Below are 57,671 nucleotides of genomic sequence, written 5' to 3' on the forward strand. Positions count from 1 at the left end.
CCTCTACTTACAGTGTAATTAAAAGCTTGCTTTAAAGTACTTAGGACTTTATTAGCATGAACAGGAGAGCCTCTTTGCACTATATTATCCAATGCTTTTGCTATATCTCTGGGTTGTATTTTTTCAATCTCAAATGTTCCTAGCAGGGGGATAATGTCAGCATCAATTTGTTGTTTTATCTGTTGGGGTTGTTTACGGTGTTTAACAATATAATTGTTGTACCAATCAGAAATTATTGTTTTCACATTATTATTTTTTTTGAGTAATTTTTGTTGAATAATTTCTTCAGGATCTTCGCCTGATTGCCTAATCTCCCATAAATCATTAAAGGATTTTCTTGCTTCAGCAACCCCCATAACTGGGAAATTACCTATGGTAAGCCATTTTTCTTTACCACCGAATTTATACCGGTAGAACCAGGTTTTAGTACCTTTAGGGGAGACACGTAAACAAAAGCCATTGCCCTCAGTAATATGGTATCGACTTTTTTCAGCGGTTAGATTAGCTATTTTATTATGCGTAAACTTTTCCATAGTTATGACCTTTATAACGGTTCCAAATTTGGCTACACCTTTGGCTACACTTTTTTATTTGCTTGTATGAAATCAATTTATATCATTTGAAGTATGCAAAGGCAACAAATCCTTTATTTAAAAGGAGTTATAGGTTATATTTGAATTTATTTGAAGTTTGATGAAATTGGTTTTCACTAGCATGGGGTGCTAGTGGTCGAAGGTTCAAATCCTTCCGTCCCGACCAAAAAATCCGGCTCTTTCCCAATTACGGGGGCACTCACATTTAACAGCACAGCACCCTAACACGAGTTCTGTAATTTTCAAAGTTACGAAAGCCATAAGCTCTTCTTTGAATCAACTTCATTTTTCTATGAAAGCCTTCAGCAAGCGTAGCCTGGTTGCTTGCAACCAGGATTTATCAGAGGCGGCAAAGATTATCAGGCTTTTGTAATAACAAAGATGCTATTTTATGTGGTGCAAGTTCACAAAGAAGAGCAAAACCTCAGGGTCAATTACAGGTGAGACAAAACTCGGGGCGGTGCGTATTTTTTTACGCTGGCATTAAAAGATCGAACATCAGGTGAAATCCTGGTTGCTCGCAACCAGGCTACGCGTGCTATATATCGCGGCTCTTTCCCATTTACGGACATTAATCAAGAACACAAAACTTTAACCCTTAATCTGGAGTCTTCAAAATTTCTAAAACCATAAGCGCAATGTTGAATGAATTTCGGCTCTTTCCCATTTACGGGGGCCCTCACATTTAACAGCACAGCACCCTAACACGAGTTCTGTAATTTTCAAAGTTACGAAAGCCATAAGCTCTGGCTCATCCCCATTTCCGGGGGCATTAATCAAGAACACAAAACTTTAACCCTTAACCTATAATTTTCAAAATTTCTAAATCCATAAGCACGTCGTTGAATTAGCTTCATCTTGCGATGAAATCCCTCCGTAATGCCGTTGTTTTTAGTAAACCGCCACATTCTAACCACTTCTTCCCGCCATTGATATAATGTTTTACCTAGAGTTTTTAGTGACTCAAAAGGACTTTCTTTTAAAAGCGTTACGTATTTAAGAAACAAAGGCAGTAAACGCCGACACTGTTTTGCTGTCCGATGCTTTTTCATCAGGAGTCGATGGAGACGTTGCTTAAAGTGATAGATAGCCGCAATTGCTGGTTGGTGCTGTAAATAGCTGGCTCTTTTATTTAATCGTTTTATCGTTAAATTGGCTTCATTCGTTCTTAATGCAGCTAATAGACCACGTTGATACTTTATTTGAGGGTCAATTTGTTGATAAGTCTGGAGACTCATCTGATTCAACAAGCGAATCACATGGAAACGATCGGCAACTATCTTTGCATTAGGAAAATAACGCTTAATTAACAAGCGATAGCTGCTGCTTAAATCAATACACACTACAAGTACTTTATCCCGACCCTCTAAGGACTTGAGATAGCTCTCTAAGTCTTTAGCACTACGCCCTTCAACCACATCAAAGATTTTGTGCTTGGCCAAGTCACAAAAGGTTGTAGCATACCCAACCTTTCTATTAAATGAATGCTCATCCAATCCTAAGATGCGAGGACAAGAGCGAGTTGCTATCTTTTTATAACGTAGTGCATAACCATAGTGATACCAACGCTCTACAGTCGATTTTCCCAGCTTTAAATCTCGCGCCAAATCCTTTTGACTCACTCCTTTGCTATGGTAGTGAAACACCTGCTTTCGTAAACTCTCCGTCGCTCTTTGATGTTTCCCTATCCCAGGAAATCGCTGATTAAAATAGCGTCCACAAGATGGACAATAATACTTATGGGCTTTGATACACAAATAACTCCGACGCAATCCAATCGATTCATGACGGATTCGTCTTATAAAACTGTCCTTTTTACGCAGCTTCTTATTACCGCAATGAATACAGCGAACTACCCAACGATAACTCACCTCTATGTATACTGGGTTTTCTCCACTTACTCTTTTAATAGAATATCCTGGCAAATTTAGGATACAATCTCTTTTAGGCATTTTAATCTTCCTTTTGACCGCGAAATCAAAGAGTTAGTCTAAACTAACTTGATTAAAATGCCCCCTTTTTTGGGGTAGAGCCTAAGCTCTTCTTTGAATCAACTTCATCTTTCTATGAAAGCCTTCAGTAATCCCATTAGACTTTCTGAAACGCCACATACGCACTATCTCTTCCTTCCATTGACAGAAAGTCTTTCCAAGAGCTGCCAGGGCTTTAAACGGACTATTTTTTAACTCATCAAGCTTATCTAAAAATAGAGGAATCATTTTTTTACACCAATCTTTATTCATGGATTTATGTAGGAGCAATGAATGAAGTTGTTGCTGAAATTGATATATAGCATTTATTGCTGGGTTATCTTCGAGAAAGGCATCACGTTTAAGCATTCGTTGGGGTGATAATCTATCAGGGCGTGTACGCAGTAAAGCCAAGATGCCTCTGTTATTTTTTATTTGGCCCGATAATTCGCGGTAGGTCATCATACATTGATGTTGAAGTAAGCGAATGACATGAAAGCGGTCAGGCACTATTTTGGCATTGGGAAAATGTTTTTTAACAATGGAACGGTACGTACTACTTAAGTCCATACACACTTTAACGCGTTCCTTTCCTACCAAAGAAGCAAGATAACTCGAAAGGTCTGTCTCACTTCTTCCTTTAACAATATCAAAAATTTTATGTTTCTTAAGGTCACAAATCGTTGTGGCAAATCCTTGTTTTCGACTAAAAAAATGTTCATCAATACCCAGAATGGTTGGGCATGGTGTATTCATTAGCTCTCTGGCTTGTTCCTGATAGTGCCGATGATACCAGCGTTCTATGGTTGCCTTACCTTTATTAAATTGCTGAGCGAGGTCTTTTTGAGATATACCCCGTGTGTGGTCATGAAACACGCACGCTTGTAAACGCCATGTCGAACGTTGATGCTTATTGATACCAGGGAATTGTTGGTTACCGTATCGCTTACATCGATTACAATAAAGTTTATATGCTTTGAAACGTAATAAAGTACGACGATTACCAATTAACTCGTGAGCCACTGTTCGCATATAAGATGATTTTTTACGCACCTCTTTGCTATGACAATGCGCACAGCGGGGTAATCGATGGTATGAAATATCCAATATAAGGGGTTGATAGCCACTCACCTTTTCTATAGTAAATCCAGGTAAATTTAAGATAAGATTATGCTTAGGCACTTTAATCTCCAATTTGATCGCGAAATCAATTAGTTAGTCTATACTAACTCGATTAAAGTGCCCCCTTAATTGGTGTAGAGCCGTTTAAGAAAAAGAGGTATTAACCGCGTACACTGCTTTGCAGTGCGGTATTTTCTCATGAGTAGCCGATGTAATCGCTGTTTAAAATAATAGAGTGCAGCAATGACAGGCTGTTGCTGCAAATAGCGCTCTCGTTTATTGAGTCGCTTTACAGTACGCGTAGCCTGGTTGCTTGCAACCAGGATTTATCAGAGGCGGCAAAGATTATCAGGCTTTTGTAATAATAAAGAGGCTATTTTATGTGGTGCAAGTTCACAAGGAAGACCAAAAACCTCAGGGTCAATTACAGATGAGACAAAACTCGGGGCGGTACGTATTTTTTTATGCTGGCATTAAGGATCGACAATCAGGTGAAATCCTGGTTGCAAGCAACCAGGCTACCCGTGCTGAACGCCCCTCAACCACATCAAATATTTTATGTTTGGCCAAGTCACAAAAGGTGGTCGCATACCCCACCTTTCTATTGAACGAATGCTCATCAAGGCCTAATCCTCGGGGACAGGAACGAGTCGCTATCTTTTTATAACGTAGCTCATAACCGTAATGATACCAGCGCTCTACAGTCGATTTACCCAGCTTTAAATCTCGAGCCAAATCCTTTTGACTCACTCCTTTGCTATGGTAGTGAAACACCTGTTTCCGTAAACTCTCACTCGCCCTTTGATACTTACCTATCCCCGGAAAACGCTGATTAAAATAGCGACCACAAGCAGGACAATAATACTTATGAGCCTTGATACACAAATAACTACGACGCAATCCAATTGATTCATGACGGATTCGCCTCATGAAACTATCCTTTTTACGTAGCTTCTTATTCCCACAATGAATGCATCGTACAACACATCGATAAGTGACTTCGATATAAACCGGGTTCTCTCCACTTACTTTTTTAATAGAATATTCAGGCAAATTTAGGATACAATCTTTCTTAGGCATTTTAATCTTCCTTTTGACCGTCAAATCAAAGAGTTAGTCTAGACTAACTTGATTAAAATGCCCCTTTATTTGGGGGAGAGCCTGCATTTTCCATTCTAAATAGGATATTTAGAGCTTCATAATCATGGAGATGTAACCATCTGATTGGTATATCAAAAGTATCATCCTCGTTTCTATTTGCGCTCTTTCAGTCCATAATTGGCTCAATATTTTAATACTATTTATTGAAATTATAATACAACTAGCTCCTACTGACTCATTTGATAGTTGCTCTAAACACTTATTCACAGATCAATGGGGTCAGACTCGATTGATACAGATGTTATTTTGTAAATCACAATCGCGGCAATTTTAAATGCGTTTTGTGAAGTATAAAATTAAGTCAATTTACACAAATTCCAATGAATAGGCATAAAAGTTACTTCTTACATAAAAACAAACAGCAGCGTAGGCTGGGCTGAAAAACCCAGCAAATGCTCTATTGAAGAGACTAATACTTAATATTATGTATTTTAGCTCACAATCAATTTCAGAGCTAAAGCTAACGATTTGAAGCTGGACTTTTCAGCCCAGCCTACGATCTCTTTTATAACTCATAATTTATAGAGGTTTAAAATTCTAATGATAGAATGCCAACCAATTTTCAAAAATTATTATCTTCTGACATGAAGGCGCTAGCTGAGTGGGAGGGTATTACACCGCTTGCTAGCAATGAATGGATATGTTGGATTGTCAATTATTATAGTAGGGGCGTTTTCTCCTCCCTTTTTGTTAGGGTAAGATCCGCCCGATGATCTTTTTGCACCAAAATAAAATTATAATCGAATGCGATAAAAAAAGAATTTGATTTTAATTCATTAGCTTTTTTTGTCCTCAAAAACTTAATCTTTTATTGAACTTCTTAATGATTCCCTTGATGAAAACTTTCCATAGTCCGCCTTGTTGCTTGGATATATTGCATGTAATATGGAAACATTGTATTCCTTTTAAGGATAAGTATGCGTAACAATAGAATAACCTTAGCACTCTCAGTACCATTGCTAAGTCTTTCTTTGAATGTGTTCAGTTCAATTAATCCTTCCGATTTATATTTAAAGCCAGTTACCGACCCAGTGGTTAATATCCCTGTTAATGAAAATGGATCCGTAAAATATCGTTTAACCAACAAGGGTAAAAAAGCTTATCGCTTGCAGTTGAGCCCAATCCAGGGCTTGATTCAGGAAACTGGCAAACCTAAGCTCTGTGGTCAGAATATCGACTTACCTCCAGGAAAAAGTTGTTTGCTAAGTTTTATCATTGACGGTTCAGAAGCGATTCCTATGACGAAATCTGGTCCTGTATTATGCGATAAAGGATGGAAATCGTCAGATGAAGCGGGCTATGCTGCCAATACATGCATACAACCTGCGATGGATGATCGCTTGAGTTTGAATTTTGTAACTCCCCCAAAAGTCACTTTGTCCATCAAAGTAGATGGAGAAGAAAAGACCACGGCTAAAACGAACAAGATGGGTTGTTTTGCTTCAAGGAAAGGATGCGCATTAACGTTATTTCAAAACAGCAGCACGCAAAAATCGATTACTCTGACCAATACATCTCAAGAGAGAGGTAAAGACATCCAAGCCTATGGACTTCCTGAAGGAGTAACCCAGGATGCTAGTCAATGTAAGGAGTTAATGCCAAACAGCTCTTGCACGATTTACTTTAAATCCGGAAGCACAAGAACCTTAAGCAAAGCTGTTGAGATTAAAGGCACAAACACTATAAATTCTTCTATCACCATGCAAGTTTTGGATATTGGCGATCCTTATGCAGGGGGGATCGTTGCTTGCATGAACGGAGGTCTTCAAAATTTGATTGCTGCGTCGGTCAATAATTCACACGATATGGGCTGGGGCTCCACTAAAATAAGAACTTTTGCAACCAGTTCCAGAGACGGACAGAGGAACACGAAGAAAATCATTAGTGCATTAGGAAATAATGATGATATACCCTATGCGGCACAATTGTGTGATGACTATGAGGTGGATTCAGAAGGGAACTCGCCTTGTAAAACAGGCACCTGCTATAGCAATTGGTTCTTGCCAGCTGAAAATCAACTCTATTGTCTATACGATAATGCTCCGTGGATAGCTCAATTTCCACAGGGTGACTATTGGAGTTCTACTGAAGTTGCTGACGAAAAAATGTCTACTGCTTTCGCCATGCTTATGATATCTCGTGCTGCTGGTTCCGCAACTTCTTATTTTAAGGATAATCTCGAATCAATTCGTTGTGTATCTATCTTCAACCCTTAGGTATTATTTAAGCCCATAAGAGTTCAATGCTTATGGGTTGGCACAATTTAGAGTTTTTCCAAAAAAGCTTTTAACTAAAAATATGGAAAAAGGGTTTAGCGTTAGACATCATCCCAAGGGGCAAGTCTTTTGATTATCGTATTAACTTTTAAATGAAGCTCAGAGTTTTTCTATAGTTCATTTGCAATCATAAAAGAGAATTGTAATTGATGAGTCTCTTGGATTATGGGTTAAATTTGAAGTTATTAAATAAGTACTGGCAAGTGCAATTGTCAGTTAAGAGAGGTTAACAATGGGGAGCAGATCTGAATATTTTAAAAATTATGTATTCGGTGATAGACCTCAAAATCGATAAATCCACTCTCATGGGTTTTTCAATGCAACAATGATAGAGAGGGATGAACTAGAAACCTGAAGTACTCAATATATGAAAGGGGCACGATGCATGGAAAAGATAACACCACATTTATGGTTTGATAAGGAAGCTAGGGAGGCAGTCGAATTCTACGCCTCTTTGTTTCCTAACTCGAAAATTACGAATATTACAACAATCCATGACACGCCATCTGGAGATTGTGATGTGGTTTCATTTGAGCTTTCAAGCCAGTCGTTTATGGCTATTAGCGCGGGTCCCCTTTTCAAATTCAATCCCTCGGTTTCGTTTCTCGTAAATTTCAATCCTTTACAGGGAAATGATGCGAGAGAAAAACTCGACCTGCTGTGGAACAAGTTGATCAGCAATGGCAGGGAGCTCATGCCACTTCAAGAATATCCGTTCAGCAAACACTATGGTTGGGTGCAAGACAAATATGGTCTTTCATGGCAACTTATTCTTTCGGATGCAAGCAGCGAAGAACGGCAGTTCATTATTCCTTCGCTTATGTTCGTTGGAAATATGTGTGGTAAGGCGGAAGAGGCTATCAATTTCTATACATCGATATTCAAAAATTCAAGAAGTGGCATTGTCTCGCGGTATGGCTCGGATCAAGCTCTGAGTAAAGAAGGGACAATTGCGTTTACTGATTTCATGCTTTTAGGCAAATGGTTCGCAGCAATGGACAGTGCGGGAAATTATGATTTTGTTTTTAACGAAGCAATATCGTTCATGGTGAATTGTGAAACTCAAGAAGAAATTAATTATTACTGGGAAAAGCTCTCTGCGGTGCCTGAAGCGGAGCAGTGTGGCTGGCTCAAGGACAAGTATGGTCTCTCATGGCAGATAGTTCCCACAGCTTTAAGCGAAATGATGAAAAATGGCACCCCTAAGCAGATTGAACGTGTCACGCAAGCATTTTTGTCGATGAAGAAATTTGATATTGCAACTCTCAGGCGTACTTACGAGGGAAAATAATATGAGAATTCTAATTTCCGGGGCCGGTATCGCAGGACCAACACTAGCTTATTGGCTGCTCCAGTATGGTTTTGAACCTACCCTTATTGAGCAGGCTCCCCAGTTGCGAACCGGTGGTTATATCATCGATTTCTGGGGAGCTGGTTTTGATATTGCAGAGCGGATGAGATTGGTCCCCGAAATCAAGCAAAAGGGGTATGACGTTAAAGAGGTTAGGATTGTTGGTTCGTCCGGCAAACGAATAGGTGGCTTTCCGGTTAAGGTTTTTAACCAAATAACTCAAGGACGATATATAAGTATTGCTCGCGGAGACTTGGCAAAATTAATTTTCAACAAACTTGACGGCAAGGTTGAAACGATTTTCGATGATCGTATCAAACATATCGAGCAAACTGAAAACGCTGTTCATGTTAACTTTGAACGTGGCAACCCACGACAGTTTGATTTAGTTATCGGAGCCGATGGGCTCCATTCTAAAGTTCGTGAACTTGTATTTGGACCTCAATCTCAATTTGAAAAATATCTTGGATATAAAGTAGCTGCTTTTGAAGTGGATGGTTATCGACCTAGAGATGAATTGGTCTATGTCATGTATAAACAAGTTGGGCAACAAGTGGGTCGTTTTGCCAAGCGTGATGACCGAACGATGTTTCTCTTTATATTTACTGATGAGCAATTTAGTAACTTATCAGAACATGATTTAACTGAGCAAAAAGCTCAATTGAAAAATAGATTCTGTGATAGTGGATGGGAGTGCGCCCAAATTCTTAGGGTTCTTGATACCTGTGATGAACTTTATTTTGATCGAGTGAGTCAGATCTGTATGAACAAGAACGAAGGCCTTTGGACGAAAGGGCGGGTGACTTTAATAGGAGACGCCGCATCTTGTATTTCACTTTTGGGTGGTCAAGGTGCTGCTCTAGCGATGGTTGCTGCTTATATTTTGGCAGGTGAGCTTTATCAGGCTCAAGGGAACTATCAATTAGCTTTTTCGCGTTATCAAGATCTATTCGAACCTTTTGTAAAGAGAAAACAAGAAGCAGCATTAAAGTTTGCGGGAGTATTTGCACCGAAATCATCATTAAGTTTGTTTGTAAGCAATAAAATGATGAGTGCTATGTCAATCCCTTGGATAGCAAAAATGATTGCGAGACGTGATTTGATGGATAACATTAAATTACCGGAATACAATAATTGATATCTTTACCTTAAATTTTTAAATTCAATTAGGCACCGAATTGGCGCAGAGATTTTTTTCAAATTCCTAGCGCGGGAGAGGGGTCAGATCGAAATAATTTGAAAAATCTGAGCGCTGATTCGGTCTGGAAAAACTATAATAAAACTTTAGGGATGTTGCCTAATTAATATCCAGTAATATAAAATAAACCGCCAATCACAAACACGCAATTGATATGCGCTAAACACTAATCAAATAAAAATCTAAAAATCAATGCTTCGAATAAAGACATAAAATATGAGTGTCTAGAAGCAACACCCACCTTTCGCCCGATAAAGATATGTATCTTATCATGCTGATTAATAATGTTTTTTTAAAAAAGCATAAGGTAAACCTAAAAAATTGTGGTGAATGAGTGGTGAATTAGATGGGGCAAGGAAGCTCGAGTGTCTTTCTAGGATAAATATAACTTCTTCATCACTAATTCACCATGAAATGAAAGGTATAGAAATCTTTATTAATGAGTTAATAGTGAAGTGGCACCCTTAAATGGTAGGGGAATTAATTCTTCTAGATCATAAAATACATTTGCTATTGCTACCCGAACTTTTCCTAAATGCAGTTGATTCTGCTAAGTCACTTATACTCTTTATCAATAATATGCAAAAATCTGCTGTAATTATTGGTATTCATTTTAGCAATTTCAAACTACCTCAATTTCAACAGGAGCAATGCCTTTTATACCGAGTTTTTTAGCGGCAGCAAAGGATAAATCAATTAGCCTGTTCGATAAAAAAGGACCTCGATCATTAATTCGAACCACAATCGACCGACCATTATTCAGGTTTTTGACCCGTACTCGTGTAGCAAGTGGGAGTGTTGGATGAGCTGCTGTCATCGCATACATGTTGTAGCGCTCTCCGGTCGATGTTTTTTGATTCCGAGCGTGTGATCCATACCACGAAGCAACTCCTTTTGCTTTGTAATTTTTGGCAGATTTCATTACATGATATGTTTTCCCTTTGATCACATAGTGATCCGGACCATTAGATTGCTGATGAGTACAAGCAACCAGTAGCATCGGGAGTAAGCCTGTAATGAGTCGGTTAATGGTCAACAAAATCGCATAATAATTCATAAAGTTATTTTCTACTTCCGCAACAGATATTTTACATATAAAGTGTTAAATGTTATCGAGATGACCTCTATAAAAAACTTAATTTTAAATATACATCATTAATAGATCACGAGAAACAAAAATCTTTCTTGCAAAGAAAATCGTTCATGGGCAATCATTTTTTTTATCATTGCTTTCATCATTGATTTTATTGATTATATATTTTATTGATGAGTATGTACCAACAAATTTTGCTGTATAGCCTATTATCCTAAATCAAGAATGTCTTTATACCTACTTATAATTCTGATAATTTTGACAGGGCAGATGGATTTAAATAATAACGCAAGCGTAGGCTGGGCTGAAAAGCCCAGCACTCTTCCATTATTTCCAAAAATCATCAAACACAGCATCACAAGCTTAATTGTGAGGGTGCAAGTTCATTTGAAAGTGAAAAAATAAGGGGGACCTGGTATGGTCAAACGTCTGTATTTCATTTGCTTAGACTTGATTTGAAGTTTTCCGTTAGACTGGGTTTATAGCTTATCCTTATGTTGCTTTCAAGGGGAAAGTGTAATATGGTAAATTCTGGGCTTGTCAGCCCAGCCTACGCTTGCTACATTGACTTGAGACCAAAATTCAAGGTATTGGTTCCATCTTTCCAATGCCTCTTTGCTTTGAGGTAGCATTTCATTTTTATTGTAAGTGGCCATAATTTTAAGCCCCTTATGTCTCACATTTCTCAATCACCACTGGATATAGAATAGAAATAAATGACGCAGCTTGTTTCTGAACACTTAAATATTTGGCCTCTTAAAAATGGAAACAGGCTGATTATTTCTAATTAAGAACGTAAAACCTTAACCGTTAACTCAGAGTCGGTAAGCACGCGTTGAATAACAAACATCAAATGAATACAATGAGATGAAAATATATTAATGATAGAGTTCAAATGCGTTTACTTTTAGCTATATTTTTACCGTTTTCAGTATTTTTCACTATTGGTCGCCCAATAGCTGGAATTGTTTGTTTGATATTACAAATAACTCTTATTGGTTGGATCCCTGCGGCTTTATGGGCTGTATATTCCCTCTCGCAATATAATACAGATATAAAAATACGCGAATATAATAAACACAGAAAATAGCCTGGATGAGTCAATGCGTAATCAAGTTTTTTTCATTTCCTATAGCAATTAACCTTATACCTCTTCTAGGGCACTGAAGGCGCTTTGCTTTTGGCATTAATATTTGAATCATTGCGAGGCATAATTAAACAATTTACGCGACCACTTAGGCGTTATTTCCAATACTTAAGGAGTAATCCTTGGTCGCCAAAAATAGGATCTTTTTTAGGCAGGCCAACTTGTTTAATCGCGTCAAGCGCTTGTGAATATTCTTCTATAGTTCCATAATTCATATCGTATTCCATATCTAACGGATAGGCGCCAATGCATTGAAAATTATTACTCTTACTTAGGCTCTTATGGGCTACACCAGCTGGGATGATGATCACATCCCCTTGATCAACAATATAAATTGGGCCATTATCGCCACCGAATTGAACCTGACAATCTCCTGACATAATTTAGTTGACGGTGCCCTCTAAATTTATTAGTTGAAAACTCCATTTTTTAAATCATTTTCAAAATCAACTAACCAAGCCGATGAATATTTTGATTTATAGGTTTTACTTTTTTTTGTTGATAGCCTCGTGATCGTAGTTACATCTTTTAGTGGCTGAACAGATTGGGTGCCCCATTGAATTAAATTATTATCATTTATTTTAAAATCATCTGGAATGAAACCTAAATTGTTGAGTAGGTCTTTAAGTTCTTCTTGTATATCTTTCATCATGTTCCATATAAGTTATAAAACGCCAGTTGAAGTTATTTATCATAAAGAGAGGCAGTAAAAATCGGTGCAAACAAAGCGATAAACGGCACCTTCAAGTTAAATTGGATTAAAATTATATATTTAACTAGGAATGCACATCCTAACTCAAAAAATAAGGCTTTGTCGAAAATTTTTTGAAAAGTTGAGTCTGGCCAAATTTCAAGCTGAGGATATTTCCGGCTTTCTGTCGCCAATTTCTTCATTTGATGATGCATTAGACTCTGGAGAATAAATAAAAGATGATTCGTTTTATAAGTTACTTATCACGAAACGAAGCCTTGATTTGTTGTTGTGTAAGAATTTATTTTCCGGAATATGATCAGAATCAGCATTTGCTCTCCAGGCTGTAGCTATAAGCGCAGTGGATGGGCGCATTTGGAAAAATTAATTAGAACTTAACAAATGCAATTGATAATCATTATCATTGACATTTGGTTTTTGTAATGTAATTCTTTCCAACACGTTAAACGTTAAAATTGAAAGAGGATTTTTATGTCTGATGAAATTAGTGCAAGTACCAATTTACACGATATCTCATTAAATTTTTGCGCCAACTGTCTAAAAAAATTTTGCTCCAAAGTAGAGCAGATAAATTTTGATAAAGTTCGATTTTTTGTGCCCACTCTCGATGTTTTATTTAGAAATCATTTCGCGTACATTGAGGTATCTAAAGAAATAGTTGATATCATTTATCGTATTGAAGATCATGTTACTGTAGACTTATCAGAAATAGCTGAGGTATTGCATATTGAGATGGGGGATTTGCCCTCCTATGAACGAAAAGAAGAAATAAAATCATTTTATTAACCAGAAAAAATTTCTGAGGCTCTTGGTTATTCTGTAGAGTCATTAATTGAGTTACTTATACGTGCTCAACTAAGTTGAATTATGTAGTCGAGCTTAAGCACGCCTCTTAATTAAATATAAGTGAAAATTATGATGCTAATTAATTAAGAATTAAGGGGTTTTGATAGAATCCTTAAACTGGCTTTTGAATTTAATTTTAACATATATTATCACTTAATCGCTTACCGCATCATTTCCTAGTTTGGCTGTATACCGAACCTGTTTGTTAGTTTAAAGAAGATAACTGAGGACCGGGTAGCTGAGCTATTATAATCCCAGATTCCGCTGCACCTCGGTTGGAATGTATTTTTATTGCCTTATATGTTCAATTAATCTACTATTTATATAAGCATCCATGCAAGGGGCTTTATAATGAAATGGATTATTTTATTAGGAAATATTATTCTGATGGCAGGATGTTGTTCAATTAAATACACACCACCCTATACACCGGCAATTGCATACACGCCGGCAGTTAGCTACAAACCAGTGGTTACCTATAAACCTGTAGTTACATATAAGGCAGTCACCATGACACCTGTTACGTCTGTCGTTACCCCCATTGTAACTCCTGTTGTTTCGCCTGTAGTGGTTTATCCTTATCCTATAACCGCGCCTACCGGAACTACCATTAACTTTTAATTGATTAAAAATTGTAGCTGGGTGAAGGCAAAAGCCGACACCCAAGCGGGTGGCTTGATGATGCTTAATAACTTGCTAATTATTAAGATTGATATTATAGGAATAACGTATAAAGAAGATTGGTGAAATGAAACCAATGCGCAAACTGCGAGCTTGGTTTTAGTGTTTTCCAACTAGAAGGAATACGTTGTTCAGATCACAAGCCAAATATGAGTAATACCTTGGTAAAAACCAGCCTAATTTTTGGAGCAGTGCTGGTATTTTGCTGGGTGCAAATTGATTTTTGTCAATCGAGAAAACTAACTCATGCTGATCAGTTTCTGGGAGATAGACGAGCTTGATTTTGGCATCCTCGATACCGAAATGCTGCATGATCGCTTCAAGTAATTTTATTGAGGTAGTGGGCAGGATCTGCGCTGGCACGTCGCTGATGAGGATATCAGTGTCCTCGCGAATAATAGAGGCATGCGGTTTTTCTGTTTTGAAGGGATGATTCTCTGGTTCAGCAAACGTCCGATAGAGATGAAAACCTAGGACGTCGCCATAGCTAAGATCGAGAACTTGTTTTGGATTACGTGCCTCGATGGCTATGCCAACCCCTTCGTTAACTAAGAATGTATCGATGAGCTCAGGAATGGTATAGCTTGTGAGGGTACTGCCATTTTCGGGGATGGTTTCAGTAAGCTCAAGATTATAGTAAGTGAAGCCTGCAGGATTGAAGATGATCTCAGGTTCACCACTAGTGAAGATAGCGTGGGGTAGGCACGTTATGAAGCGATTATACCAAGCAATTTGTCGGTTGGTATTGTCGATCTCAAATAATGCTCTTAGCTCTTGAGTGGCTGAAACGGAAGTAGCTTTGTTTTCGGGTGCATCCATAGAGTATGTCTTCATTTAAAAAACTTATTGTATCAAAATAATACAATGAATAACATTCACTGTCCCAAAAACACATTTGATATAAATTTTTTGTTATATAGGGACTGTGCGTAATTGGGAATCACTCGCTAAAAAAGGATTGTTTCTTACCTAAAGCGAACTCATTTAAGTCATCATGAAAACCGTTGAATTGAGGAGTCTATTCTATAGACTCCTTGCCATTTCTAGGCACTATTTCTTCTATTTAAAGTGTTGCTAGAATTTAAAGCTTTTAGCGATGTAGAAGACGTTGTGGAGAAAAGCCGTGTTAAATGAATATCACCCACATATTCCTGCAAGATTTAATGAGGCTGCTATTATCAAGTCATTTGAATAATTATTGCTGCGATTTTTTCACCGTATAAATACGGTGATTGAAGCAACCCCCCATACTGTATTATTTTACAAAATTACCAAATCATTTAAAGGAAATCCGCATGCGCCAGTTATTGATTACAATTTTTATTGTTTTGTTGTCTCATGCAACATATTGTGCACCTGTTTTCGAAATTGTTCCTCTTGGAGTCTATGGGGGTTTGAAAGACGGAAATTTATCAGCTTATTTATTAAAGACTATTGAGAGCGAGAATTATATGGCTCTTGATGGGGGTACTTTGGCGCATGGGCTTGAAGTTGCAGTCAAGCGACAAGCAGTGCGTCATAAAAATGTTGAAGATTTGTTGCAAAAACATATCCCGACTTACCTCATTTCTCACGCACATCTTGATCATCTGATGGGGCTTGTGATGGCACAACCCGAATTGCGAGAACAGCAAACAATTATGGCGCGGGAAGAAACCATGCAGGCATTGCAAAAAAATATTTTTAATTGGTCTGTTTGGGGGAATTTTGGAGATAGAGGAGAAATTCCACACTTGAATTACCAACATTATCAAACGATGCCATTACTAGAGTGGGGTGCTGTTCCCAATACTGATCTGCACGTAAAAGCTTTTCCTTTGAGTCATGCTGGAATGGCATCAAGTGCTTTTTTAATACGTTATAAGACTGAATATATCTTATATTTTGGTGATACTGGTGCTGATAGCATTGAAAAATCGACAAACATGGAGAATATTTGGAAAGAAATTGCACCACTCATAAGAAATAAGCAGCTTCATGCCATCATGCTAGAATGCTCATTTTTAAATTCACAGCCAGATGACAAATTATTTGGCCATTTAAAACCAAACTTATTTATGCTTGAGTTGCGACAATTAGCGTCGATTGTGGATCCTTTAGATTTAGGAAATTCACTACGAGGATTGCCAGTTATTGTTACTCACATCAAACCCAGATTAGTGGACCTTTCAAATTCTAAGGAAGATTCAGGAAGGCAGATTATAAACGAATTGTCTCAGGAAAATGATATTGGCGTAGAATTAATTAAACCTGAGCAAGGGGTAATGTTAAGTTTATAATAGGCGCCACAACAGCCAGTATGTGCCGAACTATTCTTTTTCTACGTTAAGATTGAATACATGTCTTATGTATTGAACTTGATAATTGTGGATGGAGGATAGTTCGCACAGCATCGCTTGATGAGATTAAAGTAATTAGAGGGCAGTTGCTTCTGACTGGCGCCATATCTTTTCTTTTTATTTATATGCTATTTTCTAAATAATGCTAATCGATATTTTCCTATTTCTTGAAAGCCAAGAGATTTATAAGCGCGTATAGCAGAATTCTCATTGGTGAATAGAATAGCTCTTTTGACTTTATTCATAGTAGCGTGTTTTAAACAAAGATATACAGCGACTCTGGCAAAACCTTTATTTCTTAAAGAAAGAGGGGTATAAACTGGCCCTAGCTGCACAATATCAGGTAAATTGGCATTGAATCCACACAGTGAAACCGGCGTATTATTTACAAATAAAACCCATCGATTTTGGCTAAGCTGTTTATCGTGAATTTCATTAATAATGGATTCTTCAAGTTTGGGATTATTAATATCATCTCCAAGCGCTTCTATATGATAAGCAACAAGCCATTCTTTGATGACATCTATTTGGCAATCTTGTACTGATTTGATGGTACAGTTATATGTATGAATTGCTTCGGGCATCATTATTTTTTCAAGATTAAGTAAGAAAAGCTTTTCTTGATAATTAACGGCGAATAGGGAAGGCGGTTGCAATTCGAGCTTATCAATGACAAAACTGGCTTGAGAATCTTCACCTAATACTCCAGCAATTGGCCTTGTTCTATTCAGTTTAAACTTGTCAACTAATGCTGATAATATCGAAAAACTTTCAGCTTGCATCATTATATTCCCGTTCCAATAATGAACTAAAACTCCATTAAGTTGGTGGTCCTCGAAAGAGCCATAATATTCTCCATGAAAGGGTGCATCTTGGTAAGTGATCCCTGAGTAATATAAATTGTTCCTAATGAACATGGTGGTTTCTTGATAATTATTGAGATAAGAAGACAATTCATCTCTATGTAATTCATTAAGTTTCTTTATCTCAATCATATGTTCCTCGGGATGATGGCATATATTCTATTCAAGAAGAGATTATAGTATTTCAAAAAGAGGGTCGTTGTCAGGTGTATTTTCTTTACATTATCTTGGGGAATAATTTTTGAGTTTGTAGCATGGTTTATATCTTATTCAAAATAAGAATAAAAAAGATTTGATTGTGGTTGTAGGTAAAGACAATAAAAAAGATAACAGTCACCAAAATGGGATCAGACAAATACAAGAGCTTTGCAAACAACATAATGTGACGGTACATATACTTGGGGATGGAAAAAATTGGATAGATTTTTCAGACGTGTGCGACTTAGAACTAGCAAATAATTTGATTATATGGGGACATGGCGGTATAAAAATAAAAAATCATACAATTGATCTTTTCAATACGCAAAAACAAACAGGTGAAATTTTACAAATAATACAAGATATCAGTGGATTTTAAACATGCAATTATCACATCTTGTTTTGCTGGTATTATTTTCAGGCATCAAAAACAAAACTATTGGCTGGAACCAGCCTCATCATGCCATCTTCTGATAATGATTTTAGTTTTATTAGAGATAATCTAAATATTATTGGTCATACCTCTGATTGGCTTAATCAAGCCGTCATGGATGGAAATATTAAAGCAATCAAAAGATTGCTCTTATGTAATGTTGATGTGAAACGTTATGAATCAGAGGATGGAAACACGCTGCTTCGTTTAGCAAGAGAGACACAGTACGAGAATCCTAAATGTTATCCTACTATTAAAAGAATTTTACTTGAATATGGGGCTGAGCCATTAAAAAAATTTTCGGGCAAGGATCGCTACTATCAGATGCATTTACGTTTTACGTGTAGGACGCCTTTATTAAATAACAACATCCTCGATTCTTCTGAGGAACCTCCCATACCTATTAAAGATGAAAAAGACTCATCGTTTTCTCAAAATAAAAATAAATAATGGAGGCCGGGTTAATGCTTTATTAGATTTATGTATGTGGCTAATATATTAGAACCCACATTTTGGGAGTTGATCCGCTTCTTCCTGAAAATCGTTTATAGCGCTCTCTATTTGTTCTACCTTATTTATTGAATCAGTTTTAACTGGGGAGAAAAAACATGTTCTCTGGCTATTATAATAATTATAGAGAGGGATTGTCCCGAGGCTTGCAATAGTCTTTAAGAGATTTACAAAAAATTCTTTCCAGCCCCCGTCTCGATGTTTTTCTAAAGTAGGTCGTACGTTCATGATAGCGATGGTGCAATTGATTTTAAAATTATCAAAGTTTGTTGCACCCGATTTATATTGCCGAAATTCATTATCTAGTTCTAAGTAAAGTGATGATAAACTTTGTTTTTTTTCTACCCCTAGAGGTGAAGGATCTGTTAACTTATCAGCTTTATCTTTAATTCTTCTTAATAAATATTCAAAGTCTTTAACGGCTTGAGGATTTAATGGTTGAGGCTCCCCATCTTCATCTAAATAATTCGCTTTACCTAGATTTTTTATGGAGTTTTGAGCAGCTTTTTGAAGTTGTAACATTTTTTGGGTAATTACTTCTTGAATAGTATTATAAATTTTTGAATCCACTTTACCCGATGTTTCTTGTAAATCTACCAGCGACTGAGCATAGTGACTCAATTCTAGTTTTTTTTCTTCTAATTGGTCATGAATTTCTACTTCGCTTTTACAAGAGCTAAAATCAAGAGCTAAATTATAAATTTTTTGTTTCATTAAATTAATTTGTTCTATTTCTTTTTTTTGTTCAATTTTTACTGAATTATTTGTATCTGCAGAGAGAAGATAATACATTGTATTATTAACCATAGTATCAAATTGCTGTTGAACAAATTGACTATCTTGTTCATTTAGCGCTTTGTTTTCCCGATTTCCAAGATTTATAATTTGATCTGAAGTAATAATTTTATTGAAAACAGCTTCAAGTGCACCTATTGGAAGATGAGACAGTTCATTGATTGTATACCGGCCAAAAAACTTTTGAAGTTCTAGGTCAAAAAAAGGATATTCACAATATTCTGCAAGCAGTTTATTAGTATCAAATCTTGCTGAAACAAAAGAATTAAAGCCAAAACTATCTTTGGGCCCAAGTTCTATTGTATTTTTAGGAATTCGATTACTTAGATAAGACTCAATCTTTTGTGATAGGCAAACAATGTCTCCTAAAGACGAGTATTTGTCAAAATAAATGGTGATTTGATCTGTATTTTTAAATCGATTATTAGCCTGAGCAGAAGGTTGAATGATTTTAAAATGAAATTTCACTCCATTGGTATCAGACTCAGCTTCATCAATTAACAGTTTAATTAATCCTAATACAACTTTTTCATCTAATTCACCTATATTATTAAGGTTGAGATGTGCTTTTAAAGAAGCTTCATTATTATCATAATATTCGCCGTAGAAATTATTGCGTCGGAGTTTTTGCTCGGCTATTTGTACAAAGTTTCTATTATTACGTTGATTGTGATGATATTCAGAGAGAGTCCCTGCGAAATTTTTATTTGGCTTATATTCTCCTTCTAGAGGGATCACTTTATTTTGGTTTGGTGTGATTGATAAAAAAATAGTGCCCCACATTGGATAACAAGTAATATCTTTTTTTAATATTCTTATCTTTTTCATTAAATCTTCTGACGTTAGGTCTTTAAATTTCATAATATTTACTCTCATATTTTTACAATAAGAATTTAATATTAAAGAAAAATATTTAAATTAATCTTAAGGAAATAGGAAAAGAGAGAATAGACAATGCTTCTACGGAATAGGGAATTCATATTTATATTTTGGTTATTTCATCATTATTCATCCCAGATTTAGGATTGCTTTGACAATTAGAAGATTACGCTTTACCCCTGCACTTTTTATCTTGTTTTACTATTGATTCTTACTTTTTTATGAGACTATTTTTTAGCCATGAGGGTAGAAAAATATTATTAGCTGGTTTCATGTGGTTTGTTCTTATTGGGATTTATTATTACTATGTCAAAAGAAAAGGATAGAAATTATGTTTTGATACAGGCGATAAAAGAGTAGATTAACTGTAATTCATACGCTATCCTCAATTAGGGAAATACCATTTTCAATCAAAGGAGTGATATACAATGACCTTTTCCTCGCTAAAAGGAACAGCTATTGTTCTTTCAATGCTTTTTTCTCTTACTGTGTATGCAGATGCTCAACAACAAAGTAGCGATTTTCAAACTATATGTACCGATGCTTGGATGAAAAAAGCTGATAAAGCAAAAGATAAAGTAGATTATAAAAATTTTGGTGAAAAATATTGCAGTTGTGCGGCAAAACAGCCTTTAGAGAATGATGATGCGGTAAAAAAGGCAATTCAGCTATGTATGTCAAGAACTCTATTGCATGATGCGATGGACTCTCTAGAAGATGAAATTACTTTAAGTAAAGCCAAAGAAAGTGATATTAATGATTATTGTCTTGATAGATGGAGCGTTGTTTTGCCACAACAAACAGAGGATGATAAAAAACTAATTAATGCTTATTGTCAGTGCGCTCAACCAAAATTAATGGATCTTATTAGGCAATCAGATACCATGACTGATAATGAATATGAAGCGGGTATCGATAAGGTTGCTGATCATTGTGTTGAGAATTCCCTAGTTACAAAGCCTACTCCAACTCAGTAATCCAAAAACAACTTATATTCTTCGGCTCCTAATATGTTGCCTGACTGGTGTTATTAAATAAAGGAATAATTTTTGATTATTCATGAGGATTATTGATAATTCATCTTCTCGCAGAACAAAAGTAGGACGTTTTTGAAATAAATAGGTTTTAATTTATTTGGTGAGATAAGGTATGGATCCTGTTACACATGCAGCATTAGGCGCTTCCTGCTCACAAGCAATTTTGGGGAAATACAGTAAACACATTCCCTGGAAAGTTGGTGCCTTAGCAGCTATGGCACCCGATCTGGATATTTTTATTCGTTTTAAAAATAATCCTCTGAGTTTGGAGCTGTGGCATCGTAATTTTACTCATTCATTCCTGTTTATTCCTCTAGGTGGAATATTGGTGGCCTTGTTCTTTTTATGTTTTTCCCGTTACAGGGCATGTTGGAAGGTTACTGTATGTGCCGCATTGGTAGGTTATGCTACTCATGGGCTTCTTGATGCACTCACCTCTTATGGGACTGTGTTACTATGGCCAATGAGTTATAAACGGATTAGTTGGGATATTATTGCTATAGTTGATCCCATGTTTACTATCCCTTTAATATTAGGTATCGCTTGGTCTGTTATCCATCAAGATCAAAAGGGTGTTAGGTTAGGTTTGTTATTTGCAGGTACTTTCTTGCTATTTAATAGCATACAACATCAACGCGCCCTTCAAAGCATACAAGCATTTGCTACACAGCAAAAATTACGCTTAACAAGCATTCGTGCAATGCCTGCCTTAGCAAGTTCCTTTTATTGGCGTGTCATTGCAAAAAATAACCATTGCCTCATTATTAAAGAGGTTCATACACCACTTTTAAAAAGAAGTTCGATAATGTCCGTGGCACAAATCCCCCTTTTTTCTAATCGCTCTAGCGCAAGCTTTACACCAGGACAACAACGTGATTTAGCTCTATTTTCGTGGTTTAGTGACAATTATGTGGTTGTTGCCAAGCAGGCCCCTCTAATTCTTGCAGATGGCCGCTACACTCTAGGTAATAGTCCATTATATTCATTATGGGGAATTGAGTTTTTACCAAGAAAAGAACATATTACAAAATTATCTTCTATTTTGCTTCATGAACATTGTGAATATTAAAGTCGTAGACAATTGGTTCCAATGTCTACGTGTCCCACTTTATGCACGACATCCAGCCTTTTTATTCCTCAATGGAGTAAAGCCATTTTTCTATGCTAGTTTTTCGCGAACTTTCTTCATATTAATCGATTTTTGCCATTTTGAAATAATCAATGCAGCAATAGCATTACCGATCATATTGGTTAAGGATCTCCCTCCAGACATAAAACGATCCACCCCAAGAATTATAACTACGCCAGCAACAGGAATGGTTCCTACAGCAGCTAAAGAGCTGGCTAATATAATAAAACCACTACCTGTAACACCAGCCGCCCCTTTTGAACTGATAATCATAATCATTAATAAAAAAATTTGCTGATCAAGGGGTAAATTTGAGTTGGTTGCCTGTGCAATAAATAAAGCTGCGAGAGTAAGATAAATCGCTGTTCCATCTAAATTAAAAGAGTAACCTGTAGGAATTACCAGATCCACTACTGATTTATCACAACCTAATTCAGTTAGTTTTTCCAGTAAATTTGGCATTACGGTTTCAGAAGAAGAGGTTGCAAAAACGATAAAAATTTCGGTCTTAAAATACTGGATTACCTTAAAGACATTTAAGCCTAAAACAAAATAGAGAACGCTACCCAGTAAGACTAATATAAATACAATGCAAGTTAGATAAAAACAAAGCAATAACTCAGTCAATCCAAGTAAAGAATGGGCACCATATTGACCTACGGTATAGGCCATAGCAGCAAAAGCTGCCACAGGAGCATAATGCATCATCGCATGAATGATGTTAAAAAATATTTTGGTCAAGTGCTCAAAGCCTTCCAAGATAAATTTTCCTTTACTTCCATACGACATCAAGCCTAATGCAAATAGAATGGCAACAAACAACACTTGCAGAATTTCTCCCTGGACAAATGCACTAAAAAAAGTTTCAGGAACAATATTCAAAACAAAATCCTGGACATTACTTATCTGTTCTGTTTTACCTAGGTAAGATTGTGCTTCGGAGATATTTAAAGAAGAGGGATCTATATTCATTCCCGCGCCTGGCTGAACTATATTCGCTACTACTAACCCCAAAACTAAGGCGCAAATGGTTGTTATCAAAAAATAAATGAGTGAGATACCACCAACTCTACCTACTGTTTTTAAATCACTCATTGCTGCAATGCCTGAAACAAGTGTTAAAAAAATAATAGGGGTTATCATCATTTTTATTAGCTTGATGAATAAATCGGCAAAGGGTTTAAATGAGACGGCTAAGGTTGGAGCAACAATGCCTAAAAGAATACCGATAATAATTCCTGCTATAACTTGAACATATAACCGTTTAAAAAATTTCATAATAAATCCGTTAATTACAATGATGGTTTTCTCAGTGTTTCGGCATAAACAAACAACTAACTAGGTCCGTCAAAACTACCCGATCTACTTCACTGGGCATTTAAAAATAAAAAATTCTTTGCACTATAATTTATATGTTTTAAATTGCAATATACTTCTTGCCTATTTGCTGATGGGGGAATGAAGATCCTGGAGGACTGTTTTTAATGACAATGATTTTGTTTTTGAAAACCAGATGCAAATAAAATTTTACCTGTTATGATACCCACCTGTTTTTCTAGATGTTATCAATAAGTTATGACTGATGTAATTTTTATTGGCGCAGGACCTATCGGTCTTTTAGGTGCTATACAATTAAAGCTGCAATTCCCAGAAAAAGAAATTCTAATGTTTGAAAAATATGAGGTTCCTATACGTAATCACGCCATGTATGTGGAACAAAGCTCTTTTTCTGGAATGGATAGAAGTAATGGCTTTGGAGAGATACTAGATAGTATTCATTCCAAAGTGACAATTAGTGATTTGGAAAAAAAGCTAAGGGAATATGCCATATCAATTGGTATTAAAATTCAATACCAAGAAGTAAAGGACTTTAATGAGTTAAAAAAACACTATCCTGAAACGAATTATTTTGTAGGAAGTGGCGGATTAAGAGGAATTGTCCATCCTCAAGTTTTTAATGGAGAAAACCAGATTAATGAACCTTTGCGTTATGCAGTTGAAGTTAAATATAAAGCCTCTGGTTCCACACGTGCACTCAATAAAGTCACCGAACTTCCAGGAGTACTTGCTCATACCAAACATCTGGTTTCCGAATATGTGGGGCATTTAAAAGAGGGGCAAACACCAATTTCATTAAGAATTTTCATTGATGAATCTACCTATCAAGCGATGAAAGGTGCAACCTTTAAAACACCATATACCCTTACAGATAAGGATAAAATTCCCTCTGATTTATATGAGACTATAGCCACTTATTTAAAAGGAAGAAAATACCTTGCTAATGAAATCATCGAAGAAGATACTTTAAAAATTTCTACGATTACTTTATCTATTTATGCAAGTAAAGATTTTTGTAAGCAAGTAGATGGAAAAATAATTTTTCAAATTGGAGAAGAGGGTTTTGCCTGTCCGTTTTACCGAAGCTTTAATGATAATGCATCCTGCATCCCATTTTTTACTAAAGCAATGAAAGCACTTTTCAACAATCGTAATGTAGAAGTGAATAAAATAGGTTCAAGTTCATTTTTTAGCGCGTCTACTAGTGAGGAAACGCCACTTGAATACTACCAACATAATGTACAAGGATTTGTAAATAGTGAGATTCGAACGATTCATTACTTAAACTTCGGAATTGAAATGCTTGAAACTTCAGTTAGTTCATCTCAAGCTGTTCCTCAACTCACAGGATCTAAACTGAATTTAAAAAGAGGGGGTAAGATTTTCTTACATGAAATAAATAGAGAACATCAAAACGATGAGCAAGAAAATACTTCTTCATCCACATGTGTGCTCTTATAAAATTAATAAGTAAGTAGGTATCAATGAAGTCAGAATCGCTTTAAAAGACAATGAGATAATTCGGTTCTGACTTTTTTATTTTGATAGGGGAGTCGTCTTTTAATTGGTTTTGTGTATTCCTACAGCCAGTAGTAGCCAAGCAACAATAAAACATACTCCACCAATGGGAGTAATCATGCCAATGATTTTTATTTTCGTCACACTCAGTAAATATAAACTCCCTGAAAAGAGCAAAATCCCGGCAAAAAATAACCATCCTGAAACTCTTATGGTTTGTGCATTAAATTGATAGAGAATCATGCCTACAAATAATAAGGCCAAGCTATGGATAAATTGATAAAAAACTCCGGTTTGAAAAATATGCATTTGATAAGGGCTAAATTGTGACTTCAAAACATGGGCAGCAAAAGCGCCAAAAAATGTGGCACACATTGCTGATAAAGCCCCAATTACCATAAAACGCTTTGGCATTACTGATTTAGACGGAGAATGCATCATTGTTAGAACTATTTTCAAAGATCAATTAATGGATTATATCAAGCCTTATTATAAATAAATGCATCAATATGAGATAAAGATTTTGTTCACGAGAAAATGCCCGAAGAATTTGCAGCACGATATAGGACGAATTCTCTTAAGCAGGGGTTAATTTAAAAGGTATTTTATATACTCCTGGACCTTCTTCAGGGCATCCCGCACCCTCTATTTTAATACTTCGTTGACCAGAAAAACTTCCATCGTCATTCGGTGTAAAAAATTCGAATAAAGTAGATTTGACTTTACTGCCGTCATTGCAATTGAAGAGGTGAGAGGCTTTTAATTCCCAGCGATTATTATTCCAGTGATAGTCAATGTACTTGGGAGCGCCGAGAGGGGCATATAAATTAGGCGTATGAGCTACGCACCCCGAGGCTTTACATATAGTGAAGAAATCTTCCTTTTGCTTGGTTGGTCGGCTGTTAGGATTAGGTTCACCATTAAATGTTTGTTTTGCACGATCTAAGTACCTGATGTACGAACCATAAATGGGAACAGGAGTTGGGGAAGAGGCGGCAAGGGCAAATGATGCCATGGCGCAAACAGATGTTACAAGTACCAGTGATTTTGTGCAAAATGCAAATGCGTTAATCATTTTAATTCCATTTACTTAATGTTGGGATATAATTTTTAGTCCTGTTCTAATCATACATGATTTTTGCGGGAAAAATCTTTTGACAAGCGATGCAAAACAATCAAATGTAATAGTTTTATATTAGTCATTATCAAAGAATATAGTCAAGGATAATACTTCTCTACCGGCAATTGCATGCCAAATTTTCAATACCCTATTAAAGTGAGTATCTTAAGAGTTTTTTTGACTAGTGATTGATAAACATTCGATTGAATTATGGCCTTCTGCTGCTAATTTAAATGGATTTAATACCTTATCGCGTACGCAAATATAAATTTTGGCAGCAATACTTCAAGGCAATACGAGTGCAGTATGTGCTGATTTTCAGTCTATTAAAAAGCAAATTCTTTAATAATTAGTTAAGTTTCGAGTGATACAATACAAATTGTAGCGATATTAAATCTCCAAGGTTATAAATCAATTTTTTATCGCTACATGTAATTTTGCTTTTTATAGTATTTAATATCCTTATTATCATTTCTTGTATTGGCTTTTTCAAGAGTCTAGTCTATCAAGACTGTCGACGTACATACTGGGCAGCTGTGTTTACCAATAATTCCCCTGGGATTATGCTTTTTTTGTGTAATTGGTGTATTATTAATCTATATTGTTCAAATAATTTCACTCTATCTTAGAGAGACTTGATATGAAATATTTACAACATATCAAAAGTACAAACCCAACCTTAAAAAACTTTATTCAGCATGTAAATCTAGATATTGATAACCTGAATGTCTTAATAAAAACTTACAACAAATTAGCTGCTAATGATAAAACTGAGCCGCGCGAATTAAAAACACTTCTTAAAAAAATATTGATCTATAAACAAGAAATTGAAAGTAAATATAGCGATAAATTTACAAGTCAATGCAAATCTTTTGCTCTACAAATAGAAGAAGGTTTATTAATAGAAATAAAAAAAGAATTCGAAAAATATGGCGTAACTAGCTTATATAGTGTTTTATCTCCTCATGACAGTAAAAAACAGGATCATCATTTTTCAGAAATTTTATCCAACATGGAGCCTTCCAAGGTAAAAAAATTATTTAAGATGTTAGAAAAGGGCTCGCAATTAAAAGTAAATCATCTAAAAAAACTATATAATGAAGATGAAATGGGTTATGAGGAATTTAATCAATTCCTAAAACATAACGACATAAGTTTCTTAGGTGGTGAAAATTCTAAAAACTTTAAAATTACGCCTGCTAGAGGTGATCCTTATGTTTTAAGGCTAGAAAATCGTATGGGCATGCCCAAATTTCCTGTGAATGATCTCAGAAAAAAATCGCTTAAAGACACCATAACGCCTATTATGACTGAGCGTCAAGTGACTAAAAATAATGTAACTAAAACCATCTCAACTACGTTATTTTGCCCTGGTGGCGACTTAATTAATCACAGTAAAAAACATCAAAAAAAAACAAAAAAACTTCGAAAATCAGCAGTTAACGTCTATAATCAAATGCTAGCCATTTTAATTGATATAAGCAAAGATGGTTATGCCTTCACCGATATGAAAAATTCAAATTGGTTAATTGATCATAACAATAAGTTACTAATTTCAGATACAAAATCCTTTCTCAGTTGTGAACAAGACGGCACCCTTCACTATACTAAGGCCACTCAACATACTGGAGGTGTGATTGTACAAACTGACTATATGAATCCGCCAGAATTTTATACTAAAATTCCCGAACACAAGCCCATTTCAGTGGATAAAATGCATGCTTTTATGTTTGGGAAAAATCTATACGAATACATTACACAGCCCAATTGCAATTATGATGATTTTTCTGAGGCTATAAATGGCGAAACTGATTTAAAATTTACGCATCCCATTTTCGCTGGAATTGGGGGTGAGCTATTTAAAGAAATTATAAGCAACACTATTACTGAAGATGACGAGAAACGCTTTTCATTAGTTGATGTACATTTTCAGTTAAACAAGATAAAAGCATTACACCTCATAGATGCAATCAAACATTCTATTCCTATTGATTATGATAAAAAGCGTCACGAATATATTATCCATCAAACTGAAAAATTAAATCATGCAACCAATTCCGATATGGTAATTAAAATTACCGAAGAGCTTTTAAGCGAAAAATCAAAAATTAAAATTAATAATATTTTGCAAGAGCTTGTTTATTTAGGCGATAGAGAAAATATAGAAATTCAAAATTTTATAAAGGAGAAGAAAGACATTTTAAATAAACTCCATAACTTAGAAGATATTAATAAGTTAAAAAATGAATTAAAAGAGCTTTTAAGATTGAAAAAAGAAAATATAAACCTTGCAAATGACCTTTTAAACGTTGTTTTTACTCGGAAAGAACGACTTAAACTTACGTCTGTTGACGATGATAAACTTACTGAGTTTAGTAAGACTACGAACGAATCAATTGATAAAGCTAACGATTTAGAAACCTTGGAAAAATTGAATAAAGAATTAAAAATGATTTTAGATCAAAAAACCAGAAATCTTTTTATTTTAAACAATATCAATCAATATAGTATTAATGAAAATGATATAAAGATGAAAGAATTTATTGATCACTATAAGAACTTAATAAATAACACTAATGAAATTAACAAGCTTCAAGACATCCAAAAAATTCTCAATGAAATACTTGCAGACCAAAAAATAACTACAGAAGTAAAAACAGTCATCGATAATTATCTAAACAGCAAAGGCTATGTAACAATAGGAACGAAACAAAAGGCTTTAAAAATTCAGGATGAATTTGCTAAAATTTCAATTGAAAATAGAGGCCAAGTTATGAATGAAAAAGACCCTACAGGGTATAATTTTCGACTAGCGTTAGCAACTAATCGTGTATTTTCATTACTTAGACCTGTTAAAGTAGATGAGCAAAAAAAAATTGATACAAAAACAGCCTCAGACACATTCATTAAACTCAAAGGTAAAATTAAAGACATAAAAAAGGACGACGAACCTACTCAAGTAGAAAGCAAAAATAAGCAGAATCGTTAATTATGGTCCTCATCTAAAGAGAAACTAGAGGAATATGGCTATGATCAAGTTAAGAAAAGCGTTTACTGAATTAAATTTACCCGCTCAATACGAAAAGGACTCCGATTTAAAAACACTTGAAACTTGGTCTCAAGAAAATATATCACAAGATATCCATTTTCGCGGCACAGCACCCCAAAGATATGATGAGTATTTAGCTTTTACAGAAAATTTTTTGGATAATTTTCTAGCTCATTTGCCTGCTAATTTTATGCAATATGCAGCACAACATGGATATGATCGGTTTATATCGCTGAATTCTGATAGTACAAAGTTAAATGAACCTGACAATTATGGACTAACTCCTTTACATCAAGCAGCTATTAAAGGGTATTTATTTACAGTGCGAGCACTACTTAAACAAGGTGCAAACCCAAACTTAAGTAATTCACAACAGCAATTGCCTATTCAGAGTAGTTTACTCCTACCTATCCTCCATGATGAAGAATTACCCCAACTTAAAGAAGAAATTTTTTTTGAACTCTTTCCCGTTACAACCGATGCCTTAACCAAGCAGGATAATGCTGGTAATACCCTCTTACACCAGCTGGCAGCTCATGGTTTTTTAAAGATTATTAAAAAATTACTTAACGATAATCCGCAACTTGCTTTTATTCAAAATAATGTAGGGGTTTTCCCCATTCATACGGCTATATTAAACCAGCAACCGGAGGTAGTTGAGTTTTTACTATCCATTAAAGGGGTTAGTGAGTTAAGTGATTCAAAAAATCGTAACGCTTTGCATTATGCAGCTCGATATGGCTCAGCTAAAATTGTTAAAATGTGTTGCCACATGGTAGCTAATATTGATATTCGTGATAGTGAAGGTAAAACACCTTTGCTTTTGGCATCGCTTGCCAACAATAAAGAAGCTGTTGCTGTTTTAACAGAATATGGGGCTAAGATACAGCCCTGAATGAAGATGTAGAATAAATTTAAGTCGGGTGGGTTTAAATAACTGCGCCACCAGAAATACAGTGAGTCAGCTAAACTCAAGGAGTTACTGAGCGCATGATAGGATTTTGCAGTGAGATAAGCGTTTCTGTCGAATGTATTTCTTCAATAAGCTGAATTTTATTCACTAAGAGCTGTTGTAAGGCATCAATGGATTGGCACATCACTTTAATAAAAATATTAAAATGATGACCAATAGTGTAATAAGCTTCAATAACCTCTTCCAGATCTTCTAATTTTTTAAGAGCAGATTGGTAATCTTTGGCATGATTAAGCGTAATACCGATGAAACAACAAACATCATACCCTAATCGTTTTGGGTTAATATGCACATGCACCCCTTCAATAATACCCGTTTGGCGCATTTTTTCTACACGCACGTGAATCGTAGCGGGGCTTACAGAATATGTCTTAGCTAATTCTGCGTACGCTGTACGTGCATTTTTCATTAATGAATGGAGTATTTTTTTGTCAAGATCATCGATTTGATAATTTTCTAAGTCTTTCATCTTCATTTTTTAAATAATATTTAATTAATAGTTAATTTTATTAGATATTATCTTTTATATCTATGTTTATTTTGTTTTAACCATAAAAATAATAGAAAAATTCAATATAATATAACATTAAACTAATCTGAGGTAGTAGTATGAAGCAGTCTTTTATTGAACAACAAAAGCAAATCAGCTTTGTTAAATCTTTTTTTTCACGTGAATTAGAGCAAAAATTAGGTCTCATTGAGGTGCAAGGACCATTATTAGCTTGTGTAGGTGATGGTGTGCAAGATAACTTATCAGGGACAGAACAAGCTGTCTCTGTAAAAGTTAAAGCCATACCTGATCGTAGGTATGAGGTTGTCCATTCATTAGCTAAATGGAAAAGAAAGTTACTAGGAGAGTGTGACTTTCAAGCTGGAGATGGTATTTATACTCATATGCGTGCTTTAAGACCGGATGAAGAGGTATTAAGTGCCACCCATTCTGTTTTTGTCGATCAATGGGATTGGGAACGGGTCATCAATGACCATGATCGCTGTTTAAGTTATTTGAAAAAAACAGTCATTGAACTTTATGATGCCATCAAAGAAACGGAAAAAGCGGTTAGTGAGCTTTATGGTTTAAATCGATTTCTACCTCAATACATACATTTTGTTTATACAGAAGAGTTACTTGCTTTGTATCCTAATCTATCTCCTAAAGAAAGGGAGCGAGAGATTACTAAAAAATATGGAGCAGTTTTTTTAATTGGGATAGGAGGTGCTTTGTCAGATGGAAAACCTCATGATGTACGTGCCCCGGATTACGACGATTGGAGCTCGGTGAATGAAGTAGGATTAACTGGATTAAATGGGGATATTTTAGTGTGGAATCCAGCGATTGAGGATGCGTTCGAACTTTCTTCTATGGGTATTAGGGTCAATGAAGCGATGTTAAAATATCAATTAGCATTAACAGGTTCCCAACATCGTTTGGACTATGATTGGCATCAGAAATTAGTCTCAGGTGCTTTACCCCAAACTATTGGTGGTGGTATTGGCCAATCTCGTTTAGTAATGCTTTTTTTACAAAAGAAGCATATTGGGCAGGTGCAATGTAGTGTTTGGCCTGATGAAGCTATAAAAATTTGAAAGAAGATGAAGAAAGATAGGACGTATTCCAATGTTCTGGAATACGTTTCGCTTATTTATAATTTTATCTAAAGGTGTTGACTCCTTCAACAGATCCATATGGTTTTGGGTTACAGGTCAAATTGATTTGAGGGAACATTTTTTTCTGTATCAGAAAATGCAGTTACATATGTATCCAAACGTTTTAAAAAGTGAATTAAGTTTTGCTTTTTTTCCGCCATTGTTTGGTATTGTGAATCTGCAGTAAGATTATTCATCGCTTCAAACACATGGTGTGTTTTTTTAATTTGAATCCCTGGTGTTCCTGGTCCTGTATTTATGGATAAAGTATTTTCATCACCTTTGTAAAATGAGATATCACCTTCACCTTTTATTCCTTTTTTAATAGGAAGGCTAGCAAACCATTGCTCAAATTCGGGTTCAGGAAATAGTGGTGTATGTGTGCCTTTTATACCTGTAAAATTAATATCGATTGCTTTAAACGCAATAGAAATACCTTCTAATCCTTTAGCTTTTTGTAATGCATTGATATACGCATCTATTAAATTTAAAAATCCCAGCAAATTTTCTTCTCGTTCCACATTTGATTTGGCATCGGCTGTAATGTTGTTTAAAGCGACAAAAGCTTCGCTTGATTTTTTAATTTGAATTCCAGGGGTTGCTTTTCCTTTGTTAATTGACACAGTATCGTTGTCTATTTTGAATAAAATGACACCCTCCCAAGGAGTAGGTTTCTGAAGTGGAATACTATTAAACCAATTTGTAAATTCATGATGAACAAATAGATTAACATGGGTTCCGTCAATAAGATTAAATGAAATATCCTTCATTTTAAATCTAACATAAGACTGAGGAGCTTCCGGCATTAGGCTAAATCCATTTTGTACAAGATCATGAATTAAATTACGAAACAGTTCTGAATTTGGATATTCTTGAGTTGCCTTATCGTGTTCATAACCATATTTTTGCCGAAACAAAAAAATATGATGTGCAATAATGGATGCAAAGGTTTCAGTAACTGGAATGGAGAATACTGAGGAATATTTTGTTTCTAATGCATGGAATAATTGTTTAGCAAAAAAAGAATTTTGTGAGCCATGTCTTACCGATGGTGATGCACCATAATCCTCCAATACCTCATCTCGCCAGGTTTTATAATCTGTATTTAAAGTTTTCTTTGCTGGAGTTGGGTTTATATGGGGAGCAGTAGGGATTTTGAATAGAAAATCAAAATGGCCATGAGAATGTGCGTCTTCAAATAAATTATAGACATGAGAGAGTTCTTTAAATTGTTCTGCTGCATTTGGCAATTGACTTTTATCTGGATGGACTTTAAGGGCCTTCTTTTTATAAGCTTTTTTTATATCGTCAAAAATCTTTTCTGAGGGTTGGTTTTGCAAGTTCTGTAAGGAGAGCTCTAATACATTAAGAGCCGCATTCAAGTTTTGAGTATTAATAAATTGATCGGTAAACGGCATTAAAATGTCCTTAATAAAATTCAAAAGACAAATAATAGCATAAATTGATTTATTTTAAATCAACAAGTAATGAAAAATGTTCATAATGATTTTTAAGTTCCAGACTCTTTTGCGGAGGAATACGTTTTTTTCCAGCTGGGAGTTTTAGTCTCGGGACTTCAATCCTCACTTTCTACTATTTAATCCAAGTTTCATGCAAATGTCGCCAAAGCAATGGTGATTTTGGATTGTTTGTCGGGACAAAAATTGCAGTGGATAAACGTCTCAAATGCTCATTTTCGCTGATCTGTTGTAATTCTTCATAGCTAACGATAACATTATCCGCGCAAGAAAAAATCTCTTTAAAATGTTCAATTTTAATGGTTACCTGCGGACGAGAACCTGCTGCATGATGGTACCAATTGCTAAGCCATACATAATCTCTTAAGACTCCATCGGGTTGGATTATAGTAAAATTCGGATGAAAATAACTTAAAAAAGGCAATCGATCTTCATGAATCATTTTGTTGTGAAATAAATTCTCAATTTGGACATGAAGCTCAATGACTTCGTGATAGGCTTGTGTTAATTGGTGTTGTATCGATGTATTTTGCAATTTTTTCATTATAGCGTAAAGTCCCTAGCTGAATGTGAGTTTCGGATAAGAGAACGTATCTTCTTAACACTTGGAATGCATTTATTTTTCTATACTTTTTAAATTTTCTATTTGTTTGGGCCAAGTAAAATGAAATACCGCGCCATGATTTTTAGCGGATTCGACCCAGATACTGGATCCTTGGGTTTCAACAATTTTTTTGGCGATACTAAGTCCTACTCCACTACTTTCGAAAATATCACGAGGTTGTAACGTTTGAAAAAGCTGAAAAATTCGGTCCTGGTATGCATGGTCTATTCCAGGTCCATCATCAGCAACAAAAAACTCATAATAGCCTTTTTTTTCAATAACCCCTACTTTAATGTGCCCCTTATGAAGATGATGATGTTTTACACTATTATCAATAAGCTCATAAAGTACTTCGTGTAATGGTGTTTTTTCTGCTTTGATAGGAAAAGTGCATCGATCGCAATGAATATCGAAATCGTTTGTAGTATCTACTCTATGAGCGACTTTACTTACTAATTCGGGAAAGTTAATGGTTTCAATTTTTGAATGCATCCCCCCGGCCTGAGCATATTTTAATAGCCCATCCAATAAGTTCGACATTCGATAAGCGCGCTTTCTTAAAAAGGATAGGTATTTTCGAGATTGAGGGGTCAACTGGTTTTCCGTATCTTCTTCAATCCACGAAACAAGATGTTCTATTGCGGGTAATGGTGATTTTAAATCATGAGACGCTAAATAAACAAAACGCTCTAATTCATCTTCTGCATTTTTAACTAAAACTAAATTTGCAATTCTTGCTTTAAGTTCTCGAGCAGAAAAAGGTTTCGTCATGTAATCTTGAGCACCTTCTTGAAGTATACGCACACGAAGATCATCATCTGCTTTCGCAGTTACAATCATTATAGGGGTGGAAAGCAAAGAGGGATGCTGTCTTATAGCATGAACCATTTCGATTCCATTCATTTTGGGCATCATGATATCACTAATAATTACATGAGGAAGTAACTCAATCGCTTTATTTAAACCCTCTTTACCATCTTGAGCATAGATAATGCGATAATCGTTACTTAGAATTTCACACAAAAACTCATTCATTGCTAAATTATCTTCCACTATTAACACCAGAGGGGAGTTGGCATTTTCTACCCCCTTTGTTTGCAGCACTTTTGTTTTTTGTTGTTTATTTGCATAATGAGGTATTTCAAGCATTCCTAACGGGGGTTGTTTATGATGCACTAATTGATTTTCTGGTGCTTTTAATGGAATTTGAATGACAAAAAGTGCACCACCTAATTTTGATTTCTGCACATTAATCGTACCTTTATGTAATTCAACAAAATCTTTTACGATTGCTAGTCCTAAACCCGTACCTGCTGAATGATACAAGCTTTCTTCCATTTGAAAGAAACGTTCAAAAATTGCTTCTTTAAATTTTGAAGGAATTCCTGGGCCGTTGTCTTCAATAGAAAATTCGGCATGATTCTTTTTTTTATGCAATTTAAGATTGATTTCGCCATGAATTGGATTGAATTTAATTGAGTTGGAGAGTAAGTTAAGGATAATACGCTCTATTTTTTCGCCATCAATTTGCATAAATAGTTTTTTAGGTAACTCACAAGAGACTCGTAATTCTTTGGCTTCAATATCTGCTTCAAATAAAGACAACACCTTTTTAATAAGGCGTACAAAATCAATATTGTAATAATTAATTTTTAATTTCGCTGCATCAAATTTTGCAATATCTAATAAATCATTCACATGTTTTGATAATAGAAGGGCATTCTCTTTAACTAATTGTAATTTTTTTGTTTGTGAGGCGTTTAACGGTTTATCCCGTAATAATGTATCTATTGGCCCTAAAATTAACATCAGTGGTGTGCGTAATTCATGACTAATATTTGCAAAAAACTGCGTTTTCATTTGATCCAGTAAGGCTAAATGGCTATTAACCTCTTGTAATTGTTTATTTACCGTCTGAATTTCTTGGGCGCGTTGATAAATTTCAACTTCCATTTCTCCGGCTCGTGTACGAAGTTCTTCCATTGTTTTTAGTTGTTCAGAACGAGATTTTTTTAATTGGATATATTCTGTGACATCCTCAACTCGATGAATAATATATTTAATTTGATTATGAGTATCTAAAACGGGTAAATTGATTGGACTCCAATACCGTTCTTCATATCCTCCTCCTTTTTCTTTAGGACGACGAATATCGTATTTTTGAATTGCCATGGTGTCATAGGTTTTATTTTTTAAAACCCTATTTAATGAAGCGCGTAGATTATTTACTCCTGTCGCGTAGGGATCTTCTGGGTTATCTGGGAACGCTTTAAATATATTCTTGCCTATAATTTGTTCTCTAGTAACCATAGTAGAGCGCAGATAATTATTGCTGGCCGCAATAATTGTAAAGTTTTTATCTAAAATAAGATAAAGTCCAGGAATCGATTCAAAAATTACTTTAAAATCAATTTCTCTTTTTGTATTTTCCATCTGCTTGACCTCTTATTCCATATATTTTTAAAGTATAAAATATTTACAATATTTTTAAAGTAAATGCAGATTGATGGTTGGATGGATTTATTGAAACCAGAGAAAATTTTTTGGAGTAATTAGCAGTTGGCCAGGATTTTAAATGTAATTTGCCATAAGCTCGGAGCGTTTTGCTCCGAGCTGATACTTTATCTTGCAGGAACTTCTTTCCACCAATTTGTTTTGGTTTCTGTTGCCCAGTGCCCGTCACGCATTCGAGCAACGAAGGCCTCAGCTTTTTCAGGAGATGATGTTTTTGGATCTAATTGAATGCACCAATCCCATTCACCTGTTGTAGACCACATCCTTTGTACGCCATCCCATTTTGCCATTTCATTCATAGCAGACATAGGTTTGTTACTTTTCATAAAAATTACACTATTCCATGCATCCATTATTACTATCCTTATAAAAAATTTTGTTTAAAATAAGCTTGAAATAATTCAAGCTTATTAAGAATAGAATACTTCTAGAATTCTTTCCATGGATCTCATAACTTTTTATGATCAATTGTACTATGGAGAAAGTATTCTTAAATGTTCACGCCACGCCAGCTAATAATTCCTTCCCTAAATTCAAAAATTAGGTGACCTCAGAGACAATGGCTTTGCGGGCTACATCAAATTGGTCATTATCCCAGACAGTGCTTATTTGTAATCTATGATTATCCAAAGCTTCATTGTAGGCTGCTAACCCAATTAATAGATGAGAAAATTTAATTTTTTTAAACTGGGCTATACTTTCAAGCAAAGTCAATCGTTCAATTTCCGCTCCGCTAATATCATCTCCCAACTCATCGTTGACACCATTGAATTTTTCCTCAAACCACTCTTCTAAAGGGTGGTTGAATATAAAGACGTGTGATATTTGAAAACCACCTGCAGCACGTGCATCAAGGTATTGTTTTATATTTATGCATTTTGCGTTTTTATTGGTGTATGCAACAGCTTGTGCGAATAAAGGAGTGAGCTCAAAGGTTTGCGCTTGCATTAGGGCACGTAATTCGATTAATGATTTTCTTCCATGGTCATTCTTTTCATTCTCTTTTTGTTCATCGATTGCATTTATAATATCGCGCAGACATTGAGCATTTGTATTCTTATCTTTAATTATTTTTTTTAAGATTTTTTGGAAATTATCAGGTAACGATTTGGCTTGTTGACGGTCTAATACTTCTAATAAACGTTGGTCAAATATAGTTTTATCCAATTCATTATATAATGGCGCAGCTTTTATATAAAGATTGGCATGTTCTTCTTCCAAATGCTCTTCAAGCATTTTATACGTCAACTCCTCTATGGTGGGGGCGCTTGTTTCAACCATACCCCCACCGGGTAATTGATAGAGGCCATGGCGTTTTGCAAAACGAATTTGTCCTTTTGCATTGACACTTATCCTATCTACAGATTCATTGAAGAGCTTCCTCAACATTTGAATTTGAATGGGATATAATTGATTTGTTGGTGGGTTATTAATATCCAGTTGCTCTAAATTAAAGACATTTGCTTTTCCAATTTTTTTAAGATGATCTTTTTGTGCGCTACGGAATTTTTCCCAAGTTTCAGGGGTATATTCAGAGATCGGTTTTTTTAATCTCATTTGTCCTGGTGAACCAAATTCAAACCAATCGCATAATTCAGCATCTAAGTCCATTTTATAGAAATCAAACAAAATATCAAAAAATTGTTGATTTTCCATTCGATTCAAAATGTCGGCATAGTTAATTAATGTTGCAGTATAAGATAATACTTTATAATGTTCCTTCGCTTCATCTTTGGATATTATTTCTCCAGATAATTTTTGTACGCCAGTAATTGCATCAAGCAATATATCTTTTCGTGTTAGAGCATGTGCATTTTTATATTGGAGCAATATTGGTTCAATATCACTAAATAATGGTAACTGAGAAGACATATTTACTCCTCCATGTAGATACCTAATAAGTCGTATTAGGGTTTGAAATAAAGGATGGCATAATACGTTAAGCATTTGCTCGAGCAGGGAAAAAAATAAGATGTTCTTTTTTTATTATTGTAGTTAAATATTCTAAAGTTCCAGCAACTTTTTCGGGTTCATCAAAAAACTCAATGATTATAGGAAGAGAAAAAGGTACCTCTAAAAAAGAACTATTATGGACATTTGTTTCACCAAAGCCACTAATAGCACGAAAAACGCTTATTCCACGAATTTTAGCTTCATTTTGTAGATACTTTAAAATAGAAGGAATATTTTCGGCTCGTTCTAAAGTATAAATTCGTACAACTGTAATTTCTACGGTTGGAATCTTAATTTCATTTATCATGCTCTCTCCCTTATACAGCCTCTAATGATTGTCCCATAATCTTCATTAAGTATAACAATATAAGAGTTTATTTAAGATAACTTTAAAATAAAAATAAGTTTCTTAAAGCGCATATGCAAAATTATCGCATGCTTTATAATACGTTGTTTGCAGTGGTTTTGGAAAAAATTGCTATTTACTGTAAAGTTAATGTTTATTTGAAGTAGCGAAAATTTTAATCTGCATCAATGAGCTAAAAAGGTATTTCATGAAAAGGATATTTAAAGTCTCAAAAAATGAGATTAATTTACCTGTCATTGTGATTGTTATCAGTGTATTAATTGGTATTTATCATATTTTTTCTTATTTGATTCCTTTTACAAGCCATGCTTTCGTTGTGACTAATGTCACACCTGTTGCCGCAGATGTTTCCGGTTTCATTACTAAGATTTATGTACATAATGGGAGTATTGTTAAAAAAGATCAGCCTTTGTTTGAGGTTTATCAGAAACCTTATCGTTTAACTTATGAATATGCAAAAGCACGGCATGAAGAAGCAATAGAATCTCTCAAAGTGATTGATCGCCAAACGCAAAAAACGGAAACATTATTAGCTGCTGCAAAATATGCTTACGAAAAAGCCAAATTTGAATACCAATTAAAAAAAGCGCCTAGTGTACGTGAGGCTTTGTCAAAACTTGAAGTGCGCACGCTTGATTATGATTTACATTCGCTTGAACAGAAGATGGATTCACTGAAAAAACAAATTGCTATTGAAGATCAGCAAATTATTCAACAAAGAAAACTCATTAAAGCACTCAACGCAGAAAAACATAATGCTCGCGTTAATCTTGATTTAACTACAGTCAGAGCTCCGGCCGATGGAGTCGTTGATAATCTTTATATTGGTCCAGGAACACCCGTTAAAATTCATGAACCTTTATTCTCATTTATCGATACGTCAAAGTGGTGGGTACAGGCAAACTTATATGAAACTGACTTACGGCGAGTAAGGCCTGGCGATAAGGTGTACATAATGCTGCGTATGTATTATTTTAATAAAATCTTTCATGGACGGATAGTCAATACTATATGGGCGGCGGACCGGCAAACAACAGATCCACGCACGCAACAACAAAAAGTGGGTAGCAACAATCAATGGCTTTTGGAGCCTCAACGTTTTCCAATTCAGATAGAAATTCTTGATCCAGATCCTAAATATCCTCTTCATCCTGGTGCCAGTGCTTATGTTTATATCAAAACTCACTCACATCATTGAAGTTTATGATCCATATGGGAATCATCGCGTAAATGGAATGAAAGCTACTTATGTTTTGTTGATTCTATTTGCGGTTAACTTTGTTTTTTCCATTCCTAACCCTTACTTTTATTATTTTTATATTCCTCTAACAGCAATGGCTGCCGAAGTTGTTGGCGAAACTATGAAGAAAAAAAACTTACTGCTTTTTTATTGTATATTATGGTCTGCTATTAGTGCGTTTTTCTTTGATATTTTTTCTATTACCCCTTTTTTTCCTATTCTTGCATTTTTTTATTCTTTTCTGCTGTATTTAATTGCCATTAAAAGCAGAATGCATACCATTGTTATTGCACCCGTTGCATTAAGTTTAGGTGCTTATTCTTTATTGTATGGAGAGATTAATACCAGTTTTTATGCAATCTTAAATAATTGCTTAAACACGTTCATTGCAATGGCAGTAGTTTTTGCTGCATTAGCTTTTTTTCCTCGCAGCTATTATTATCGTCTGTGGTTAAGAGCATTATTATTATTGATGGCACAAATTACGGAGCATTTATCCTTAATGGTTGCAAATCAAAGAATTGTTTTTGATCCAGTCCGCGGCCATACGACCCATTTAGTACGCTATACAAGAATGTTACCTCGTTCTTTTCCACTGCGTTCGATTTGGAAGATTAATTTACTGATGAATCAATTGCATTTATTAGTTTGTGTTACTGAGGCAGAGGCAATTATGATGGATAGTGAAAAGATTAACTTATTTATTCAAAAGCTCCATGTTTTTAAACAAGCAGTTGAAAAAGAACGGCCTTGTGATTTAGCCCCAACGCCTTGGGTCATTTTAAATAAATTAGTACATTCTTGGAATTATCTGTGTTTAAAAATATAGATTATCGAAAAACGCGAGCATTACAGATTTGCCTTGTTTTTGCCACAGCTTTGGCCGTTCAGCGGCTAATGGGATATTCCCATGCTGGATGGATAGGTTTTGCTGTAATGATGATTTATGCAGGTTTTGATAAGGGGGCAAGCTTATTACGTACTACCCACCGATTCTGGGGGGCTGTTTTGGGATTGCTCCTTTCTTATTTTTTGTGGGTTATGGGACAAATAGATTTTCGTTTAATCTTGATTGTTATTCCTTTTATTGTATTTATGGCTTACTTTTCTTTAGGTAAACTTTATGCATTTCCAACTATTTTTACCGTGACTTTGACCTCATTAGGCACTGATTATTATGGGGGAAATAATTATGCTGTTCCTAATTTCTTTTTTGACTATCTATTGTCCACCGTCGTTGCTTTTTTATTGTGTTTCATGTTTGAGTTTTTCGTATTTCGGGGTAGCCAATTATCACGCAAATTTTATCTTGATTTGCAAAAAAGAATTATTACACGTTTAAATAAGCTCTTTCATATAGTAATCCAACGACCAATGCGCGATAGTAGTTATTTACACGTAAGTATTGAATTAAACACAAATATATTGGATTTGTATGCCTTTGTTGATGCAGCAAAACATGAGACGCATCCAGAAATAAATTTTCTTGAGGAGTTGTCTTTTTTTAGCTCTGTGGTGCAACAAGCCTATCATAATATACGTAGACTATTCATTTTATCACCTCATCGTAATGAGTTGTTGGAATTAGAAACTCAAAACATACTCGAGCAACTTGCTCGGGAAAACCAAAGCCAAAGGATAAAATACATTGGAGAGTAAATTGATAAGGACAATTGGCTTACTCACTTTGAGTTTCATTTTAAGCTCTTGCACGCGGCATGCCCAAAATCCTGTACTAGTGGTTCCCGATCAGTGGGCTGCTAAAGATACCCATTACATGAATTCCAATGAAAACCTACCTTGTTTTGCATGGTGGCAACAATTTAAAGATCCTAATTTAGATTCATTCATTGATAGAGGTTTAATTTATAATAATGACATTAACGTCGCTGTTGCTCATATCGAAGCAGCTCAAGGTGAATTAAGGCGTGTACAGTTGAATTGGATTCCTGACGTTACTGGAAATGCGGGTTATTCTTCATTTCCTTATCTAGGTTTTCCAGGGGTTTTGCTCACTGTAGTGCCTACTTATACTCTTAATATTTTTAAACAGATTAAAGAACAACAAAAAGCCAAATATGAATTAAAAGCGACAAAAGCAATATATCATGGTGTTCGACTGGCCGTGATAAGTCAGATTGTCAGCAATTATTTTAATTATTTGAGCCAGATAGAACGCTTAACGTTGCTGCAGGCTTTGGAGCAGGATCTTTCTAAACTCATTACGATTGCCCAGACTATGTATCAAGGTGGTTTATATGCTCGAACTGAAATAGATCTCGCTAAAACTGAGCTTTCTTTAATCCAAGCGAAAGAGCGCGTAGTACAACAAAATATTGTGGTTCATGAAAATGCTTTGCATTATTTATTAGATGAAAATCCAGATAAGATTTTCGTGAGTCGTCGTTTCAAGGATTTAAATGGTCAAAAAATGATTATTGGTGCTCTTCCAATAAATATCATTGAAAATCGACCTGATATGGAGCAAGCGAGACAAGAGTTATTTGCCGTTAATGCAGGGATTGGTATTGCTTTTGCTCATTTATTACCGACAATTAACTTAGCAATGGCTCGAGGTGAAATTGCTAAAGTTGAAAATGGCGGGCAACTAGGCCAGGCGATTCATTTTAACCAAGCTATTGTTGAAGTTCCATTTTTAAGAGCATCGACGTATGGACAATTAGCCAAAGCTAAAGGATTGGATAAAGCTTCTTATTATCGATATAGCGATACCTTGCGCAAAGTGCTTAGGGATGTAACTAATGATTTGTCGGCTCATGAATTGTATACCAACCGCCTTAATGATGTACTAAAAGCAGAACGAGAACTCACTAATGCTTATCGTTTAAACCAGACTTTATATCAGAGAGGAATTATCAGTCACCTGAGTTTGATCAAAGAAAAAGTGAGGCTAGACGAACTGGCTATTGACGTCAATCAACATAAGTTAGAGCAATTAATTACTGTTGTTAATTTGTATCAAGATTTAGCAGCTGGATATAATTATATTCCTAGGTGTTTTAACAACAAACCCTAATCGCTATGGCTAGGCTTAAGTGATTCACTTCCTGCATTTATATACCGACATTGGTGCTAAATATTGTTATTCCTTTAATGAGCAAAACAAGATTGTAAGCTAAGGATATATGTCAACAGCCTTTAGTGAAAATTATTTAAAATTTAAGTACTTATTCACTGAATGTTCTTATAGACAGAGATGAAGGTATTGTGCAAAATTAAGAGTTCTACCCTTAGCAAAGGATGCTATAATCATGGGATGTTTATATTCACAATCACGACTGTCTGTAATTGCCATTCTAGTATCACAATCTATTTTGAGCACCACATCTTTCGCTGCTGGCTTCCAAATTAATGAGATTAGCCCTAGCTTACAAGGTGATGCAACTGCTGGTGCTGCAGCAGCAAATAATGATGTCTCAGCAATGTTTATTAATCCAGCAACATTATCAACTTTAATAGAAACTCAAGGGTATCTGGGCGCAAGTGAGCTTTTTCCGCATGCTAAGATGACGGATGCGCATGCGAGACATACAGTTAATATTCCGGGAATTCCTCCTAGCAGTATTACTGCAACAGTTAAAGGTAGCCATCGCCAAGGAAGTGTTTCACCTTCTGCATTTGTTCCAGATGGATATTTTGGTTGGCGAATTAATAATAAATTTGTCGCTGGATTGGCTTTACTTGCTCCTTACGGTTTGAAAACAGCTTATAACTACGATTCTGTAGTACGTTTTGCTGCTGTTTATAGTGCGGTTAAAACCATAAATATTAATCCTGCGCTTTCTTATTCAATTAATGATAAGTTAGCTATAGGTGGGGGCTTTCAAGCTCAGTGGATGCAGGCAACTTTTTCTAATTTTAATGGAGCCTATACTGGAATAGCTCCTATTGATGCTTTGATTGCCGCAAATCTACCAACTCATCTTAGAGGAGAGGGGTGGGGGTATGGCTATAATCTAGGAATTCTCTATAAGCCGTTTGTAAACACGCGCCTTGGTATAGGCTATCGTTCCCAAATTGCAGAGACACTAAAAGGTCATGGGCAGCAATACATTTTACCAGGAGAGACAGTTCCGGCACCATCACCAAATTTCCTGTTTAATGCACAAACTCGTGTTAATACATCTGTGAAAACACCGCAAATTTTAACATTAAGCGCGGCTCAGGATATCGCTAATTGGACAATCAAAGCCTCGGCACAAATCAATTTCTGGGATGTTTTCAACCAGATTAGCATTAATATGCCAGATGCTTTTGCTACCAACAGCACGATTCAAACACGGTGGAGAAATGCTTGGTTTGGAGCATTAGGTGCGGAGTATCATTGGACTCCTGTATGGACGTTCCGCGGTGGTATTGCTTATGATGAGACCCCAACCACCAGCTTCAGAGACCCACGTATTCCGGATTCTGATCGCTATTGGGTTAATATTGGCGCAAGTTATACAGTTAATAAACATATATCAATTGATGCGGCTTATGCACATATCTTCCTACAAGACCAAACGGTCAATGTCATTCAAGCTAGTGGAAGTAGTGCAACGAGCACCGCGCCATTGGAAGTAAATCAGGTATCAGCGAACTACAGTGGTTCAGTTGATATTGTGGCACTGGCTGCCCGATACAAATTTAACTAATTCAAAGGAGGTGGTCGCATGTTAAAAAAAATAATGGAGCTTGCAGAGCACATACAAAGGAATATATCTCGTTCAGCCAGTTTGGCAATTGTATGTTTTAGTTTAATCAATTCTGCACACGCAATACCCTTTGAGCGGATCAGCCAGGTTTATTTTTTCGGTGATAGTTTAACAGATAGTGGGTATAACGATTATTTTCCAACCCCCTCAGGTAAGGCGCCTACCTTTACCACTTATGCAGGTTATACTTGGGCACAGTACGTGGCGCGTGATATTAAAGGCTTTGCATTAACTTTACCTGCACAATATCCAATTACTTACCCCAATCTTCCTAACGATGAGGTTACAAATAATACTACTCCCCCTATTCAGTCCCAATGCCCAAGTCCGGCTTGTCCTGTATCAGGCATGCTCAAAGGTATTGATTATGCTGCTGGTGGTAGTTCCACTAATTCGATAGGATTTGGTTTGAAATGGGCACCTTCCCTGCATGCTCAAGTCAATCAGTTTTTGACAACGCATCCCACTGTAGATCCTAATGCTATGATTTTCATTTGGTCAGGTGCAAACGACATTCTTACAGTGTTTAGCACCTCATCAACATCACCGATATTTCAACTTCTACTCTTAGAAACAGCAAATGCCGCAGCAAAAAATATTGCTCAGGAAATAGCTTTACTCAGTAAACACGGAGCGAAAAGAGTCGTCGTTCTGAGCTTGCCTAATATTGGTTATACGCCATTTATAAATGATCTTGTAACGGTGGGACTCGCTCCTCCATCACTTCCGGGGGATATGAAAACCGCAACATTTACCTTCAATTCCATGCTCAATCAAGAATTAGGTAGAGTTAAAGCCAAGTATGGTACTAAAATTTTATATGTAGACGTTTATGATCTCCTGGACAATGTTATTCTTGCAACTAAAGCAGGAAGGCCTTATGTAGTAGGAGGGGAGTCATTTTACTTTACTAACTATAATTCTCCTGTATGTGGTTATATTGTCCCGCTTACTCCAGGTGTATTACCTTCTTATGTGCCTTCAATAGTATGCACTATGGGCTCCAATGGTTATGTTTTTGCGGATGAACTTCATCCAACTGACATGGCGCACCGTTTATTATCCATTGCCGTAGAACAACAAATTCATCGTTGGATATAACGTGTTTTGAGTCGATGCTCCTTGAGATGAGTCCTAAATAAAAGAGGTTTTTAAATAAACCTCTTTACTAATTATGAGGAGAAAGATGCTGTGAGAGCTAAAAGGATAACTTCCTTTGGGAGATGTCTTGCTTGGAGAAAGGCTCGTTTTCAAAAACATTTTGTTTAAAAGGACTTAGTTTTTCAACAAAAAAGCCTATTATATTTTTTCCAATCCAATTTTCACTACCGTTAAAACGCTGCAATTTTGTTGTTTTTTGACCGGTACAAAGTAGAATTTTTTCAATATAGCGAAAACAATCGTTTTCACCCGCTTTCATTTTGGTGAAAATATAGTTATAAGTACATGACTGTGTTTCTTGCAATTGCTGATGAAAAGCCATCATGTCCACAATCTTTTCACCCGTTACCTTTCGTTCTTCATGTTGAGTAAGCCGTCGCGTTATCACATCAGATTCACCTAATGAAAACTCAATAAGTTCAGGTTTATTCTGATTGGGCAGTGAAAGAATAATGCACGCATGGTGTCCTAGATAACCTTCAAGATTTTTGCTGACAAATTGTGCGTTCAATGCTGCTATTTGAAACGTTTGCATTGCCCGTAAAAATTTTTTATAGGATTCTTTATTATTGTCAAAACATTCTTTTAATAGTCTCGTTTTTACTTGTTTTTTATAATATGAAAAAGGTTTTACTTTGTGTTCATGCATATCGAGTAAACACTCTTCGAATCTATCAATGCAAAATTTTAATTGTCTTGTGAGTTCATTTTTAAATAGTTTTTTGGGGGCTCTAAAACCAATAGCTGCCCCAAAAGCAAATCCTGTGAGCGCTCCGTCTTTTAAATAGCTCAAGGGATTGTTTAAATCCCAAACGCTTCTTATTAATCCAGCAATTGAACCCACTAAACCACCTAGGACTCCAGTAAAAATTGATAATAATGTGGAACCAAGGTTAATGATGGCATAACCAACGACCACGGCCTTTGTATTCGTCTTAGAAAACTCGCGGAGTTTCTGGTAGGATTGATTAATTTCATGAAGCAACCTATGCGGTAAAGTAGCATTTTCTGGCCGCAAAAAACGAATTAATTGGATACTTAAATGGGTTAATTCTTTTAAAAAATCTTGATACTGATTCGCATCGGCTTTTTTAATGGAATTGAGGGCTAACAATAGATAATACTTGACTTCACTAATAGGTATTTTAACGATTGCGTCTAGACATTTTTGCAGTTCTTGAGCATTAAAAGGACGGGGCATAACTGATTTATCTCTAACCGTTATAATAACAACCAGGGCTTGTTGACAACTCCTTCCCTGTACCTAATTTCGTGATAAAACAATAACCTATTAATTTATAAGGATATTTTAGCAGAGATAAATGACAGAGTACACTATATAAATAGGTATGCATAATAAAAATGAGGGCATCCATTCCCTGAGTTTTTATATTGAAAAGAGTTTGTTCTTTTCTACTTTTTCTTTGCGTGGAGCGATGGGAATATTTTGGAGAATATTCTGAATTGATGATTGATTGTAACGTCGCTGGGGATTGGTTTTTTCAAATGGCTTGTCACTAAAAAATGTAGCGTGATAGCTTGGAATATTGGAGTCGCCATAGTCGAATACAATTTCTTGATTACCATATACTGCCTGAAACTGAGCAGCAATATAGGCTTCTAATATACAAGTTTGCTCCTCATTTAAATCATTTCGCTCAAATCTTCCTGAGACAAGATATACTTGCAAGTAACCTTTTCGTTGACAAATATATCCTGCATAAAATGCAGAGCCGTCATAATCCCCTTCGGGTACTGTTAATGAGGGATGACCATAACGATCTTTCCAATTTAAAAATGAATGAACTGACTTACTAAAACTGTCCTTAAATCCCATATATCCGTACTCTTTTTCATAGGCATTTTTTACACCAGTGGCCAAAATAAAATCGCTGCGTAAAGCCCAGATTCGCTTTTCTTGGGGCTGCAAGGGAGCGTGAATACTTGTAATTTCTTGATAGCCTGGATTAATACTTCCTTCATCAGAATAGCTGTATTTGGGGTTAACGGGAGGAATATTACTTTTAATATAGTTTTGAGCTTTTTCAAAGCATGAATCATGATGTGCTATTTTAACTGCTTCACTAATTGATGAGGATTGATAAATCCTAGAGTTTTTATTTTTAGGAAATGGTTTATTCTTAAAAAATAATGCAGAGTCAATGTCGTCCTGTTCTGGAGTTGTATCATAAAATATTATTTTTTGGAGCCCATATGCTTTTTGAAACTTTAATGACAGATAAGACTCAATGACATGAATTTGTTCTTTGGTTAAAGGTAAAACTCCTTCTTCAACTCGATTACAACGATTGTATCTTCCAGAAGATAAGAAAACCTCCAAGTACCCACTTCGTTGGCAAATAAATCCAGCATAAAGTACCGTCCCATCGTAATTATTATCGGCTATGGCAAGGGAAGGATGGCCATATCGATCATTCCAATTTAAGTAGGAATATTGTGATTTTTCAAAAGTTTCTTTTAATCCATGATAACCATGTTGCTGTTCTGCATTTTTAACTCCGGTTGCTAGAATAAAATCACTGCGTAATGCAAATATGCGCTTTTCATTAAGTCTCAGAAAGGTATCAACTTCCTCAATACGTTGGAAAGCTGGATTTACTCCTGACTCCTCAGAATAAGTATATTTAGGTAGCACCCCTTTAACATGGCGTTGGATGTAAGATTTCAATACAAACTCCACATTAAAAATTTTTGATACAATGTCTGTGACGCTAGAACTCATTATAATGACCTCGTATAGTCTCCCAAATTAATCCATTTTGTTTCTATAGATGGATTTCTGGGTTAAATTCAGCAGTAAAAAGCCATTAAAATTCACATGAGTTCCGGATAAAGAGTCTATTTAGATCCAATTTCCATTTTGAAGCCTTAGCACAGGACTTGAAATTGGTGCTAAGGCTTTGAGACAGCGCTATGCGCTTCCTCAGTCCGAATGATTCGTAGTAAATTGACGTTCTCTTATAAGAAGCTCAAGTTAAGACTATTGCCGCTAAATTTGAATTTGAGCGCTTTATATTGGCCGCATATTATGAACCAGTATCGCGAAACCTGGACACTGGTGTTGGGGAGGATTAATTTGTTAGCGCTTTTTCCAAATAACTCCGCCCAACCTCGACAACAGTGTCCAGGTAGCGCATTATCATTTGTTGAACGCTTATGTGTTGCATATTAAAAAGTATCAATATGTAATAAAAATTCATTATGTCACTTTGCTGAACATAGTGTCAATTGTTTTTATTTTAACCCAAAAAACTACTAAGTCATGGGATTGCTGATGGTTTAAACGTAAGTCATAAATTTGCAGAGTGTTTGCCAGAAAATGGAGGTATAACAAATTTGTTGATTTACATTTATTACGTCATCTTCCGGCTTGACCGGGAGATCCAAGTTCTTTGCTCATCAATGGATCCTTCGCTCAAGACTAAGGATGACGACACTCTAGCGTAATAAGACACCAATAATTTTGATACATAACCCAGAAAATGGCACAGATAATTTGGTTTATGCATCTACGAGGGTCTGTTGACAATTTTAGTTCCCGACGTCCCACGGCTTGTCTGCGGGACGTCGGGTTCAGTAGACGAATTATCAACAAACCCTGATATCAGATTTGGCACATGATCTCCTGCTGGGTGCCACTAAGAGAATGTTTGGAGTAATTCTCTTTAGGTGCAAATAAGCTTCTTACTTGAGAATTCCCTACATCAACTTTCTGCGCCATCGCTAAATTTGTTTTAGGTTGCACACGATAACCCAAAGCATTTAAAACTTTTGAAGTGGTATTTTCAGAGTTTTCCAGATCCATGACTGCATTGTTGCTGCTTGATGTAGCAGACACAATTTCTTGTTGTTTAAAACGATATAAATTGGCCAATACAATTGTGGATTCAAGCACTACTAATGCAACACCAATTGCGGGGTTGAGTGTAAAGCCTAAGGCAACAAATAATCCTGCTGCTACTAAAGTAATTGCTGAGTTATAAGTCAAACTCACAAATAAGTTCTGGTAAATATTATCTTTGGTTTTTTGAGCGACATCAAAAGCTGTGGCGATAGGAAATAACAACCCTTGTTGGATTACTATTCCTGCATGCTGTTGTGTGCTGCTATCTCCGATATCAGATTTTATAGCAATACCTATATTTGAAAAGGCAAAGGCAGTAAGATCGTTGGCAGCATCACCCACCATTGCCACTTTATAGCCTTTATTTTTTAATCGTTGAATATAGCTGGCCTTAGATCCTTCACCAGCACCTACTGTATTTGTACAAATATTATCTTTAGAAATACCTAATAATAATGCATATTTTTCTGCAGTTGCTCTGTCCGCTCCTGTGCAAATATGTACTGTTTTACCAAGACGTTTTAGGTAATTTACAGTGGCAATGGCATCTTCACGCAAAGGGTCGGTTAGCGCAATTTGTCCTATTACTTTTTCGCCACGCACAATATAAACGGAACCATTTTCAGGATTATCATAAGGCTCGGCTATATGCGTAATTCCGTTTGCCAAAAGCATATCTTTATTACCGATCATATAGTTTTCGCCATTGATCACGCCTTTTATGCCCGAATGATGACTTTTGTCAATTGAACTGATTTCTAAAAGTTCATTGGCTACAATGTTTTGCTTGTATAGGTAAGATTTAATGATTTTTGCTATGGGATGATCGGATTGACTTTCTAATAATGCGATATGGCTTAGGAATTTTCTATCGGCAATATACAGTGCATCTACTACAACCTCGCCTTTAGTGAGCGTGCCATTTAAATCAAAAACAATGGTATCAATGTCAGCAGCCGCTTGTAAGGCTTGCCCGTTTTTAAATTGAATCCCTTTTTCGGAGGCTTTTTTCATTCCGATTTTAACTGCCATGGGGGTAATCAAACTCAAAGCACAGGGACATGCGCTTACAAGAACCGATACGATACAGTGAATGGCAAGCGCGGGAGTAAATAATATACTTATGACAATACCTGAAATAGCTGCTACTGCAAGCAAGCCAGGAATGAAATATTTCAAAACTCGCTCCGCAAACAATTCAATAGGTGCTTTTTCATTATTTGCTTGATTAATATTTTTTGCGATTAATGATAGATATGAGTTTTGATACGTTTTTGTAACGCGCATTTGTACCGAAGGAAGATGATCCGCTAAACGCATACCTGCTTTTACTGCATCGCCTGGTTGAAATTCCTTAAGATAGGGCGAACCATCAATTCGTGTGGTATAAAGCAGTGCTTTTTCAGTTAACACACCATCAACAGGAATAACCTCTCCTTGTTTTACTATAATGAGGTCATTAGGTATTAGTTTTTTGACGGAAATTTCCTTATCAGGATTACCTCTTAATAAAACTAATGGAGCAATGCAATCGCGCACATCTAAATTTTTATTAATTTCGTCTACTAAAGTATGTTCAATCCCTTCGGCTAAATGCCAGAACGCTAAAACAAGAGGCGCTGCTTCAAACATCATAGGCAAGCTAGGGACAAACAGGCCGATAACGGACACAGCAACAATGGTTAAAGTGCTTATTGTATATAAAGCTGAGGTATCCCATTTTTTTTCCCGCAATGCCTCCCATGCTGATTGATAAACAGTATGCCCCAAATATAATGTCATTAAAGTGGTAAGTCCTGTTATGACATAATAGGCGGTCATAGGAATATTAAAACTTGCAATAGAAAGGGCAAGCAAGCCTATTCCCCAAATCAAACCTAAGGCGGCTTTAAGCCAATGGTTCTCATGACCATGCACATGGCCATGAGTATGGTCATGGGAGTGAGCATGATTATGCTCTTGGGGATGATTTTGGCAATGGTCAGGACAATGACCATGGTTATGGGAATGATTGTGTTTGGATTTTTTTTTGCGTTTTTTAGGAAAAGGGTGTTTGGTGTGTGTTGTATGTTGATGATCTTCGTACCCCATCTCTGCTTCATCTGAAAGAGCTTCTTTTTCTATTCTTTCGCTTACAGGGATATTTTCTGGCAATAATAATTGGGTTACTCTAGTTTGTACGGCAAGGGTATCTTTGGATTTGCACAATAAACTGATGCTTTTATTTTGACTGGTCAAATCGATTGCTACTCGTACTATTCCCCATTCCTTAGCTTTGTTCAAAATTTGTTCAATTTTTTCTGTGGTTTTCTTCGGATCGAGAAGTTGGACATCATCTGAAAGGTACAATCGATAATTATAATACATGGTTTTTTACCTCTAAAAATCCAAAAGGAAAGTGGCTCAAAAATATTTCAAATTGCACACCAACACCATAAAAGTGTTACATTATAACAATTCATTGCTAAAGAACAAGAATAATTAAGTAATTTTTATACATTAAGCGAGTGCGAGTTTTGGATAAAGAATCTATTTCGATCTATCCTCCATCGCGAACCGTTCGGGCTGAGGAGGCATTCATGCCGTCTCGAAGCCTTAGTCCAGAACTTGAAAATTCGTACTAGGGCTTCGAGACAGCGCGATGCGCTTCCTCAGCCCGAACGGTTCGAAGTAAATCCAGGTTCGCAGAGACGAAACTCACATTCGGTTAAGGCCCGTGCCTACTTTCCGTGGCTTGTCCACGGGATCCAAAGATCTAATAAAGAATCTATTTAGATCCATCCTCCATCGCGAACCATTCGGGCTGAGGAGGCATTCATGCCGTCTCGAAGCCTTAGTCCAGAACTTGAAAATTCGTACTAGGGCTTCGAGACAGCGCGATGCGCTTCCTCAGCCCGAACGGTTCGAAGTAAATCCAGGTTCGCAGAGACGAAACTCACATTCGGTTAAGGCCCGTGCCTACTTTCCGTGGCTTGTCCACGGGATCCAAAGATCTAATAAAGAATCTATTTAGATCCATCCTCCATTGCGAACCATTCGGGCTGAGGAGGCATTCATGCCGTCTCGAAGCCTTAGTCCAGAACTTGAAAATTCGTACTAGGGCTTCGAGACAGCGCGATGCGCTTCCTCAGCCCGAACGGTTCGAAGTAAATCCAGGTTCGCAGAGACGAAACTCACATTCGGTTAAGGCCCGTGCCTACTTTCCGTGGCTTGTCCACGGGATCCAAAGATCTAATAAAGAATCTATTTAGATCCATCCTCCATCGCGAACCATTCGGGCTGAGGAGGCATTTATGCCGTCTCGAAGCCTTAGTCCAGAACTTGAAAATTCGTACTAGGGCTTCGAGACAGCGCTATGCGCTTCCTCAGCCCGAACGGTTCGAAGTAAATCCAGGTTCGCAGAGACGAAACTCACATTAACTTAACGTATGAATAAGCTCCTTTTTAAATTTCTCCCTCCACCGTGCTTAATATGGGGAAGAGGGGATTGAATGGAGAAATAATAGTGTTTCTTATCCATATTTAGGCCAACGTAATGTTTTCACTAGATTTTTAACCGGAGTCCATAAAGCAGTATGTAGAGGTTTAATTTCGTAGGAAACTCTCAAGAACAAGTCCCTGAACGTCGGAGAGTAGAGCCAAAATGCATTTTTAGAGATATGTATAAAATTCAGCGGCAACAGCAAAGGATATATTAAAGGGTATGTAGTAAGATGAGGTTTAGAGCAAGCATGCATTCAGTTAAGTGCCGCAAAATAATCAGTGTCTCATGTTTGATTCTTTTTTCGTGAGATGAAGACTGTGATACACTAGTAAGCTTAAACCTAAAAAACTAAAGATGATTTGATGAAGCATAATTTGTTGGACAAGGCCTATAAGCATTGTGTGAACCATGGTTATCGATTTACGGAGCCAAGGGAGCGTGTCCTCAAAATATTAATTGCAGAAAGAGTGCCGCTCAGTGCTTATGAGATATTGCAAAAATTATCTATGGAAGTTGCAAATCCCAAACCGCCTACAGTTTATCGTGCGATTCAATTTTGGCACCAAGAAGGATTTATTCATTGTATTGATAGCCTTAAATCTTATGTTGCCTGTTTGCATGGACATCATGTGGGGCAAGCACAATTTCTTATATGCAATCAATGTGATTTTGTCAAAGAATTAGAATGCATCATAGATTTCACCCCGGTAAAAGAATTAGCTGACTCCATTCAATTTTCAATTATAAATTGTACTGTAGAAATCAAAGGATTGTGCGCTCATTGTAATCGGAGCCATCCAGATTGCTAGGATTACCTTAAACAATAATTTAATCTTACACTATACCCAAATTATTTCTGATCGCATAAGATGGATCAATTAAATCATTTGTATACCACAAGTTAGCATCAGTTTCTGAGTTTAAGGACATACCATGACATGTAGATTTACTTCTTTGATGACACGTATAGGTCTAGGAATTTTAGGATTATGTATTCCTCTTTTGGGGGCGGCACTTTCTAAACCGACATTCAGTATCGTAGCAACCACACCAACCCAAGTTATAGTTCCTAGTACAGGGTCAGTAAAAATAAACTATCAAGTGACCAACAATACCAAGCTCACACGCACATTAACCATGGTGCCAATAAAAGGAATTAGTCAAAATACGGGTGGTGTAGAAAACTGTAAAAGCCCTTTTACATTGGCGCCTAATCAATCCTGTATGCTTTCTTTGCAATTGAATGGAAATGAACTGCCTGCTTCTTATTTAGGAGGGCCTATCGTCTGTAAAACTAATGGACCTAAGGATCCGACCCCAAGTCCTTTTTTATGTGCACGGCCCAGCCCAGAATCCATTTTAAGTATTAAAGTGGCGCCTTTGCTTGCCATTAAAGTCTATCATGGACGGCCTTTGTTGAATTCTACTGTTCCACAAGGTTTAAGCAGAAAATTTTATGCCATAGGTTTTTTTGCTAATGAAATCCATAGAAATGTGACAAAAAATGTAGTTTGGCATTCTTCAGATCCCTCCATTGCAACCGTTTCAAATGCTTCGGGATCTTATGGGGTTGTTACTGGGGGCAATGCTGGTAATACAACTATTTCTGCCTCTTTAAACGGTTTATCAGGTTCAGCGCCAATACAAGTTACTACTGCGGTAGTGACTCAAATTCAGATTACACCAAGTGAGCCTTCTATTGCTAAAGGAACAAAGCAGCAATTTACAGCAACGGGCGTCTTATCGAATGGAAGCACCTTGGATTTGACGACGCAAGTGAATTGGACATCCTCAAATTCTACGGTAGCTGACATCTCTAATGCTTCAGGAAGCCAAGGCTTAGCTTCAGGAAATGCGCTAGGCACAACCACTATTACGGCTACTTATGGAGCTCAAGCAATGAGTACTTCATTGAAAGTAACCGCAGCAACCTTAAGCTTAATACAGGTAACCCCTGTTAATCCATCCATCCATAAAGGAACAACGCAACAATTTATGGCAACAGGAGTATATTCAGATAACAGTACTGAGGATTTAACTTCTTTTGTTACCTGGAGCTCTTCTAATCCTTTGGTTGCAAGCATTGAAAATGCTCCTGATGCTCCGGGATTAGCTCTAGGTGTTGGCACCGGAGGAAGTACAATGACTGCAACTTATGGAAGTGTGTCTGGTAATGCATTTCTAACGGTGACTCCAGCTCTGCTCACCTCCATAATAGTTAGTCCCTATAATATCTCTATACCTAATGGTTATTCGCAGCAATATACCGCCAAAGGTATTTATACCGACAACACAACGCAGGATTTAACTAAAGAAGTAGCATGGGCTTCAAGTGAGACAAATGTGGCGAGTATTTCCAATGCGCCCGATAGTCCTGGAGCGGCTGTAGGAAAAGGGGTTGGTAGTACCCTAATCACTGCAAGTTTAAGCGGTGTTACTGGAGCTGCTCCTCTCAACATCCTTGAGGCTGTTCTTGATTCTATTGTTGTGACTCCCGCAAATACTTCCTTTCCATTGGGAACCAGCCAACAATATAAAGCGATAGGAGTCTTTTCGGATGCTTCCGAGAAAAATTTAACTACTGATGTAACTTGGATTTCTTTCGATACGAATGTTGTCACAATCTCTAATGCGACCGGAACTCAAGGCTTGGCTCAATCCGTAAGTTTAGGTAATGCTACACTTCAAGCGAGTTTGAATGGCATTTCAAGTACTACGGGCATTATGGTCTCAGCAGCTGTGCTCACAGGAATTACAGTGACGCCAGCAGATAGTTCTATTCCCAGAGGCATTAATTCAACCCAGCAAATGATAGCAACAGGAGCTTATACTGATTCAACGACTAAAGACATTACTACCGAAGTATACTGGCAATCAGCTAATGAACCTATTGCTACTGTATCTAATGCAGTAGGGAGTCAAGGATTGGTAACTGCACAAGGAGTTGCAGCAACAACTAATATTATTGCTACCAAAAACTTAATTTCAGGAAGTACTTCATTAACCGTTTTTGCGCCACAGATAGGACAAAGTTATGGCGGGGGGATAGTTGCCTGTGATAGTGGAGGATTGTTACACTTAATCGCAGCGACTTCAGATATTAGTTCAGGCATTATGTGGGGAGGGTATGGAAGGGCCGTAGGTCTAGGTGCCCAAAGCTCCATAGATGGTGCGAGCAATACGCAAGCGATTGTCAATACATTGGGGTCAAGTAGCAGTTATGCAGCAAGGCTTTGTGCTACATATAATGGGGGAGGTTATACGGATTGGTTCTTACCTTCTTCAGAACAACTCCATTGCTTATGGGCATACCATGCAAACATAGGTGGGTTTGACCTCGCAAGTGATTATTGGAGCTCCACTGAGTCATCTGTGAGTCCAGCTTATAATGCAATGGGTGAAAATTTTACTGAGGGAAATCCAACGAACCTCGATAAGAATACAACGATTAGGGTTCGTTGTGTGAGACAATTTATGTAATTGAGCAGGAGGAGCTTCATGTGCTCCTCTTGGATGTATATTTTGTTTTTCTAAAGAGAACACTATTTTTGATAAAATTTTAGTAAGCGAAAGGTATTATGTCAGAATATTCTCCACTATGGCCTCATGGCGAGATTATTAAAGAATTTGAATGTATCTATGTAGTACGGGGTTCAAACATCACTTATTTTGAGAATAAGAAGATTCAACACAGTAGAAACATGACCATTATTGCAAATGATGGTGATCTAGCACTGATTAATACGGTGCGTCTGAATGAAGACGAATTACGAAAGCTTGATGCCTTAGGGGATGTCAAGCATGTCATTCGTATTGGCGCTTTTCATGGTAGGGATGATCAATTTTATTTAGATCGCTACAATGCCTGTTTATGGACGGTTCAACCTAAAGAGCAAGCGAGTAATCCTCACCATTCTACAACACAATATTTAAAGGATGCTGATAAGTTACCCATAAAAAATACGCAATTCTTTATGTTTAAAAACGCCACTCCCGCAGAAGGATTTCTATATTTTGATAATGATGGGGGTATTATTATCAGTTGTGACAGCATTAAAAATTGGGTGAGCGTGGATCAATTTTTTAGTGAAGAGACGGCTAAAATGGCGATCTCTCAAGGAGAAATTGCAAAAGCTCGAATCTCACCTATTTGGCTTAAAGCCACTGGAGTACAAGGAAATGATTTTGCTCATTTATTAAAATTGAGATTTAAACATCTTATTAGTGCCCACGGAGATGTTTTAAGAAATACTGCTTATGAGGATGTCAATAATTCTGTGAGGCAAATCTGTTAAAATATCTATCTTTG

At 36.2% G+C, this 57,671-nt stretch carries 47 protein-coding genes and 4 pseudogenes (1 of these 51 only partly in view); 24 read left to right on the forward strand and 27 right to left on the reverse strand.

Annotated features, from left to right (window positions below; all coding sequences use genetic code 11):
* The 6 genes and pseudogenes from DYH34_RS03640 to DYH34_RS03665 all read right to left on the reverse strand — a co-directional run.
* Positions 1-533 carry the 5' end (the start) of a tyrosine-type recombinase/integrase gene (locus DYH34_RS03640; RefSeq protein ID WP_115342553.1) on the reverse strand. The gene continues 652 nt to the left of window position 1, outside the view, so the window shows 533 of its 1,185 coding nt (coding positions 1-533); the start codon lies at positions 531-533; its stop codon lies off the left edge, out of view.
* A 265-nt stretch (positions 534-798) separates the two neighbouring features.
* Positions 799-903, reverse strand: a pseudogene (locus DYH34_RS18670) (transposase); the annotation flags it as partial.
* A 466-nt stretch (positions 904-1,369) separates the two neighbouring features.
* Positions 1,370-2,545, reverse strand: a complete 1,176-nt coding sequence (locus tag DYH34_RS03650) for an ISL3 family transposase (protein WP_058463644.1) — start codon at positions 2,543-2,545, stop codon at positions 1,370-1,372.
* A gap of 81 nt (positions 2,546-2,626) precedes the next feature.
* On the reverse strand, positions 2,627-3,745 hold the full coding sequence (locus tag DYH34_RS03655; RefSeq protein WP_115342555.1) for an ISL3 family transposase: 1,119 nt from the start codon (positions 3,743-3,745) through the stop codon (positions 2,627-2,629).
* A gap of 83 nt (positions 3,746-3,828) precedes the next feature.
* Positions 3,829-3,987: pseudogene (locus DYH34_RS03660) on the reverse strand (ISL3 family transposase); the annotation flags it as partial.
* Positions 3,988-4,209: 222 nt separating this feature from the next.
* Positions 4,210-4,765: pseudogene (locus DYH34_RS03665) on the reverse strand (helix-turn-helix domain-containing protein); the annotation flags it as partial.
* Positions 4,766-5,763: 998 nt separating this feature from the next.
* Between DYH34_RS03665 and DYH34_RS03675 the strand changes: the two are divergent.
* From DYH34_RS03675 to DYH34_RS03685, 3 genes are all read left to right on the forward strand, one after another.
* Positions 5,764-7,062, forward strand: a complete 1,299-nt coding sequence (locus tag DYH34_RS03675) for an Lcl C-terminal domain-containing protein (protein ID WP_058465871.1) — start codon at positions 5,764-5,766, stop codon at positions 7,060-7,062.
* Positions 7,063-7,507: 445 nt separating this feature from the next.
* Positions 7,508-8,413: a VOC family protein gene (locus DYH34_RS03680; RefSeq protein ID WP_058465872.1), complete on the forward strand. Its 906-nt coding sequence runs from the start codon at positions 7,508-7,510 to the stop codon at positions 8,411-8,413.
* Between the two features lies 1 nt (position 8,414).
* Positions 8,415-9,611 carry an FAD-binding domain gene (locus DYH34_RS03685; protein ID WP_058465873.1) on the forward strand — a complete coding sequence of 399 codons (1,197 nt, stop codon included), beginning with the start codon at positions 8,415-8,417 and terminating at the stop codon, positions 9,609-9,611.
* A 682-nt stretch (positions 9,612-10,293) separates the two neighbouring features.
* Here DYH34_RS03685 and DYH34_RS03690 read toward each other — a convergent pair.
* Both DYH34_RS03690 and DYH34_RS18290 read right to left on the reverse strand, forming a co-directional pair.
* Positions 10,294-10,728, reverse strand: a complete 435-nt coding sequence (locus tag DYH34_RS03690; RefSeq protein WP_058465874.1) for a septal ring lytic transglycosylase RlpA family protein — start codon at positions 10,726-10,728, stop codon at positions 10,294-10,296.
* Positions 10,729-11,267: 539 nt separating this feature from the next.
* A pseudogene (locus DYH34_RS18290) lies at positions 11,268-11,463 on the reverse strand (hypothetical protein); the annotation flags it as partial.
* Positions 11,464-11,659: 196 nt separating this feature from the next.
* Between DYH34_RS18290 and DYH34_RS03700 the strand changes: the two are divergent.
* A complete protein-coding gene (locus tag DYH34_RS03700) occupies positions 11,660-11,854 on the forward strand; it encodes a YqaE/Pmp3 family membrane protein (protein ID WP_058465875.1) in 195 nt (64 codons plus the stop codon).
* Positions 11,855-12,006: 152 nt separating this feature from the next.
* On the opposite strand, the gene DYH34_RS03705 is transcribed toward DYH34_RS03700, so the two are convergent.
* From DYH34_RS03705 to DYH34_RS03715, 3 genes are read right to left on the reverse strand one after another with little or no spacing between them, the layout of a single operon-like run.
* Positions 12,007-12,291: a cupin domain-containing protein gene (locus DYH34_RS03705; protein WP_058465876.1), complete on the reverse strand. Its 285-nt coding sequence runs from the start codon at positions 12,289-12,291 to the stop codon at positions 12,007-12,009.
* 29 nt (positions 12,292-12,320) lie between these two features.
* The gene (locus tag DYH34_RS03710) at positions 12,321-12,563 is read right to left on the reverse strand and encodes a hypothetical protein (RefSeq protein WP_131775210.1); all 243 of its coding nucleotides are present in this window, start codon (positions 12,561-12,563) and stop codon (positions 12,321-12,323) included.
* 32 nt (positions 12,564-12,595) lie between these two features.
* Positions 12,596-12,805: a hypothetical protein gene (locus tag DYH34_RS03715; RefSeq protein ID WP_131775211.1), complete on the reverse strand. Its 210-nt coding sequence runs from the start codon at positions 12,803-12,805 to the stop codon at positions 12,596-12,598.
* Between the two features lie 289 nt (positions 12,806-13,094).
* Here DYH34_RS03715 and DYH34_RS03720 point away from each other — a divergent pair, with 289 nt between their 5' ends.
* Complete coding sequence (locus DYH34_RS03720; protein WP_238589551.1) at positions 13,095-13,409, forward strand: hypothetical protein; 315 nt, start codon at positions 13,095-13,097, stop codon at positions 13,407-13,409.
* Positions 13,410-13,820: 411 nt separating this feature from the next.
* Entirely contained in the window at positions 13,821-14,090 is a 270-nt protein-coding gene (locus DYH34_RS03730) for a hypothetical protein (protein ID WP_058465880.1), read from the forward strand.
* Between the two features lie 159 nt (positions 14,091-14,249).
* On the opposite strand, the gene DYH34_RS03735 is transcribed toward DYH34_RS03730, so the two are convergent.
* The gene (locus DYH34_RS03735) at positions 14,250-14,969 is read right to left on the reverse strand and encodes a hypothetical protein (RefSeq protein WP_058465881.1); all 720 of its coding nucleotides are present in this window, start codon (positions 14,967-14,969) and stop codon (positions 14,250-14,252) included.
* Positions 14,970-15,445: 476 nt separating this feature from the next.
* Here DYH34_RS03735 and DYH34_RS03740 point away from each other — a divergent pair, with 476 nt between their 5' ends.
* The gene (locus tag DYH34_RS03740) at positions 15,446-16,429 is read left to right on the forward strand and encodes an MBL fold metallo-hydrolase (protein ID WP_058465882.1); all 984 of its coding nucleotides are present in this window, start codon (positions 15,446-15,448) and stop codon (positions 16,427-16,429) included.
* A 188-nt stretch (positions 16,430-16,617) separates the two neighbouring features.
* On the opposite strand, the gene DYH34_RS03745 is transcribed toward DYH34_RS03740, so the two are convergent.
* Positions 16,618-17,484 (reverse strand): GNAT family N-acetyltransferase, encoded by an 867-nt coding sequence (locus tag DYH34_RS03745; protein ID WP_058465883.1) that lies wholly within the window; start codon positions 17,482-17,484, stop codon positions 16,618-16,620.
* A 166-nt stretch (positions 17,485-17,650) separates the two neighbouring features.
* On the opposite strand from DYH34_RS03745, the gene DYH34_RS03750 reads away from it, so the two are divergent.
* Together DYH34_RS03750 and DYH34_RS03755 are read left to right on the forward strand one after the other, a co-directional pair.
* Positions 17,651-17,929 (forward strand): hypothetical protein, encoded by a 279-nt coding sequence (locus DYH34_RS03750; protein ID WP_058465884.1) that lies wholly within the window; start codon positions 17,651-17,653, stop codon positions 17,927-17,929.
* An 81-nt stretch (positions 17,930-18,010) separates the two neighbouring features.
* A complete protein-coding gene (locus DYH34_RS03755) occupies positions 18,011-18,433 on the forward strand; it encodes a hypothetical protein (RefSeq protein WP_058465885.1) in 423 nt (140 codons plus the stop codon).
* A gap of 48 nt (positions 18,434-18,481) precedes the next feature.
* Here the strand turns inward: DYH34_RS03755 and DYH34_RS03760 are convergent, their stop codons facing one another.
* Positions 18,482-20,149, reverse strand: a complete 1,668-nt coding sequence (locus tag DYH34_RS03760) for a hypothetical protein (RefSeq protein WP_058465886.1) — start codon at positions 20,147-20,149, stop codon at positions 18,482-18,484.
* A gap of 446 nt (positions 20,150-20,595) precedes the next feature.
* On the opposite strand from DYH34_RS03760, the gene DYH34_RS03765 reads away from it, so the two are divergent.
* Together DYH34_RS03765 and DYH34_RS03770 are read left to right on the forward strand one after the other, a co-directional pair.
* Positions 20,596-21,144, forward strand: coding sequence for a hypothetical protein (locus tag DYH34_RS03765; RefSeq protein WP_058465887.1), 549 nt, complete (start codon positions 20,596-20,598; stop codon positions 21,142-21,144).
* 172 nt (positions 21,145-21,316) lie between these two features.
* Entirely contained in the window at positions 21,317-22,273 is a 957-nt protein-coding gene (locus tag DYH34_RS03770) for a metal-dependent hydrolase (RefSeq protein ID WP_058465888.1), read from the forward strand.
* A 90-nt stretch (positions 22,274-22,363) separates the two neighbouring features.
* Here DYH34_RS03770 and dctA read toward each other — a convergent pair whose 3' ends face one another.
* Complete coding sequence (gene dctA, locus DYH34_RS03775) at positions 22,364-23,611, reverse strand: C4-dicarboxylate transporter DctA (protein ID WP_058465889.1); 1,248 nt, start codon at positions 23,609-23,611, stop codon at positions 22,364-22,366.
* Between the two features lie 297 nt (positions 23,612-23,908).
* Between dctA and DYH34_RS18295 the strand changes: the two genes are divergently transcribed.
* Positions 23,909-25,132 (forward strand): hypothetical protein, encoded by a 1,224-nt coding sequence (locus DYH34_RS18295; protein ID WP_238589552.1) that lies wholly within the window; start codon positions 23,909-23,911, stop codon positions 25,130-25,132.
* 99 nt (positions 25,133-25,231) lie between these two features.
* Here the strand turns inward: DYH34_RS18295 and DYH34_RS03790 are convergent, their stop codons facing one another.
* Together DYH34_RS03790 and DYH34_RS03795 are read right to left on the reverse strand one after the other, a co-directional pair.
* A complete protein-coding gene (locus DYH34_RS03790) occupies positions 25,232-25,630 on the reverse strand; it encodes a DUF423 domain-containing protein (RefSeq protein WP_058465891.1) in 399 nt (132 codons plus the stop codon).
* Positions 25,631-25,766: 136 nt separating this feature from the next.
* Entirely contained in the window at positions 25,767-26,264 is a 498-nt protein-coding gene (locus DYH34_RS03795) for an MBOE_33420 family protein (protein WP_058465892.1), read from the reverse strand.
* 685 nt (positions 26,265-26,949) lie between these two features.
* On the opposite strand from DYH34_RS03795, the gene DYH34_RS03800 reads away from it, so the two are divergent.
* The gene (locus DYH34_RS03800) at positions 26,950-29,298 is read left to right on the forward strand and encodes a hypothetical protein (protein ID WP_058465893.1); all 2,349 of its coding nucleotides are present in this window, start codon (positions 26,950-26,952) and stop codon (positions 29,296-29,298) included.
* Between the two features lie 40 nt (positions 29,299-29,338).
* Positions 29,339-30,253 (forward strand): ankyrin repeat domain-containing protein, encoded by a 915-nt coding sequence (locus DYH34_RS03805; RefSeq protein WP_058465894.1) that lies wholly within the window; start codon positions 29,339-29,341, stop codon positions 30,251-30,253.
* A 76-nt stretch (positions 30,254-30,329) separates the two neighbouring features.
* On the opposite strand, the gene asnC is transcribed toward DYH34_RS03805, so the two are convergent.
* Positions 30,330-30,800: a transcriptional regulator AsnC gene (asnC, locus tag DYH34_RS03810; protein WP_058465895.1), complete on the reverse strand. Its 471-nt coding sequence runs from the start codon at positions 30,798-30,800 to the stop codon at positions 30,330-30,332.
* 140 nt (positions 30,801-30,940) lie between these two features.
* Here asnC and asnA point away from each other — a divergent pair, with 140 nt between their 5' ends.
* Positions 30,941-31,918: an aspartate--ammonia ligase gene (gene asnA, locus DYH34_RS03815; protein ID WP_058465896.1), complete on the forward strand. Its 978-nt coding sequence runs from the start codon at positions 30,941-30,943 to the stop codon at positions 31,916-31,918.
* 110 nt (positions 31,919-32,028) lie between these two features.
* On the opposite strand, the gene DYH34_RS03820 is transcribed toward asnA, so the two are convergent.
* The 6 genes from DYH34_RS03820 to DYH34_RS03845 all read right to left on the reverse strand — a co-directional run bounded on the left by DYH34_RS03820 (position 32,029) and on the right by DYH34_RS03845 (position 38,834).
* The gene (locus DYH34_RS03820; protein ID WP_058465897.1) at positions 32,029-33,396 is read right to left on the reverse strand and encodes a DnaJ domain-containing protein; all 1,368 of its coding nucleotides are present in this window, start codon (positions 33,394-33,396) and stop codon (positions 32,029-32,031) included.
* A gap of 175 nt (positions 33,397-33,571) precedes the next feature.
* Positions 33,572-34,000, reverse strand: coding sequence for a hypothetical protein (locus DYH34_RS03825; protein WP_238589553.1), 429 nt, complete (start codon positions 33,998-34,000; stop codon positions 33,572-33,574).
* Positions 34,001-34,072: 72 nt separating this feature from the next.
* Positions 34,073-36,493, reverse strand: coding sequence for an ATP-binding protein (locus DYH34_RS03830; RefSeq protein ID WP_058465898.1), 2,421 nt, complete (start codon positions 36,491-36,493; stop codon positions 34,073-34,075).
* 188 nt (positions 36,494-36,681) lie between these two features.
* Positions 36,682-36,927, reverse strand: coding sequence for a hypothetical protein (locus tag DYH34_RS03835; protein WP_058465899.1), 246 nt, complete (start codon positions 36,925-36,927; stop codon positions 36,682-36,684).
* A gap of 187 nt (positions 36,928-37,114) precedes the next feature.
* Positions 37,115-38,446, reverse strand: a complete 1,332-nt coding sequence (locus DYH34_RS03840) for a hypothetical protein (protein ID WP_058465900.1) — start codon at positions 38,444-38,446, stop codon at positions 37,115-37,117.
* A 67-nt stretch (positions 38,447-38,513) separates the two neighbouring features.
* Positions 38,514-38,834, reverse strand: a complete 321-nt coding sequence (locus DYH34_RS03845; RefSeq protein WP_058465901.1) for a DUF190 domain-containing protein — start codon at positions 38,832-38,834, stop codon at positions 38,514-38,516.
* A 247-nt stretch (positions 38,835-39,081) separates the two neighbouring features.
* Here DYH34_RS03845 and DYH34_RS03850 point away from each other — a divergent pair, with 247 nt between their 5' ends.
* The 6 genes from DYH34_RS03850 to DYH34_RS03875 all read left to right on the forward strand — a co-directional run bounded on the left by DYH34_RS03850 (position 39,082) and on the right by DYH34_RS03875 (position 45,953).
* Positions 39,082-40,092, forward strand: a complete 1,011-nt coding sequence (locus DYH34_RS03850) for an HlyD family secretion protein (protein ID WP_058465902.1) — start codon at positions 39,082-39,084, stop codon at positions 40,090-40,092.
* Positions 40,061-40,963: a hypothetical protein gene (locus DYH34_RS03855; RefSeq protein WP_058465903.1), complete on the forward strand. Its 903-nt coding sequence runs from the start codon at positions 40,061-40,063 to the stop codon at positions 40,961-40,963. The genes DYH34_RS03850 and DYH34_RS03855 overlap by 32 nt, the downstream gene beginning before the upstream one ends.
* Positions 40,948-41,793 carry an FUSC family protein gene (locus DYH34_RS03860; RefSeq protein ID WP_238589554.1) on the forward strand — a complete coding sequence of 282 codons (846 nt, stop codon included), beginning with the start codon at positions 40,948-40,950 and terminating at the stop codon, positions 41,791-41,793. Before DYH34_RS03855 ends, DYH34_RS03860 begins: the two co-directional genes overlap by 16 nt.
* A gap of 1 nt (position 41,794) precedes the next feature.
* On the forward strand, positions 41,795-43,171 hold the full coding sequence (locus DYH34_RS03865; protein WP_058465905.1) for a TolC family protein: 1,377 nt from the start codon (positions 41,795-41,797) through the stop codon (positions 43,169-43,171).
* Between the two features lie 235 nt (positions 43,172-43,406).
* Positions 43,407-44,792, forward strand: a complete 1,386-nt coding sequence (locus DYH34_RS03870; protein ID WP_058465906.1) for an OmpP1/FadL family transporter — start codon at positions 43,407-43,409, stop codon at positions 44,790-44,792.
* 18 nt (positions 44,793-44,810) lie between these two features.
* Positions 44,811-45,953: an SGNH/GDSL hydrolase family protein gene (locus DYH34_RS03875; RefSeq protein WP_058465907.1), complete on the forward strand. Its 1,143-nt coding sequence runs from the start codon at positions 44,811-44,813 to the stop codon at positions 45,951-45,953.
* A 97-nt stretch (positions 45,954-46,050) separates the two neighbouring features.
* Here the strand turns inward: DYH34_RS03875 and DYH34_RS03880 are convergent, their stop codons facing one another.
* The 3 genes from DYH34_RS03880 to DYH34_RS03890 form a co-directional block, all read right to left on the reverse strand.
* Positions 46,051-47,214, reverse strand: a complete 1,164-nt coding sequence (locus DYH34_RS03880) for a hypothetical protein (protein ID WP_058465908.1) — start codon at positions 47,212-47,214, stop codon at positions 46,051-46,053.
* 186 nt (positions 47,215-47,400) lie between these two features.
* Entirely contained in the window at positions 47,401-48,756 is a 1,356-nt protein-coding gene (locus DYH34_RS03885; protein WP_058465909.1) for a hypothetical protein, read from the reverse strand.
* 882 nt (positions 48,757-49,638) lie between these two features.
* Complete coding sequence (locus tag DYH34_RS03890) at positions 49,639-52,245, reverse strand: heavy metal translocating P-type ATPase (RefSeq protein WP_058465910.1); 2,607 nt, start codon at positions 52,243-52,245, stop codon at positions 49,639-49,641.
* Positions 52,246-53,724: 1,479 nt separating this feature from the next.
* Between DYH34_RS03890 and DYH34_RS03895 the strand changes: the two genes are divergently transcribed.
* The 3 genes from DYH34_RS03895 (at position 53,725) to DYH34_RS03905 (ending at position 57,657) form a co-directional block, all read left to right on the forward strand.
* Positions 53,725-54,171: a Fur family transcriptional regulator gene (locus tag DYH34_RS03895; RefSeq protein ID WP_058465911.1), complete on the forward strand. Its 447-nt coding sequence runs from the start codon at positions 53,725-53,727 to the stop codon at positions 54,169-54,171.
* Positions 54,172-54,295: 124 nt separating this feature from the next.
* The gene (locus DYH34_RS03900; protein ID WP_058465912.1) at positions 54,296-56,842 is read left to right on the forward strand and encodes an Ig-like domain-containing protein; all 2,547 of its coding nucleotides are present in this window, start codon (positions 54,296-54,298) and stop codon (positions 56,840-56,842) included.
* Positions 56,843-56,940: 98 nt separating this feature from the next.
* On the forward strand, positions 56,941-57,657 hold the full coding sequence (locus tag DYH34_RS03905) for a hypothetical protein (RefSeq protein ID WP_058465913.1): 717 nt from the start codon (positions 56,941-56,943) through the stop codon (positions 57,655-57,657).
* Positions 57,658-57,671 lie beyond the last annotated feature (14 nt).

The sequence above is a fragment of the Legionella cincinnatiensis genome, assembly GCF_900452415.1.
Classification (GTDB): Bacteria; Pseudomonadota; Gammaproteobacteria; order Legionellales; family Legionellaceae; genus Legionella; species Legionella cincinnatiensis.

What these genes read in the sequence shown, in the direction of transcription:
- DYH34_RS03650 (WP_058463644.1), bottom strand. Translation starts at nt 2,545, where the DNA reads ATGCCTAAAAGAGATTGTATCCTAAATTTGCCAGGATATTCTATTAAA.
- DYH34_RS03675 (WP_058465871.1), top strand. Translation starts at nt 5,764, where the DNA reads ATGCGTAACAATAGAATAACCTTAGCACTCTCAGTACCATTGCTAAGT.
- DYH34_RS03680 (WP_058465872.1), top strand. Translation starts at nt 7,508, where the DNA reads ATGGAAAAGATAACACCACATTTATGGTTTGATAAGGAAGCTAGGGAG.
- DYH34_RS03685 (WP_058465873.1), top strand. Translation starts at nt 8,415, where the DNA reads ATGAGAATTCTAATTTCCGGGGCCGGTATCGCAGGACCAACACTAGCT.
- DYH34_RS03690 (WP_058465874.1), bottom strand. Translation starts at nt 10,728, where the DNA reads ATGAATTATTATGCGATTTTGTTGACCATTAACCGACTCATTACAGGC.
- DYH34_RS03700 (WP_058465875.1), top strand. Translation starts at nt 11,660, where the DNA reads ATGCGTTTACTTTTAGCTATATTTTTACCGTTTTCAGTATTTTTCACT.
- DYH34_RS03705 (WP_058465876.1), bottom strand. Translation starts at nt 12,291, where the DNA reads ATGTCAGGAGATTGTCAGGTTCAATTCGGTGGCGATAATGGCCCAATT.
- DYH34_RS03710 (WP_131775210.1), bottom strand. Translation starts at nt 12,563, where the DNA reads ATGATGAAAGATATACAAGAAGAACTTAAAGACCTACTCAACAATTTA.
- DYH34_RS03715 (WP_131775211.1), bottom strand. Translation starts at nt 12,805, where the DNA reads ATGAAGAAATTGGCGACAGAAAGCCGGAAATATCCTCAGCTTGAAATT.
- DYH34_RS03720 (WP_238589551.1), top strand. Translation starts at nt 13,095, where the DNA reads ATGTCTGATGAAATTAGTGCAAGTACCAATTTACACGATATCTCATTA.
- DYH34_RS03730 (WP_058465880.1), top strand. Translation starts at nt 13,821, where the DNA reads ATGAAATGGATTATTTTATTAGGAAATATTATTCTGATGGCAGGATGT.
- DYH34_RS03735 (WP_058465881.1), bottom strand. Translation starts at nt 14,969, where the DNA reads ATGGATGCACCCGAAAACAAAGCTACTTCCGTTTCAGCCACTCAAGAG.
- DYH34_RS03740 (WP_058465882.1), top strand. Translation starts at nt 15,446, where the DNA reads ATGCGCCAGTTATTGATTACAATTTTTATTGTTTTGTTGTCTCATGCA.
- DYH34_RS03745 (WP_058465883.1), bottom strand. Translation starts at nt 17,484, where the DNA reads ATGATTGAGATAAAGAAACTTAATGAATTACATAGAGATGAATTGTCT.
- DYH34_RS03755 (WP_058465885.1), top strand. Translation starts at nt 18,011, where the DNA reads ATGCCATCTTCTGATAATGATTTTAGTTTTATTAGAGATAATCTAAAT.
- DYH34_RS03760 (WP_058465886.1), bottom strand. Translation starts at nt 20,149, where the DNA reads ATGAAATTTAAAGACCTAACGTCAGAAGATTTAATGAAAAAGATAAGA.
- DYH34_RS03765 (WP_058465887.1), top strand. Translation starts at nt 20,596, where the DNA reads ATGACCTTTTCCTCGCTAAAAGGAACAGCTATTGTTCTTTCAATGCTT.
- DYH34_RS03770 (WP_058465888.1), top strand. Translation starts at nt 21,317, where the DNA reads ATGGATCCTGTTACACATGCAGCATTAGGCGCTTCCTGCTCACAAGCA.
- dctA (WP_058465889.1), bottom strand. Translation starts at nt 23,611, where the DNA reads ATGAAATTTTTTAAACGGTTATATGTTCAAGTTATAGCAGGAATTATT.
- DYH34_RS18295 (WP_238589552.1), top strand. Translation starts at nt 23,909, where the DNA reads ATGACTGATGTAATTTTTATTGGCGCAGGACCTATCGGTCTTTTAGGT.
- DYH34_RS03790 (WP_058465891.1), bottom strand. Translation starts at nt 25,630, where the DNA reads ATGATGCATTCTCCGTCTAAATCAGTAATGCCAAAGCGTTTTATGGTA.
- DYH34_RS03795 (WP_058465892.1), bottom strand. Translation starts at nt 26,264, where the DNA reads ATGATTAACGCATTTGCATTTTGCACAAAATCACTGGTACTTGTAACA.
- DYH34_RS03800 (WP_058465893.1), top strand. Translation starts at nt 26,950, where the DNA reads ATGAAATATTTACAACATATCAAAAGTACAAACCCAACCTTAAAAAAC.
- DYH34_RS03805 (WP_058465894.1), top strand. Translation starts at nt 29,339, where the DNA reads ATGATCAAGTTAAGAAAAGCGTTTACTGAATTAAATTTACCCGCTCAA.
- asnC (WP_058465895.1), bottom strand. Translation starts at nt 30,800, where the DNA reads ATGAAAGACTTAGAAAATTATCAAATCGATGATCTTGACAAAAAAATA.
- asnA (WP_058465896.1), top strand. Translation starts at nt 30,941, where the DNA reads ATGAAGCAGTCTTTTATTGAACAACAAAAGCAAATCAGCTTTGTTAAA.
- DYH34_RS03820 (WP_058465897.1), bottom strand. Translation starts at nt 33,396, where the DNA reads ATGCCGTTTACCGATCAATTTATTAATACTCAAAACTTGAATGCGGCT.
- DYH34_RS03825 (WP_238589553.1), bottom strand. Translation starts at nt 34,000, where the DNA reads ATGAAAAAATTGCAAAATACATCGATACAACACCAATTAACACAAGCC.
- DYH34_RS03830 (WP_058465898.1), bottom strand. Translation starts at nt 36,493, where the DNA reads ATGGAAAATACAAAAAGAGAAATTGATTTTAAAGTAATTTTTGAATCG.
- DYH34_RS03835 (WP_058465899.1), bottom strand. Translation starts at nt 36,927, where the DNA reads ATGGATGCATGGAATAGTGTAATTTTTATGAAAAGTAACAAACCTATG.
- DYH34_RS03840 (WP_058465900.1), bottom strand. Translation starts at nt 38,446, where the DNA reads ATGTCTTCTCAGTTACCATTATTTAGTGATATTGAACCAATATTGCTC.
- DYH34_RS03845 (WP_058465901.1), bottom strand. Translation starts at nt 38,834, where the DNA reads ATGATAAATGAAATTAAGATTCCAACCGTAGAAATTACAGTTGTACGA.
- DYH34_RS03850 (WP_058465902.1), top strand. Translation starts at nt 39,082, where the DNA reads ATGAAAAGGATATTTAAAGTCTCAAAAAATGAGATTAATTTACCTGTC.
- DYH34_RS03855 (WP_058465903.1), top strand. Translation starts at nt 40,061, where the DNA reads ATGTTTATATCAAAACTCACTCACATCATTGAAGTTTATGATCCATAT.
- DYH34_RS03870 (WP_058465906.1), top strand. Translation starts at nt 43,407, where the DNA reads ATGGGATGTTTATATTCACAATCACGACTGTCTGTAATTGCCATTCTA.
- DYH34_RS03875 (WP_058465907.1), top strand. Translation starts at nt 44,811, where the DNA reads ATGTTAAAAAAAATAATGGAGCTTGCAGAGCACATACAAAGGAATATA.
- DYH34_RS03880 (WP_058465908.1), bottom strand. Translation starts at nt 47,214, where the DNA reads ATGCCCCGTCCTTTTAATGCTCAAGAACTGCAAAAATGTCTAGACGCA.
- DYH34_RS03885 (WP_058465909.1), bottom strand. Translation starts at nt 48,756, where the DNA reads ATGAGTTCTAGCGTCACAGACATTGTATCAAAAATTTTTAATGTGGAG.
- DYH34_RS03890 (WP_058465910.1), bottom strand. Translation starts at nt 52,245, where the DNA reads ATGTATTATAATTATCGATTGTACCTTTCAGATGATGTCCAACTTCTC.
- DYH34_RS03895 (WP_058465911.1), top strand. Translation starts at nt 53,725, where the DNA reads ATGAAGCATAATTTGTTGGACAAGGCCTATAAGCATTGTGTGAACCAT.
- DYH34_RS03900 (WP_058465912.1), top strand. Translation starts at nt 54,296, where the DNA reads ATGACATGTAGATTTACTTCTTTGATGACACGTATAGGTCTAGGAATT.
- DYH34_RS03905 (WP_058465913.1), top strand. Translation starts at nt 56,941, where the DNA reads ATGTCAGAATATTCTCCACTATGGCCTCATGGCGAGATTATTAAAGAA.